The 57671-nt window shown below is 72.0% G+C and carries 47 protein-coding genes and 2 pseudogenes (1 of these 49 running past the window's edge); 17 read left to right on the top strand and 32 right to left on the bottom strand.

Annotated features, from left to right (window positions below; translation table 11 throughout):
* The 3 genes from IF29_RS0136270 to IF29_RS0136260 all read left to right on the top strand — a co-directional run.
* A protein-coding gene (locus IF29_RS0136270; RefSeq protein WP_232242752.1) for an acyl-CoA thioesterase crosses the window boundary here: on the top strand, positions 1–559 show its 3' portion. 350 nt of this gene lie to the left of the window's left edge; 559 of the gene's 909 nt are visible here — the last part of the coding sequence; the start codon falls outside the window, past its left edge; it ends in the stop codon at positions 557–559.
* A gap of 152 nt (positions 560–711) precedes the next feature.
* Positions 712–1233 (top strand): Rieske (2Fe-2S) protein, encoded by a 522-nt coding sequence (locus IF29_RS0136265; RefSeq protein ID WP_030264784.1) that lies wholly within the window; start codon positions 712–714, stop codon positions 1231–1233.
* Positions 1234–1342: 109 nt separating this feature from the next.
* Complete coding sequence (locus IF29_RS0136260; protein WP_030264781.1) at positions 1343–1960, top strand: TetR/AcrR family transcriptional regulator; 618 nt, start codon at positions 1343–1345, stop codon at positions 1958–1960.
* Positions 1961–2003: 43 nt separating this feature from the next.
* Here IF29_RS0136260 and IF29_RS0136255 read toward each other — a convergent pair whose 3' ends face one another.
* The 17 genes from IF29_RS0136255 to IF29_RS0136175 form a co-directional block, all read right to left on the bottom strand.
* Positions 2004–3701, bottom strand: coding sequence for an AMP-binding protein (locus tag IF29_RS0136255; protein ID WP_030264779.1), 1698 nt, complete (start codon positions 3699–3701; stop codon positions 2004–2006).
* Positions 3702–3811: 110 nt separating this feature from the next.
* Positions 3812–5725 carry a S9 family peptidase gene (locus tag IF29_RS0136250; protein ID WP_084715431.1) on the bottom strand — a complete coding sequence of 638 codons (1914 nt, stop codon included), beginning with the start codon at positions 5723–5725 and terminating at the stop codon, positions 3812–3814.
* On the bottom strand, positions 5722–7506 hold the full coding sequence (locus IF29_RS0136245; protein ID WP_030264773.1) for an N-acetylglutaminylglutamine amidotransferase: 1785 nt from the start codon (positions 7504–7506) through the stop codon (positions 5722–5724). Before IF29_RS0136245 ends, IF29_RS0136250 begins: the two co-directional genes overlap by 4 nt.
* Positions 7494–10040 (bottom strand): glutamate--cysteine ligase, encoded by a 2547-nt coding sequence (locus tag IF29_RS48845; protein WP_030264769.1) that lies wholly within the window; start codon positions 10038–10040, stop codon positions 7494–7496. Before IF29_RS48845 ends, IF29_RS0136245 begins: the two co-directional genes overlap by 13 nt.
* 188 nt (positions 10041–10228) lie before the next feature.
* Entirely contained in the window at positions 10229–11848 is a 1620-nt protein-coding gene (locus IF29_RS0136235; RefSeq protein WP_380522019.1) for a CehA/McbA family metallohydrolase, read from the bottom strand.
* Between the two features lie 150 nt (positions 11849–11998).
* Positions 11999–12988: a zinc-dependent alcohol dehydrogenase family protein gene (locus IF29_RS0136230; protein ID WP_030264764.1), complete on the bottom strand. Its 990-nt coding sequence runs from the start codon at positions 12986–12988 to the stop codon at positions 11999–12001.
* A complete protein-coding gene (locus IF29_RS0136225) occupies positions 12985–13872 on the bottom strand; it encodes a carbohydrate ABC transporter permease (protein ID WP_030264762.1) in 888 nt (295 codons plus the stop codon). Before IF29_RS0136225 ends, IF29_RS0136230 begins: the two co-directional genes overlap by 4 nt.
* The gene (locus tag IF29_RS0136220; RefSeq protein WP_030264759.1) at positions 13869–14834 is read right to left on the bottom strand and encodes a carbohydrate ABC transporter permease; all 966 of its coding nucleotides are present in this window, start codon (positions 14832–14834) and stop codon (positions 13869–13871) included. Before IF29_RS0136220 ends, IF29_RS0136225 begins: the two co-directional genes overlap by 4 nt.
* 16 nt (positions 14835–14850) lie before the next feature.
* Positions 14851–16221, bottom strand: coding sequence for an ABC transporter substrate-binding protein (locus tag IF29_RS0136215; RefSeq protein ID WP_030264755.1), 1371 nt, complete (start codon positions 16219–16221; stop codon positions 14851–14853).
* Positions 16222–16353: 132 nt separating this feature from the next.
* Positions 16354–17121 carry a DeoR/GlpR family DNA-binding transcription regulator gene (locus tag IF29_RS0136210; protein ID WP_030264748.1) on the bottom strand — a complete coding sequence of 256 codons (768 nt, stop codon included), beginning with the start codon at positions 17119–17121 and terminating at the stop codon, positions 16354–16356.
* A 247-nt stretch (positions 17122–17368) separates the two neighbouring features.
* Entirely contained in the window at positions 17369–19567 is a 2199-nt protein-coding gene (locus IF29_RS0136205) for an alpha-galactosidase (protein WP_030264745.1), read from the bottom strand.
* Positions 19568–19602: 35 nt separating this feature from the next.
* A complete protein-coding gene (locus IF29_RS0136200; protein WP_030264742.1) occupies positions 19603–20946 on the bottom strand; it encodes an ABC transporter substrate-binding protein in 1344 nt (447 codons plus the stop codon).
* Between the two features lie 121 nt (positions 20947–21067).
* Complete coding sequence (locus tag IF29_RS0136195; RefSeq protein WP_051726492.1) at positions 21068–22042, bottom strand: acetylxylan esterase; 975 nt, start codon at positions 22040–22042, stop codon at positions 21068–21070.
* Positions 22036–24510 (bottom strand): glycosyl hydrolase family 95 catalytic domain-containing protein, encoded by a 2475-nt coding sequence (locus IF29_RS0136190; protein ID WP_030264736.1) that lies wholly within the window; start codon positions 24508–24510, stop codon positions 22036–22038. The genes IF29_RS0136195 and IF29_RS0136190 overlap by 7 nt, the downstream gene beginning before the upstream one ends.
* An 8-nt stretch (positions 24511–24518) precedes the next feature.
* The gene (locus tag IF29_RS0136185; RefSeq protein WP_030264734.1) at positions 24519–25457 is read right to left on the bottom strand and encodes a carbohydrate ABC transporter permease; all 939 of its coding nucleotides are present in this window, start codon (positions 25455–25457) and stop codon (positions 24519–24521) included.
* Positions 25458–25485: 28 nt separating this feature from the next.
* Positions 25486–26421, bottom strand: a complete 936-nt coding sequence (locus IF29_RS0136180) for a carbohydrate ABC transporter permease (RefSeq protein ID WP_084715430.1) — start codon at positions 26419–26421, stop codon at positions 25486–25488.
* Positions 26422–26497: 76 nt separating this feature from the next.
* Positions 26498–28633, bottom strand: a complete 2136-nt coding sequence (locus IF29_RS0136175; protein ID WP_084715429.1) for a fibronectin type III domain-containing protein — start codon at positions 28631–28633, stop codon at positions 26498–26500.
* A 327-nt stretch (positions 28634–28960) separates the two neighbouring features.
* On the opposite strand from IF29_RS0136175, the gene IF29_RS0136170 reads away from it, so the two are divergent.
* From IF29_RS0136170 to IF29_RS0136145, 6 genes are all read left to right on the top strand, one after another.
* Entirely contained in the window at positions 28961–30157 is a 1197-nt protein-coding gene (locus tag IF29_RS0136170; protein WP_030264724.1) for an ROK family transcriptional regulator, read from the top strand.
* A 50-nt stretch (positions 30158–30207) separates the two neighbouring features.
* Positions 30208–30642, top strand: coding sequence for a MarR family winged helix-turn-helix transcriptional regulator (locus tag IF29_RS0136165; RefSeq protein ID WP_030264722.1), 435 nt, complete (start codon positions 30208–30210; stop codon positions 30640–30642).
* Entirely contained in the window at positions 30639–31106 is a 468-nt protein-coding gene (locus tag IF29_RS0136160; protein ID WP_030264721.1) for a hypothetical protein, read from the top strand. Before IF29_RS0136165 ends, IF29_RS0136160 begins: the two co-directional genes overlap by 4 nt.
* 88 nt (positions 31107–31194) lie before the next feature.
* Positions 31195–32601, top strand: a complete 1407-nt coding sequence (locus tag IF29_RS0136155; RefSeq protein WP_232242748.1) for an SGNH/GDSL hydrolase family protein — start codon at positions 31195–31197, stop codon at positions 32599–32601.
* Positions 32602–32669: 68 nt separating this feature from the next.
* Positions 32670–33278, top strand: a complete 609-nt coding sequence (locus IF29_RS0136150; RefSeq protein WP_030264718.1) for an acyl-CoA-like ligand-binding transcription factor — start codon at positions 32670–32672, stop codon at positions 33276–33278.
* Between the two features lie 62 nt (positions 33279–33340).
* On the top strand, positions 33341–34846 hold the full coding sequence (locus tag IF29_RS0136145; protein ID WP_030264715.1) for an FAD-dependent monooxygenase: 1506 nt from the start codon (positions 33341–33343) through the stop codon (positions 34844–34846).
* Positions 34847–34852: 6 nt separating this feature from the next.
* On the opposite strand, the gene IF29_RS0136140 is transcribed toward IF29_RS0136145, so the two are convergent.
* Positions 34853–35377: a hypothetical protein gene (locus tag IF29_RS0136140; RefSeq protein WP_030264711.1), complete on the bottom strand. Its 525-nt coding sequence runs from the start codon at positions 35375–35377 to the stop codon at positions 34853–34855.
* A gap of 220 nt (positions 35378–35597) precedes the next feature.
* On the opposite strand from IF29_RS0136140, the gene IF29_RS0136135 reads away from it, so the two are divergent.
* Positions 35598–35882 carry a hypothetical protein gene (locus IF29_RS0136135; protein ID WP_030264708.1) on the top strand — a complete coding sequence of 95 codons (285 nt, stop codon included), beginning with the start codon at positions 35598–35600 and terminating at the stop codon, positions 35880–35882.
* A 22-nt stretch (positions 35883–35904) separates the two neighbouring features.
* Here the strand turns inward: IF29_RS0136135 and IF29_RS0136130 are convergent, their stop codons facing one another.
* Both IF29_RS0136130 and IF29_RS0136125 read right to left on the bottom strand, forming a co-directional pair.
* Complete coding sequence (locus IF29_RS0136130) at positions 35905–36258, bottom strand: MmcQ/YjbR family DNA-binding protein (RefSeq protein ID WP_037597990.1); 354 nt, start codon at positions 36256–36258, stop codon at positions 35905–35907.
* Between the two features lie 776 nt (positions 36259–37034).
* Positions 37035–38012 (bottom strand): oxidoreductase, encoded by a 978-nt coding sequence (locus tag IF29_RS0136125; protein WP_051726491.1) that lies wholly within the window; start codon positions 38010–38012, stop codon positions 37035–37037.
* A 119-nt stretch (positions 38013–38131) separates the two neighbouring features.
* Here IF29_RS0136125 and IF29_RS0136120 point away from each other — a divergent pair, with 119 nt between their 5' ends.
* Positions 38132–38725 carry a TetR/AcrR family transcriptional regulator gene (locus tag IF29_RS0136120; RefSeq protein ID WP_030264695.1) on the top strand — a complete coding sequence of 198 codons (594 nt, stop codon included), beginning with the start codon at positions 38132–38134 and terminating at the stop codon, positions 38723–38725.
* Positions 38726–38752: 27 nt separating this feature from the next.
* Here IF29_RS0136120 and IF29_RS0136115 read toward each other — a convergent pair whose 3' ends face one another.
* From IF29_RS0136115 to IF29_RS0136085, 7 genes are all read right to left on the bottom strand, one after another.
* Positions 38753–39571, bottom strand: a complete 819-nt coding sequence (locus tag IF29_RS0136115) for a methyltransferase domain-containing protein (protein ID WP_030264694.1) — start codon at positions 39569–39571, stop codon at positions 38753–38755.
* Between the two features lie 184 nt (positions 39572–39755).
* Entirely contained in the window at positions 39756–41300 is a 1545-nt protein-coding gene (locus IF29_RS0136110) for an NCS1 family nucleobase:cation symporter-1 (protein WP_030264693.1), read from the bottom strand.
* Between the two features lie 123 nt (positions 41301–41423).
* Entirely contained in the window at positions 41424–42434 is a 1011-nt protein-coding gene (locus tag IF29_RS0136105; RefSeq protein ID WP_030264692.1) for a TIGR03842 family LLM class F420-dependent oxidoreductase, read from the bottom strand.
* A 41-nt stretch (positions 42435–42475) separates the two neighbouring features.
* Positions 42476–43885 (bottom strand): dihydropyrimidinase, encoded by a 1410-nt coding sequence (hydA, locus tag IF29_RS0136100; protein WP_030264689.1) that lies wholly within the window; start codon positions 43883–43885, stop codon positions 42476–42478.
* 94 nt (positions 43886–43979) lie between these two features.
* The gene (locus IF29_RS0136095; protein WP_030264679.1) at positions 43980–45311 is read right to left on the bottom strand and encodes an aspartate aminotransferase family protein; all 1332 of its coding nucleotides are present in this window, start codon (positions 45309–45311) and stop codon (positions 43980–43982) included.
* A 7-nt stretch (positions 45312–45318) separates the two neighbouring features.
* Positions 45319–46194 (bottom strand): nitrilase-related carbon-nitrogen hydrolase, encoded by an 876-nt coding sequence (locus IF29_RS0136090; RefSeq protein ID WP_051726490.1) that lies wholly within the window; start codon positions 46192–46194, stop codon positions 45319–45321.
* 143 nt (positions 46195–46337) lie between these two features.
* Positions 46338–46973 carry a TetR/AcrR family transcriptional regulator gene (locus IF29_RS0136085; protein ID WP_030264672.1) on the bottom strand — a complete coding sequence of 212 codons (636 nt, stop codon included), beginning with the start codon at positions 46971–46973 and terminating at the stop codon, positions 46338–46340.
* Positions 46974–47056: 83 nt separating this feature from the next.
* Between IF29_RS0136085 and IF29_RS0136080 the strand changes: the two genes are divergently transcribed.
* The 5 genes from IF29_RS0136080 to IF29_RS0136060 all read left to right on the top strand — a co-directional run bounded on the left by IF29_RS0136080 (position 47057) and on the right by IF29_RS0136060 (position 52664).
* On the top strand, positions 47057–47860 hold the full coding sequence (locus tag IF29_RS0136080) for an acetoacetate decarboxylase family protein (RefSeq protein ID WP_030264668.1): 804 nt from the start codon (positions 47057–47059) through the stop codon (positions 47858–47860).
* On the top strand, positions 47860–48756 hold the full coding sequence (locus IF29_RS0136075; protein ID WP_030264665.1) for an SDR family NAD(P)-dependent oxidoreductase: 897 nt from the start codon (positions 47860–47862) through the stop codon (positions 48754–48756). The genes IF29_RS0136080 and IF29_RS0136075 overlap by 1 nt, the downstream gene beginning before the upstream one ends.
* A 19-nt stretch (positions 48757–48775) precedes the next feature.
* Entirely contained in the window at positions 48776–50101 is a 1326-nt protein-coding gene (locus tag IF29_RS0136070) for an amidohydrolase family protein (protein WP_030264663.1), read from the top strand.
* Positions 50098–51357 carry an amidohydrolase family protein gene (locus IF29_RS0136065; RefSeq protein ID WP_030264661.1) on the top strand — a complete coding sequence of 420 codons (1260 nt, stop codon included), beginning with the start codon at positions 50098–50100 and terminating at the stop codon, positions 51355–51357. Before IF29_RS0136070 ends, IF29_RS0136065 begins: the two co-directional genes overlap by 4 nt.
* 89 nt (positions 51358–51446) lie before the next feature.
* Positions 51447–52664, top strand: a complete 1218-nt coding sequence (locus IF29_RS0136060; protein ID WP_030264659.1) for an SMI1/KNR4 family protein — start codon at positions 51447–51449, stop codon at positions 52662–52664.
* A 193-nt stretch (positions 52665–52857) separates the two neighbouring features.
* Here the strand turns inward: IF29_RS0136060 and IF29_RS0136055 are convergent, their stop codons facing one another.
* The 3 genes from IF29_RS0136055 to IF29_RS0136045 form a co-directional block, all read right to left on the bottom strand.
* Positions 52858–53958: an intradiol ring-cleavage dioxygenase gene (locus IF29_RS0136055; RefSeq protein WP_051726489.1), complete on the bottom strand. Its 1101-nt coding sequence runs from the start codon at positions 53956–53958 to the stop codon at positions 52858–52860.
* Between the two features lie 257 nt (positions 53959–54215).
* Positions 54216–54704 (bottom strand): carboxymuconolactone decarboxylase family protein, encoded by a 489-nt coding sequence (locus IF29_RS0136050; RefSeq protein ID WP_030264656.1) that lies wholly within the window; start codon positions 54702–54704, stop codon positions 54216–54218.
* Entirely contained in the window at positions 54701–55780 is a 1080-nt protein-coding gene (locus IF29_RS0136045; protein ID WP_030264654.1) for an NAD(P)H-dependent amine dehydrogenase family protein, read from the bottom strand. Before IF29_RS0136045 ends, IF29_RS0136050 begins: the two co-directional genes overlap by 4 nt.
* A 111-nt stretch (positions 55781–55891) precedes the next feature.
* On the opposite strand from IF29_RS0136045, the pseudogene IF29_RS49125 reads away from it, so the two are divergent.
* A pseudogene (locus IF29_RS49125) lies at positions 55892–56104 on the top strand (SURF1 family cytochrome oxidase biogenesis protein); the annotation flags it as partial.
* A gap of 143 nt (positions 56105–56247) precedes the next feature.
* Here the strand turns inward: IF29_RS49125 and IF29_RS48200 are convergent.
* Both IF29_RS48200 and IF29_RS48195 read right to left on the bottom strand, forming a co-directional pair.
* Positions 56248–56928: a hypothetical protein gene (locus IF29_RS48200; protein ID WP_232242745.1), complete on the bottom strand. Its 681-nt coding sequence runs from the start codon at positions 56926–56928 to the stop codon at positions 56248–56250.
* Between the two features lie 223 nt (positions 56929–57151).
* Positions 57152–57671: pseudogene (locus IF29_RS48195) on the bottom strand (PKD domain-containing protein); the annotation flags it as partial.

The raw sequence follows: 57671 nt of genomic DNA, 5'->3' as shown, positions 1-57671 counted from the left end.
CTCCTTCAAACGGCCCGAGGAGAGCCCGGAGCGGCAGGCCGTGATGCCGCTGCTGCCCGGGCCCGAAGGGCTGCCGAACCCCTACGCGGAGTGGGCCGAGAGCGGGTCGGAGAGCTACTGGGCGACCACCGGACGGCTGACCCTGGACATGCGGATCATGCCGCCCGGCACCGAGGGGCTGCCCGGCCGGCCGGCCGGGGTGGAGGAGCAGTTCGTCTGGCTGAAGTCCGCCTCCAAGCTGGCCGCGGACGACGCGCTGCTGCACGTCTGCGCGCTCGCCTACCTCTCGGACCTGACGCTGGCGTCGACCGCCGCCCTGCACCTGCAGCTGCCGCGCTCGCAGCGCAACGAGGCGCCGCCGACCGTCAACCTGGCGTCGCTGGACCACGCGATGTGGTTTCACCGGCCGTTCCGCGCGGACGAGTGGCTGCTGTTCGCCCAGCGCAGCCCGTCCGCCTCGGACGGTCGGGGGCTGGCCCAGGGCGAGTTCTACACCAGGGACGGCAGGCTGGTCGCCTCGGTGGTGCAGGAGGCGCTGGTGCGCGAGAAGCGGCGCTGATCCGCCGGCCCGGAGATATCCGGAGATATTACGTCCCGGCCGACAGGATCTTACGTGGCTCATCGGTGCTGAACCTCCGGACGGACCGGTGCGTATGGTCTCCCGACAGCGGGCTTCAGTCCCTCCAGCCTCAGCTCTCTACAGGAGTAACCATGGCCGAAGAGTCCCAGCAGACCACCGCCCGTCGAACCGTGCTCGCGGGCGTCGGAGTGGTGGGCGCCGCCGGCGTCCTCGCCGCCTGCGGATCGAGCGGGAGCGGGAGCAGCAGCGCCGCGGGCGCCGCCACCACCCCGGCCGCCGATCCGAGCACCACGGCGGCGGGCGGCGCCACCAGCAGCGCCCCCGCCGCCGGCAGCTCCAGCAGCGCGGCGGGTGGTTCCGGCGGGGGCACAGTCCTCGGTGCGACGTCGGAGATCCCGGAGGGCGGCGGCAAGGTGTTCGCCGACCAGAAGGTGGTGGTGACCCAGCCGAGCGCGGGCACCTTCAAGGCGTTCACCGCGGTCTGCACCCATATGGGCTGCACCGTGGGCAGCGTCTCCGGCGGCACCATCAACTGCCCCTGCCACGGGAGCAAGTTCAGCATCGCCGACGGCTCGGTCGCGGGCGGTCCGGCCCCCTCGCCGCTCGCGGCCGAGACGATCGCCGTCAGCGGCGGCCAGATCAAGCTTTCCTGAAACGAGAACATCGTTTCACCGGTGTGGACCCGGCTGACGGGTCCACACCGGTCAAGTGATCTGATACGGCGTCATACACCTGCAACACCGTTCCCGGTACCATGGCGGGGTGTCCAAGGTAGACCTGTCCCCCCGGCCGGTCGAGGCTATGTCTCCCCGCCAACTGGAACGCCGGAAACACCTGATCAGGGCCGCGATCGATCTGGTGGCCGAGATCGGTGTCGAACGCGTCCAGATGAAACAGGTGAGCGAACGCTCAGGGGTCGCCCTAGGGACGACCTACCGGTACTTCTCCTCGAAGGACCATCTGCTGGCCGCAGCCGTCTCGGACTGGCGCGGAATGCTGATGACGGATCTCGCCGCGGAGCTGCGCGGCTCCCCGGTCCCGCTGGCCGGCACGGACCGGGTGGTCCGCTTCGTGCACCGGGGCATGCGGGCCTTCCAGCGGCAGCCGCACCTGGCCCATCTGCTGGTCGCGGTGACGGTGTCCACCGACCCGTTCGCCAGCGAGGCGGTGGACGAGATGGCCAACGCCGGACGGGCCTCGCTGCTGGCGGTGATGCCGCAGGTGCCGGCGGCGGCGCGCAGCGTGGTCCCGCACATCATCGACGCGGCCTGGCAGAGCGAACTGGTGGCCTGGGTGACCGGGCGCAGCACCCTCGGCGACGCCTACCTCCGGCTGGAGGAGGTCATCCGGGTGGTGCTGGCCCCGTACGCGGCGGCCTGACCGGCCGACGGCCCGGTCCCGGCGGGTCAGGTCCGGTCGGCGGTCAGCTCCAGGCGGTGCGGCCGTGTTCGGCGAAGAGTGCGTCGATCTTCTCCAGGTCGTCGCCGGTCAGCGGGCGGTAGCCGGCCCCGGCGTCGGCCGCCGTCCCGTACGGCCGCCAGAGGACCGGGTCGTCGGTGCGCCAGCGCTCGGCGCGCAGTCCGGTCTTGGCGGTCTTGTGGGTGGCGGTGGCCGGCATCCGGGCGACGAAGCGGACGAAGCGCGGCGGCATCTTGGTGCCGAGGTCGGGCTGGGCCGCCAGGAACTCCGCCAGTCGCCGGGCCAGCCCCGCCGCCGCGGTGTCGGCGCCGGGCCGCAGCTGCACCGCGGCCATCACCTGGTCCCCGGCGACCGGGTCGGGGACGGCGTAGACCGCCACCGCCTCGGCCTCCGGCCAGCGGCCGAGGATGTTCTCGATGTCGGCGACGGCCAGGTTCTCGCTGTCCACCCGCAGCCAGTCCGCGCTGCGTCCGGCGAAGTGGAACCAGCCCTCGGCGTCGCGGTGGAACAGGTCCCCGGTCCAGTACCAGCCGCGGCGGACCCGGGCGGCCCCGGCCTCGGGGTTGCGCCAGTAGCCCTCGAAGCCGGCCCGTGCGGTGCGGTTGACCAGTTCGCCGATAGCCTCGGCGCCGTTGAGCAGCCGGCCCGAGGCGTCGAAGCGGGAGCGCGGGCGCTCCTGCCCGGTCTCCGGGTCGACCACGGCGAGGTCGTCGTCGGGGCCCGAGCCCTCCCGGCCGACCGCTCCGGCCGGGGCCGCCGGGTCCTGGCGCAGGTTGCAGCCGCCCTCGGAGGAGCCGTAGCCCTCGACCAGGCGGCAGCCGAAGCGCGCCTCGAACCGCGCCGCGTCGACGGCCCCGGCCTCGGTGCCGAACCCCAGCCGGAGCGGGCTCTCCGCGTCGTCCGGACGCTCCTCGGTGGCCAGCACGTAGGAGATGGCCCGGCCCACGTAGGTGAAGTAGCCGGCCCGGTAGCGGCGGACGTCGTCCAGGAAGCCGGAGGCGGAGAAGACCGGGCGCAGCGCGACCGTGCCCCCGGCGAGCAGCATCGGCGCCCAGAGCGCCATGGTGGCGTTGCCGTGGAACAGCGGCATGCAGGCGTAGCCGGTGTCGTCGGCGGTCAGCCGGTACATGGTGCGCAGCTTGTCGCCGGCCCTGGCCAGCCGCTGCTGGCTGCAGACCACCGCCTTGGGGGCGCCGGTGGACCCGGAGGTGAAGGTCAGCAGGACCCGGGTGTCGGGCGCGGGCAGCACCGCGGGGGGCGCGGCGTCCCGGTGCTCGGCGAGCAGCGCCGCGTACCCGGGGCCGTCGCTGTCGAGCACCGGTACGGCCAGGGCCAGTCCGTCCAGCAGCGGCAGCCTGCGCCGTCCGGTGACGACCAGGGCGCAGTCGGTGTGCCGGATGTCGCGCAGCAGGTCGGGTCCGCGCCGGGTGGGGTTGATCCCGACGGCGGTGGCGCCGGCCAGGGCGCAGGCCTGGAGCCAGTAGGCGTACTCGGGGGTGTTGTCCAGCAGCAGGCCGACGTGCGGGTACGGCGCCCGCTGCTCGGCGAGCAGCCGCACCAGCAGTGCGGCGCGGGCGCAGGCGGCCCGGAACACCTGGTCGTGGCTGTGGCTGAAGCCGTCGCCGACCAGCCCGGGGGCGTGCCGACCGCGCTGGGCGAACACGGCGTCGAGGAGGGTCGGGCTCGGTCCGGGTGCGGGCATGGGGGCTCCCAGCGTCAAACTTCTGACGATGCGTCAGCTTTTAGCCGTTGATACCCTCCTGGCCGCCGACGCACAAGACCGCGGCACCGCCCGGTCAACCGGTCGCCCGGTCATTCGAGATGGCGTTCGAGCCAGGCGGCCACCGTGGAGCGGACCAGGGCCCGGCTCTGCTCGTGCACGAAGTCGTGACCCTCGTCCGGCAGTTCCAGCAGCGAGGCGGTGACGCCGCGGGCCCGGGCCGCCGCGACGATCTGTTCCGACTCGCCGATCGGGACGTTGCTGTCCTGGGCACCGTGGACGGCCAGCAGCGGCGCCCGCAGGGCGTCGACGCCGGTCATCGGCGAGAGCTGCCGCAGCAGCAGGCGGTCCCGTTCCGGGTGGCCGTACTTGGCCGCGGCCGACTCGGCAATCCAGGGCTCGGTGCCGGCGAAGAAGGTGGCGAAGTCCGAGATCCCGCAGATGTCCACCCCGGTACGGAACAGCTCCGGGTGCCGGACCAGGGCGGCGAGCACCAGGTAGCCGCCGTAGGAGCGGCCCATGACGGCGAGTCGGCCGGGGTCGGCCAGGCCGAGGCCGACCAGGTGCAGGGCGCAGTCGGCGACGTCGTCGACGGCGGCGAAGCGGCCTTCGCCGAGGTCCGCGTCGACGAAGGAGCGGCCGAAGCCGGAGGAGCCGCGGACGTTGGGGGCGAAGACGTCGAAGCCGCGGGAGAGCAGCTCCTGGAACAGCGGTTCGAGGACCGGGCGCTCCTGGCTCTCCGGGCCGCCGTGCAGGTGGACGACGCAGGGCGCGGGCCCGGCGTCGTCGGGGCCGGATGCGGGGGCCCGGTAGTACCAGCCGCTGAGCGGCAGGCCGTCGCGGGCGGTCAGGCCGATCGCCCGGGGACCGACGGCACCGGGGACGGGCTCGGAGGTCCAGGGGGCCGGCTGCGGTTCCGCGCCGGGGGCAGCGGGCAGCGACCAGATCCCCGGGCGGCTGCGCGAGCCGGACAGGGACAGCAGCAGGCCGCCGGTCCCGTCGGCGTCAACGCGGGTCAACACCTCGTGGGGCAGCGGAATCTGACGCATCGTCGTCGCCGCACCCGGTTCCGGGCCGAGCCGGACCAGCTCGGCCGAGCTGCGGCCCTGCTGGTTCCAGCCGAGCAGGGCGGTGCCGCCGTCGGGCGCGACCGTCAGCAGTTCCAGATCGGCGCCGGACCGCTGGGCGGCCACCCGCACCGTCCGTGCGCCGGCCGGGCCGGGGCTGCCGTCCGGGTTCAGGGCGACCGCGAGCAGCGCAGCGAACTCCCGCTCCGCGTCGCTGCGCAGCCAGACGGTGCGGCCGTCCGGGGCGAAGCGGCCGATCCAGGGGTCCCCGTCGGCGACCGGGAAGGTCCCGGCCTCGACGAGGTCGGCGAGCCGCAGCAGCACGGCCTCGCGGTGGCCGCGCGGGCCGCGCCGGAGCAGGGCCAGCCGGCCGTCCGGGGTGAGGTCGCAGACCCGCAGGGTGGCCGCGCCGGACTCGGTGGCCAGCCGCCGGGGCGGGCGGACGCCCTCGGGGTCGACCAGCGAGGCCGCCAGCAGTCCGTGGCTGTGCCCGGAGCCGTCGCCCACCGGCACCACCTCGGTCACCGCCAGCGCGGAGCCGTCCCGGCTCCAGCAGCCCAGGTAGGCGGCGGCGCGGGGGTTCGCGCCGGCCAGCAGCCGGCGGCCGGTGCCGTCCGGGCGGATGCAGAGGACCCGGCCGTGCTCGGCGCCGTCGGGGGCGGAGGTGTAGGCGATCCAGCGGCCGTCCGGGGACCAGGAGACGGCGGTGACCGGATCCGGCGCGGGGTCCAGCAGCCGGGGTCCGCCGGCACCGCTGAGCGGTCCGGTCCACAGCTGGGGCACCCCGCCGCGGTCGCAGATGTAGGCGGCCGCCGTACCGGTCGGGTCGGTGGCCGCCTGGGCGCAGCCGTGCCGGGGCAGGCAGGGGTCCGGGCCCGGGGCGTCGGAGGCGGTCGGCTGCGTCGCGGTGTGCTGACCTGTCACGTGCTGCGCCCTCATCCGATTCCGTGTGTCTGCAGCCAGATTTCCAGAAGGGCGGCCTGCCAGAGCGCATTGGAGCCCAGCGTGGTGCGGTGCGCGTCGGGGGCGCTGAGCAGTTCGGCCAGGTACTCCTCGCGGAACAGCCCGCGGGCCCGGGCCTCCGGGGCGGCCAGCGCCTCCTGGACCCGGTCCAGCACCGGACCGGCCATGTGACGGATCGCCGGGACCGGGAAGTAGCCCTTGGGCCGGTCCACGATCCCGGCGGGCAGCAGCTGCCGGCCGGCGTCCTTGAGCACGCCCTTGCCGCCCTGGGCCAGCTTCAGCTCGGGCGGGCAGGCCGCCGCGAGCTCCACCAGCTCGTGGTCCAGGAAGGGGACCCGGGCCTCCAGGCCCCAGGCCATGGTCATGTTGTCCACCCGTTTGACCGGGTCGTCCACCAGCATCACCCGGCTGTCCAGCCGCAGCGCCGCGTCCAGGGCGGTGTCCGCGCCGGCGGCCGAGGTGTGGGCGCGGACGAAGTCGCCGGAGGCGTCGTGGTCGATCAGGTACTCCGGGTGCAGCATGACCGCCAGCTCGCCGTGCGGGCGGTCCACGAAGACCCTGCAGTACGCCTCGGCGGTCCGCGCCCGGGGGATCCCGGCCAGCGGCGGGTACCAGTCGTACCCGGCGAAGATCTCGTCGGCGCCCTGGCCGCTCTGGACCACCTTCACCTCCTTGGAGACCTCCTGCGACAGCAGGTGGAAGGCGACCGCGTCATGGCTGACCATGGGCTCGCTCATGGCGTCGATCGCCTGGTCCAGTGCGGCCGGGAGCCGGTCCGAGGCCACCATGATGCGGTGGTGGTCGGTGGCGTAGCGCTCGGCGACCAGGTCCGAGTAGGCGAACTCGTCGCCCTGCTCGCCGCCCTCGGCCTCGAAGCCGACGCTGAAGGTCGCCAGGTCGCGGGCGCCGGACTCGGCGAGCAGGGCGACGACCAGGCTGGAGTCCAGGCCGCCGGAGAGCAGCACGCCCACCGGCACGTCGGCGACGGTGCGCCGGCGCACCGCGGTGCGCAGCCCGTCCAGCACGGCGTCGCGCCAGTCCGCGGCGTCCATGCCGACGTATCCGGGCAGCCGGGTGTGCGGGGGGTTCCAGTACAGGCGGTCGTGGTGGGTGCCGTCGGGCTCGACCACCCGGACGGTGGCCGGCGGGAGCTTGCCGACCCCCGCCAGTACGGTGCGCGGCGCGGGCACCACGGAGTGGAAGCTGAGGTAGTGGTGCAGTGCGACCGGGTCGATCGAGGTGTCGATCCCGCCGCCGGCCAGCAGCGCCGGCAGCGAGGAGGCGAAGCGCAGCCGGCCCGGCCCCTCGGCCAGGTAGAGCGGCTTGACGCCGAGCCGGTCGCGGCCCAGGACCACCCGGCCGGACTCGTGCTCCACCAGGGCGAAGGCGAACATCCCGGCGAAGCGGTCGACGCAGTCCAGGCCCCACTCCCGGTAGGCCTTCAGCAGCACCTCGGTGTCGGAGTCGGAGAAGAAGCGGTGGCCGGCACCCTCCAACTGGCGGCGCAGCTCGCGGTGGTTGTAGATGCAGCCGTTGAAGACGACGGTCAGCCCCGCGCCGGGGTCCGTCATCGGCTGGGCACCGCGCTCGGACAGGTCGATGATCTTGAGTCGCCGGTGGCCCAGCGCGACCGCGCCCTGCGACCACAGGCCGCGCCCGTCCGGGCCCCGGGCCGCCAGCCGGTCCGTCATCCGCTCGACGGCGGCCAGGTCGGGTCGTGATCCGTCGAAGCGGACCTCTCCGCTCAGTCCGCACATGCCGGTGCAGCTCCTATCCAGGTGTCCTTGGCGCCGCCGCCGCGCGAGGAGTTGACGATCAGGCTGCCCCCGGCGGCGACCCGGGTGAGCGCGGCCGGCAGCACGGTGGGCCGCAGGCCGACGGCGCCCGGGCCGCTGCCGTCGCGCTCGGCCAGCACGAAGGCCCTGAGGTCGACCACCCGGGGTTCCAGCCGCTCGCCGTCGAAGGTGGGATGGCTGGTCAGCGAGACCACGTCCTGGGCCACCCAGCGGTCGGGGGCCTCCAGCAGCGCGGCGCGCAGCCGGGCCAGCTCCTCCGGGGAGGCGTACGGACCGATGACGACGCCCGCGCCGCCGTGCCCGTCCACGGGTTTGACGACCAGTTCGGGCAGCCGCTCCAGGATCTCGTCGAGCCGGCCGTCGTCGGTCGGCAGCAGCGTGGGGACCTGGGCCAGCAGCGGCTCCTCGCCCAGGTAGTAGCGGATCAGCCGGGGGACGAAGGCGTAGAGCGCCTTGTCGTCGGCGACCCCGTTGCCGGGGGCGTTGGCCAGGGCGAGCCGGCCCGACTCCACCGCCGCCAGCAGCCCCGGCCACAGCGGGACGCCGTCCTCCCCCATGGCCTTGGCCAGGTCGTCCTCGTCGATCCGGCGGTAGAGCACGTCGACCGGGCCGCCCCCGGCCCTGACCCGGCCGTCCTGACCGATGGTCAGCTGGTCCGGGGTGAACACGCCGACGCCCATGGCCGCGGCCAGGGTCCGGTGCTCGTACCAGGCGGAGTTCTGCGGCCCGTCGCTGACGATGGCCAGCACCGGGTCCGCCGCCGCCAGCGGCGGCGCGGCGGCGAGCAGGGTGCGCCGCAGCAGGTCGGGGACGGTGTCCAGGGAGAGCGTGCCGGGGCCTGGGCCGAGCACCCCCAGCCCGCGGGCGGCCAGGGCGTAGGCGATCCCCGAGGGCACCCGCAGATTGTCCTCCAGCACCAGCCAGCCCTGCGCGGCATCCCTGACCAGGTCCATTCCGGCGACGTGGATGCGGACCGAACCCGGCAGCGGCGCCCGGCCCGCGTCGCGCAGACCGGCCGAACCCTCCAGCAGCCGCGCGGGCAGCACCCCGTCGCGGACCGCCGTGCGCTCGCCGTAGGCGTCGTGGGTGTAGGCCTCCAGGGCGCGCAGCCGCTGCGCCAGGCCCAGGCTCAGATCGCGCCACTCGCCGCCGTCGACCAGGCGCGGGACCACGTCGTAGGGGAACAGCCTGGCCTGGTCCTCGCCGTCGACCCGGAAGGTGACGCCGTCCCGCCACTGCCGGGCGTCGCGCTCGCGGATCCGGCTGCGCAGACCGGCGGACTCCTGCCGCTCCAACTGCTCCAGCACGGCCCGGTAGGGCTCGCGGCTCTCGCCGGTGACGGTCACCGCCTCGTCCTGCTCGGCGCGGTAGCCGCGCAGCAGGCCGCGGTGGGCCGACTGGTCCCGGCCGCGGCGGTCACCGCGGGTCTCGGCGACCAGCAGGTCGACGGCGGCCCGCCGGCCCTCGCGCAGCGCCAGCCGGCGCAGCCGGTGCGCGGCGCTGCCCCGGCCCAGGGCCGCCTCGGCAAGCTCGACCACGGCGTCCCAGTCGCCGGTCTGCTCCAGCGCCGGGCGCAGCCGGGTCAGCAGCGAGCGCACCACCCGCGGGGCGGGCACCGGGAGGCCGGTCGCCGGGTCCACCAGGTCGCCCTCCAGACCCGAGCGGGCCGCCCGCCAGGTCGCCGCGCGCAGCCACTCCTGCCCCCGGCGCGGCGGCTCGGCCCCCGCGGCCACGTCGGCGCAGGCGTCCACGACCAGCGCACGGAACAGTCCGGTGATCATCACCACGGTCTCGGCGCGCGGGCAGGCGTCGCAGATCCGCAGCTCCAGGGTCTGCAGATGGGCCGAGGGGCGGACGTCGTAGTAGACCATCCCGGTGTCGCTGATCACGCCCGAGCGCACCAGGCCGGCGATGGTGGCGTCGTACTCGGCGGCACTGGCGAAGGAGCCGGCCGGTCCGGTGGTGGGCCAGCGCTGCCAGAGCAGGGTGCGCCAGCTGGCGTAGCCGGTGTCCGAGCCCAGCCAGAACGGCGAACTGGCCGACAGCGCCAGCAGCACCGGCAGCCAGGGGGCCAGCAGCCCCATCGCGATCACGCCGGTGTCCCGGTCCGGGACGTCGACGTGGACCTGCGCCCCGCAGATCAGCTGCTCCTCGGCGACCACCCGGTAGTTCTCCGCCATCCGCCGGTAGCGCGGGTCGTCGGTGGGGTCGATGCTGCCCAGTTGGGCCAGCGGCGCCGTCCCCGCCGCGACCAGGGCCAGGCCCAGCGGCTCGGCGGCGGCGTTCAGCGCCCGGCGGGACGCCTGCAGATCTCTGAGCAGCGCCGCGAGGGAGCGGTGCGGACGGCTGTTGGCCTCCACGATGGACTGCTGCAGCTCCGTGGTGAAGCCCCGTTCGGGGAGGCGGTCCAGGACGGCACGGGCCCGGGGCACCAGCGTTCTGGACTCGACATCGACGACATGGAACTCCTCCTCGACCCCGACCGCGACGACCACGCTGCTCCCCTTCCGGTTGGACCGCGCTGCTCGGGCCGAGGCTAGGGCAGTCGAGGACCGCCCCGATTACGGGCATGTCACATGCCGGGGCGTCCGTGACAGCCGCCTGCCCCCGCGGCCCGCCGGTATGCCGACGGGTAGCGGCGAGCAGGCGGCGTGGCCGGGCGGCGGGAGCAGGCGACGGGGCGTCAGCCGACCCGCAGGAAGACCGGGTTGGTGAGCGCCGCCATCGGACCCCAGACCAGCGCCGGGCCCATGGTGTTGCCCTGGCCCGGGCTGCCGTCGGCCATCGGCTGGCGCACCTCGGCGCGGACGTAGGCCGCCAGCGAGGTGGTGGTGCGCCAGACCACCGTGCCGGTGCCGGAGTCGGGCAACGACTCCTGGTGCAGCTGGCCCTCGTCGGTGATGAAGCGGACCGTGCCCTTCGGCACGCCGGACACGTCGATCCGGACGTCCACCGGGGCGTCGGCCGCGGCGGTCAGCGTGCCGCCGATCCCGGCCTGCCGGCCGCCGCCGGTGACGGTGAAGTCCAGCTGCACCGCCGAGGACTCGGCGATCCAGCTGTGCCCGGCCTTGATGCCGGCCAGCACGTCGGGGGTGGTCAGGTCGTCGGCCAGGACCACGTTGTGCGGCAGCCCGATCACCTGCGGAACGCTGTGGGCGTCGCTGTTGCCCATGGCCGGGGTCCAGCGCCGGCCGGTGCGCACGGCCTCGCCGAGCCTGGCGTCCCAGGTGTCGACCGCCGACTCGTCGTCGTAGGTCCAGGGGCCGTTCCAGACCTCCATGGCGTCGGCGTCGTCGTAGCCGGACTTCCACTGGCAGGCGATGTACGGGCAGTACGGGTGCGCCGGCACGACCAGGCCGCCGGAGCGGTGCACCTGGCCGGCGAAGCGGGCGAAGGCGTTGTCGCGGGAGCGGTAGCGCCAGTCGATCCACTCCCCGGCCGGCAGGCCGAGCGCCAGCCAGTGGCCGTTGCGGGTGGTGACCTCCTCACCGGTGACGATCAGCAGGTCGGGCCCGGAGTACTGGCCCCAGACGGCGTGCGAGGAGCTGGTGTTGTGGTCGGTGGAGACCATGAAGTCCAGCCCGGCGGCCCGGGCACCGGCCGCCACCTCGGACGGCAGCCGTCGGCCGTCGGAGTAGACGGTGTGCAGATGGCCGTCGCCCCGGTACCAGGCCCGGCCCCGGCCCTTGGCGCGCTGCGGCGGGTAGTTCGGCACGAAGGCCGGGCCGGGCGCACCGAACGTCAGCGTCACCTGGACCTGGTAGTCCAGGCCCTGCGGCGCGACCTGGTAGGGGCCGAGGACGACGTGCCAGGTCCCGGCGCCGACCGGTCCCGGCAGGTAGCCGGGGGTCGCCTCGGTGTTGCTGATCTCGAAGGAGGTCCGGAAACCGCCGGACCAGCCGCGGAATCCCCTGCCGCCGAGGGCGGTGCCGCGCTGGTCGAAGACGCCGATGTCGCAGGAGTTGGCCGGGGTGCCGGCCTGGACGGTGGGCTTGTCGTAGGAGTACTGCACCGCGAACTGCTGCACGCCCTCGGGCACCTCGACCGGGAGGTAGACGAAGTCGGCGGCGCCGGTGTCGAGGTGCCCGCTGACGGTGCGGGTGACGGTGCTGCCGGGGGCCGGGGCAGCCGCTGACGTGCCGTCAGCCGCCTGGGCGGACGCGGCCGGGCCGAAGGCGACCGGGGCCAGCGTGATCGCCGCCGCCCCGGCCGTGACGCCGAGCAGCATCCGGCGGCGGTCGAAGGCGTGCTGCTCGCAGGGCTCGTCGGCGGGGTCGGTGGGGATGGTGTCCTCGGGGTGCATGGTGTCCTCCACGGGGTCGACCGGCTGTGCACGATCGGTGCACCGGACCTTTGACACCTTCGTCCGCCCGCGTGAACACCGGACGACAACCCACCGTCCGCAACCTGATCCGATGTCGACGACCACGCCGGCCCCGGCCCCCACGGATCGTCAGGGCACGACCTGGATCTTCCGTCCCTTCCCGGCCCGGAACTGCTGGAGCGCCGCCGCGTAGTCGTCCAGCGGCACCCGGTCGCTGATGAACACCTCCGGGTCCAGCACCCCGGCGGCGAAGAGGTCGGCGGCCCGTTCGAAGCTGTGCAGGACCGCCATGGAGCCGGTGATGGTGATCTCCTGGTTGTAGATCCGGTAGGGCTCGATGGTGGCCCGCGCGGCGTAGTCGGAGACGCCGAACTGCAGGTAGGTGCCGCCCTTGCCGACCCGTCCCAGCGCGTCCTGGATCGCCTCCTGGTTCCCGGTGGCGTCGATGACGACGTCCCAGCCCCTGGGCCGCTGGATCTCGTCGGCGGAGGTGGCCGCCTCGGTGCAGCCGAGGGAGCGGGCGGTGGCCAGCCGCTCGCTGTTGACGTCGACCACGTCGACCACCGCCGCCCCGGTGCGCTTGGCGAGCTCCAGCATCATCAGGCCCATCGTGCCGGACCCGTAGATCAGCACCTGGGTGGCCAGCCGGCTGCGCAGCACGTCGTACCCGCGGACGGCGCAGGACAGCGGCTCGATCAGCGCCGCGTCCCTGGTCCGGACGTGGTCCGGCAGCCGTACGCAGTTGGCGGCGGGGGCCACCGCGTACTCGGCGGCGCCGCCGGGTGCGGTGACGCCGATCGCCGCCCAGCGCTCGCAGAGGTTGTTGCGGCCCAGGCGGCAGTAGTGGCACTCGTGGCAGTACAGCGAGGGGTCGGCCGCCACCCGGTCGCCCACGGACAGCTCGCGGACCTCGGAGCCCAGCGCGACCACCTCGCCGGCGAACTCGTGGCCGGGGACGATCGGCAGGGTCGGCGCGAACTCGCCCTGCAGGATGTGCAGGTCGGTCCCGCACAGGCCGCAGGCGGCGACCTGGACCACGACGTCGCGGGGACCGGGCGTCGGGTCCTCGACGGTCTCGATCCGCACCACCCCGGGCGAGCTGATGACGGCTGCCTTCACTTGACTGCTCCAAGGGAGAGGCCCTGGACCAGCTTGTCCTGGGCGGCGAACCCGGCGATGAGCACGGGCAGGGAGATGCAGACGGCGGCGGCGCACACCTTGGCCAGGAAGAGGCCCTGGCTGGTGACGAAGCTGGTCAGGAACACCGGCGCGGTGCCCGCCACCACACCGGTCAGCACCTCGGCGTAGAGCAGTTCGTTCCAGCTGAAGATGAAGGCGATCAGCGCGGTGGCGGCGATGCCCGGGGCGGCCACCGGGGCCACGATCCGGCGCAGGGTGACCAGCAGCCCGGCCCCGTCGATGGCGGCCGCCTCCATGATCTCCTTGGGCACCTCGGCGAGGAAGGAGCGCATCATCCAGACCGCGATCGGCAGGTTCATCGAGGTGTAGAGGATGACCAGCAGCCAGATGTCGTCCAGCATGCCGGCGTACTTGGCGATCAGGTACAGCGGCAGCAGTCCGGCCACCACCGGCAGCATCTTGGTGGAGAGGAAGAAGAACATCACGTCGGTCCACTTGCGCACCGGCTTGATCGACAGCGCGTAGGCGGCCGGGATGGCCAGCAGCAGCACCAGCACGGTGGAACCGATGCTGGCGGTCAGCGAGTTGATCAGCGGCGGCCAGGGGCTGACGCCGGTGGTGGCGCCGAAGAACTCCCGGTAGCCCTGGAGGGTCAGGCTCGCGCCGAGGCTCGGCGGGTTGGTGGCGGCGCTGGACTCGCTGTGCAGCGAGGTGAGCACCATCCAGGCGAAGGGCAGGAAGAAGACCAGCCCGCACAGCCAGGCCAGCAGGCCCAGCAGGCTGCGGTTGCGGTTCTCCCGGTTGCGGCGGGCCTTCGCCGGCCGAACCGCTGCGGGGCGGCCGACTGCCGCGGTGGCGGTCACAGCGTCTCCTCTCGGAACAGCGATGAGACGGTCCTCAGCGCGAAGGTGGCGATCAGCAGCGAGCAGGCGACCACGATGACGCCGTCCGCGGACGCCTCGCCGTAGTCGTGGCCCTGGTAGAAGGTCTCGTAGACCTTGTAGGGGAGGTTGGCGGTGCCCAGGCCGCCGGAGGTCAGCGTGAACACCGCGTCGAAGTTCTGCACCACGTAGACGCTGCCGAGCAGGGCGGCGAGTTCCAGGTAGCGGCGCAGGTGCGGGAAGGTGAGGTAGCGGAACACCTGCCAACTGCTCGCGCCGTCCACCCGGGCGGCCTCGACCACGTCCAGGGCCCGGCTCTGCAGCCCGGCCAGCAGGATCAGCATCATGAACGGCGTCCACTGCCACACCAGCGACGCCTCCACCGAGATCAGCGGGACCACCGACAGCCAGTCCGGCTGCGGCGCGTGCCCGCTGCCGAAGAGGCTCCAGACCCAGGTCAGCACGCCGTCCAGGAGCCCGTACGAGGCGTTGTAGATCGCGTGCTTCCAGAGCAGCGCCGAGGCCACCGGCACCACCAGGAACGGGGTGATCAGCATGGTGCGGACGATGCCGCGGCCGCGGAACCTGCGGTCCAGCAGCAGGGCCAGGCCGAGCCCCAGCACCAGGCTGACCAGGACCACGGTGGCGGTCAGCACCACCGTGGTCACGATGGCCGAGCGCAGCGTCGGGTCGGAGAAGGCGTTGCGGTAGTTGGACAGTCCGCCGAAGCCCCGGTCGCCCGGGTCCAGCGCGTTCCAGCGCATGAAGGAGATGACCAGGGTGCCCACGAAGGGCAGCTGGGTGACCACGATCATGAAGATCAGGGCCGGCAGCAGCGGACCCCTGCGGGCCCAGGCGCCGCGCGGCCGGGCCGCCGCCCCCGGGCTGCCCTGCCGGGCCGACCAGGAGAAGCGCTGCTGCCGCGGGGTCGAGAGGGTGCTCATGGTCTGCCTCCGCCCGTCACTGGCCGGCGTACTTGGCGCCGACCTTGGCGGCCAGGGCCTGACTGGCCTTCAGCGCACTTGCGACGCTGGTCTGTCCGGCGATCGCGGAGCTGATCTGCTGGGAGACCTGGGTGCCGAGGTCCTCGAACTCGGGGATGCCGACGAACTGGATCCCGGGGGCGGGACGCGGCTGCACGCCCGGGTCGGCCGGGTCCGCGGAGGTCAGCGCGGTCTTGGTGGCCGCGGCGAAGGCACCGGCCGACTTGAGGTAGTCGGGGTTGCTGTAGGTCGAGGTGCGCTTGCCGGCCGGCACCTGGGACCAGCTCAACTGGGCCCCGACCAGGTCCTCGTACTGCTTGCTGGAGGCCCAGGAGATGAACTTCCAGGCGTCGCTCTGGTGCTTGCTCGCCTTCTGCACGCCCCAGGCCCAGGTGTAGAGCCAGCCCGAGCTCTTGGTCTGCTCGACCGGGGCGGGTACGTAGCCGATCTTCCCGGCCACCGGCGAGCCCGCGCCCTCCAGCGACCCGGCCGCCGAGGTCGCGTCGTACCACATGGCGACCTTGCTCTGCTCCATGTCGTTGAGGCACTCGGTGAAGCCGGCCTGCGGTGCCCCGGCCTCGCCGTGGGCGCGCACCAGGCCGACGTAGAAGTCGGTGGCCTTGGTGAAGCCGGCGCCGGTGAGCTGGGCCGACCAGTCCGCGTTGAACCAGGTCCCGCCCATGGTGTTGACCACCGTGGTCAGCGGGGCGATGAGCTCGCCCCAGCCCGGCTGGCCGCGCAGGCAGATGCCCTTCATGCCGGACTCGGCCCCGTCGGCCTTCGCGGCCAGGGCGGCCACCTGGTCCCAGGTCGGGTTGGCGGGCATGGTCAGGCCCTTGGCCGCGAAGACGTCCTTCCGGTACATCAGGAAGGAGGACTCGCCGTAGAAGGGCTCGGCGTAGATCTGGCCGTTGACGGTCAGTGACTTGGCGATGCTGGGCAGGATGTCGCTCTGGTCGAAGGCGGTGTCGCCGTCGGCGAGCGTGGTGAGCGGGGCCAGCCAGCCGTTCTTGGCGTAGAACGGCGTCTCGTAGTTGCTGATGGTGGCCACGTCGTACTGGCCGGCCTGGCTGGAGAAGTCCTGGGTGATCTTGTCACGGACGTCGTTCTCGGGCAGCACGGTGAAGTTCACCTTGATGCCGGTGGTCTTGGTGAAGTTGGCCGCGGTCAGCTTCTGCAGGTCCAGCATCTGCGGGTTGTTGACCATCAGCACGTTGATGGAGTGCGAGCCGCTGCCGCCGCCCGCGGAGCCGCCGCCGGCGCCGCTGCACGCCGCGAGCATGGCCCCGCACAGGACCACGGCCCCCAGTGGGACGGTGCGACGCAGGACGGAATGTCTGTTCGTCATGGTGGTTCCCTTCGTGGATCCGGTCCGGTGGACCGGGGGTGGGTGCCGGTTCGGGACGTGCCTGATCGCGCCGCGTGCGGCCGGACGGGAAGGTCGGTACGGGCGGGAAAGGGTCGGTGCGGGAGGTAGGGGTCAGACGCGGATGACGCGCGGTCCCATCAGCGCGTAGCGGTGGGCCTCGGCGGCGGTCAGGCCGGTGCTGGTGACGATGGCTTCGAAGTCGCCGACCTCCGCGAAGCGGCAGAAGCTGCTGGCCCCGAACTTGCTGTGGTGGCCCAGGAAGATCCGTCGGCGCGAGACCTCCAGCGCCTTGGCCTTGACGTCCGCCACGACCGGGTCCGGTGTGGTCAGGCCGAGCTCCCTGGAGATGCCGTTCGATCCCAGGAACGCCACGTCGATGACGAACCCCGCCAGCATGGCCGAGGTCCAGGAGCCCACAGTGGCCAGGGTCCTGGCGCGGACCCTGCCGCCGAGCAGCAGCACGGTGATGTTGGCGGACTCCGCGATCGCCGCTGCGGTCGAGAGCGACGCCGTGACCACCGTCAGCGGCCGGTCCGAGGGCAGCAGCGCGGCCAGGATCTGCGGGGTGTAGCCCTCGTCCACGAACACGGTGTCGGCCTCGCCGAGCAGCTTGACGGCCTCGGCGGCGATCCGGCGCTTGTCGTCCACGTGCGAGTTCACCCGGTGCGCCAGGTCGGTCTCGAAGCCGGCGCCCTCGACCGGATAGGCGCCCCCGTAGGTGCGCCGGACCAGGCCCCTGCGCTCCAGTTCGCTGAGATCCCGTCGGATGGTCTCCGGCGCGACGGCGAAGTCGACGGCCGCGGCGGCGACCTCCAGCTGGCCCTGATGGCGCACCAGAGCCAGGATGCGGTGCTTGCGCTCCTCCGAGTTCAACTCCATCACCGGCCCCTTTGATCCGGTCCGGGCACGGTGCGCCCGGTTTTGCCCGCATGAGATTTATATCAACGGGCATGTCCGGTGGAGCTGCCCGGACCGGAGAAGATCTGCCCGATGATGTCCGGTTCGGTTACGCGAAAGGGCAGTTCAGCGGTGGGGGCCGAACAACTTGACCGTGTACAGCGCCCGGCCGCCCGGCACGGATGCCCGATTGGGCTCGTGACGGGCGGCCGGACTGGCGGAGTGGTGCTCAGCTCAGCCGCTGCACCTCGATGAGCATGGCCTGCTCCGGGTTGAGTGTCGGCATCGGCAGTCCCGCCAGGGCCAGTACCGCACCCGGGAGTTGGACCCAGCCGTCCAGGGCGCGGGTGGTCCAGGCCGGTCCCGCGGTCTGGTGCAGCGAGGGCAGGCCGAGCTCGGTGCGGATCCGGACCCGGTACCCGGCCCCGGCGTCCAGACCCGGCAGGCGTACCCGGCCGGACTGGCCGGCCGGGGAGGTGGTCAGCCTGGCCCAGCAGTACAGGGCCTCGGCGGCCCCCTCGGCGACCACTCCGTGCAGCAGTGTCGCCTCGTCCGGCAGGTCCGCGCGGACCACCCGGCCGCTGTGCAGCAGCGGGCGGAACTCCCGGTACAGCCGCGACCAGGCGCTGAGCCGCGCCAGCTCCCCGGGTGTGCAGCGGGTCAGGTCCTGCTCGATCCCGGCGTGCCCGAACAGCGCGGTAACCAGGCGGAAGGTGTCGGAGCCCGGCCGCCCCGTGGTGTGGCTGGGCGAGGGGCCGACATGGGTGCCGACGAGTTCGGGCGGCACCAGCTGCCCGGTCCAGCGCTGGATCGACTGCCGTTCCAGCGCGTCGTTGCAGTCGGAGGGCCAGATCCGGTCGGTGCGCGCCAGGATGCCCAGGTCGACCCGGCCGCCGCCGCTGGCGCAGCTCTCGATCTCCAGCCGCGGATGGCGCTGCCGCAGCGCGTCCACCAGCCGGTACAGCGCGTCCACCTGCGCCCGGCCGCCGGGCCGGTCGGTCCCGCCGGGGCCGCGACGGACCGCCTCGTGCAACTCCCGGTTGTGGTCCCATTTCAGGAAGTCGACGGCGTAGCGCCGGACCAGGTCGTCGAGCGCGGTCAGCAGGTACTGCCAGGCGTCCGGGTCGGCCAGGTTGAGCGTGTACTGGTTGCGCGCGGTGGGGCCGAGGCCGGCGGAGGGTCCCAGGATCCACTCGGGGTGGCTGCGGGCCAGGTCCGAGTCGGGGCTGACCATCTCCGGCTCCACCCACAGCCCGAACTCCATGCCCAGCCAGCGGACGTGGTCGACCAGGGGTGACAGTCCGTCGGGCCACACCTCCTTGTCCACGGTCCAGTCCCCCAGCCCGGAGGAGTCGTCGCGGCGGCCGGTGAACCAGCCGTCGTCCAGCACGAAGCGCTCCACGCCGATCCCGGCGGCCCGGTCGGCGAGCTTCAGCAGGCGGTCCAGGTCATGGTCGAAGTACACCGCCTCCCAGCTGTTGAGGATCAGCGGGCGCGGGCCGCGCGGATGGCCGGGACGGGCCCGGAGCATCCGGTGGAAGCGGTCGGCGAGACCGTCCAGGCCGGCGGCGGACCAGGAGAAGTGGCAGACCGGGGTGCGGTGGCTCTCGCCGGGGCCGAGCCGGATCTCCCCGGCCCGCAGCAGCTCCCCGCCGCCGAGCACGGCGGCGTGCGTGCCCGCACCTTCGGGCAGCCGCTGCACCAGGTAGCGCTGGTCCCCGCTCCAGCCGACGTGCAGGCCCCAGACCTCACCGTGGCCGAAGCCGAAGCCGGGGGTGCCGACGGTCATCAGATAGGGCGAGTCCACCCCCGGCTTTCCGCGCCGCACCTCGCGGTTGTAGCCACCGAACCCCAACTCCCTTCGCTGCGGCGACCGTTCGCGGCTCCACTTGCCGGTGAAGTCCAGCACCTCGGTGGCCCTGGCCGGCAGCGGCAGCAGCAGGGTCAGCTCCGCGAGGTCGTACGGGGCCGAGGCGTCCCCCGCAGCGGACCGGTTGGCGACCTCGGCCTGCACACCGAGCACCCCGGCCGGGTCCAGGCGGTAGCTGACGGTGATGTCGAGATCCGCGTCCGCGTCATGCAGACGGATCGTCAGTTCACCACCACCGTCAGCCTCTTCGCTGTGCTCGACGCCGGTGCTGGTGACCCTCGGGGTGGTCCCGGTGCCGGCCCGGTGCCCCTGCTGGGCAGGGGTGCCGGACCAGCCGTCGGCCTCGGTCGGCCAGACGGTGAACCGGCGCGGCACGTCGACGGAGTTGTTGAGCACGGCGGGCTCGGCGGTCAGACTCAGCGCGGCGCCGTCCGCGTCCGAGAGATCGCCGAGGTCCGCGCCCCAGTGCAGGACTCTGGGCACCGGCTCGGTGAGCTCGACGACGAGTGCGGCGCCTGCCGCGCGCAGGGAGACGATCCGCGCGGGGATGCTGGGCATGTAGTGAGTCCTTTCCGCATGCCGGTACCGGGGGGTCAGTTGTTGCCGGCGAGGATGCTCTTGCTCTTGCTCTGCATCGTCGCGAACACGTCGTCGTTCTTCTGGCCGGCGAAGTATGCCTCGAACTGCGGCTCCATGGCGTCCTGCATGGCGGCTCCGTTGCCGTAGACCGTCGCGGCGAAGAGGACCTTGTTGGTCATCATGCCGGTGAACACCGACAGGTCGACACCCTGGGCCGCCATGGCCTTGGCCGAGGAGTTCATCGCGGCCGGGATGGACGGGAAGAAGGTGCCGGTGGTCGACGCCGCGCTCTGGCACTCCTCCGAACCCATGTAGGAGACCCACTTCCAGGCCAGGTCGGGGTTCTTGGTCCCGGCCCAGATGTTGTTGCCGTTGGAGTTGCTCATCACGGCACGCTTGCCGTCGGGGCCCAGCACGGTGGGCGCGATGCCGACCTTGACGCCCGGGATCTTGGCGAAGGTCGACGCCTCCCAGGAGCCGCCGGTCTCCATGGCGACCTTGCCGGAGGACAGCTGGTCCACGTCGCTGGTGGTGAAGGTGCCGATCTTGGGCGCGTAGCCCTTGTCGGTGAGCGAGCGCACCCAGTCCATGGTCTGCACGAAACGCGGGTCGTCGTAGTTGAAGACGGTCGGCCAGGTGGCCTTGTCGCCGAGGGTCCACCCGGTGGTGGCGACGAAGGAGCTCCAGGTGGACTCGCCGATGAAGTCCTTGGCGGCGATCGCGCCGAAGCCGTACGTCTTGACGTGCGCCTTGTCGAAGCCGGGCTGGTCGCCGCGCACGCCCTTGTCGTCCACGGTGAGGTGGGCGACCATCTTGCCGAACGTGCCGCCGTCGGTGGGGTTCCAGGTCATCGAGTCGACCTGCTGCTTGGTGTAGCCGGCCTGGGCGAGCTTGGTGGCGTTGTAGTACATGCCGGTGGCCGCCCAGTCCAGCGGCAGCGCGTACTGCTTGCCGTCGGTGAACTTCCAGGCGTCCACGCCGACCGAGAACTTGGACATGTCGAACTTGCTCGCGGCGATGTCGCTGTCCAGCGCCAGCAGTTGGTGCTGCGAGGCGTACGCCTGGAAGAACTGGACGCTGTTCTGGAAGGCGTCCGGGGCGTTCCCGGCGACGAAGCCGGCGGTGAGCTTGGTGAAGTAGTCGGCGACGTCGTACTGCGAGATCTTGACGGTGACGCCCGGGTTGGCCTTCTCGAAGGCGGTGGCACAGGTCTGGTAGGCGGCGGCCTGCTTGTCGTCCCAGGTCCACCAGTTGATGGTCTTCGAACCGGACGCGCTGCTCGACGAGCTGGCGCAGCCGGAGACGACGGCGGTCAGGGCGACGGCCACGGCGAGCGCGGGAAGGGTGCGGATTCTCATGGTTCGTTCCTCGATTCATCGGCCGCGCCGGGAGGACGCGGGCAGGAGGGATCCCGGCACCGGCCGGTGCGGCCGGTGCCGTGGGGTGGGGTGAGGTGGGATCGGTTCGGGTGGGCGGCGCTCAGCGCCCGTGCTTGAGCAGGTCCCGGAAGGCGGGCAGGACCACGGCCAGGTCGTCGCTGCCGCCGGCGTCGTGGCCGTTGTACTCCCAGGCCCGGATCTGCTTGGCCCCCGTGTAGGCGTGGAAGGCGCCGAAGGCGGTGGACGGCGGGCAGACACCGTCCATCAGTCCGGCGGAGAACCAGGCGGGTGCGTCGGCCCGGCGGGCGAAGGCGATCCCGTCGAAGTAGCCGAGGGTGGCGAAGACCTGCTCGACCCGGTCCCGGCGGGCGGCCAGGTAGCCGGCGAGCTCCGTGTAGGGGCCGCTGCCGGTGATCCGCGTCGCACGCCGGACGTCGCACAGGAACGGCGCCTGGAAGTGGGCCGCGCCCAGTTCCGGGACCAGTCCGGCGACCGCGAGCGCGATGCCGCCGCCCTGGCTGGCCCCGACCACGCCGACCCGGCCCGGGTCGACCAGCGGCGACTGCCGCACCGCTTCCACGGCGCGCACCGCGTCGGTGAACACCCGCCGGTACACGTAGTCGCGCGGATCCTCGATGCCCCGGGTCAGGAAGCCGGGGTGGGAGGGGCCGCTGCCCACCGGGTCGGGGGTGGCGCCGCCGCCCGCGTAGGCGCCGCCCTGGCCGCGGACGTCCATCACCAGGTGGACGAAGCCGGCCGAGGCCCACAGCAGGTCGTCCAGCGGGTGTCCGCGCCCGCTGGCGTAGCCGTGGAACTGCACCACCGCCGGCAGCGGCCCGCTACGCTGCCGCGGCGCCCGCAGCCAGCAGCGGACCGGATGGCCGCCGAAGCCGGCGAAGGTCAGGTCGAAGACCTCCACGGTCTCCAGCGGGGTCTCGACCGGGGTCAGCGTCGGCGCCAGCTCGTGGCCGCGGGCCTCGGCCAGGGTGCCGCTCCAGAAGTCGTCGAAGTCGGCGGGTTCCTGGAAGCTGCTGCGGTACTCCCACAGCGCGGGGAGGTCCAGATCGGTCAGCACGGTGCCGTCACCTCCCCGGGGACCTCCCGCAGCCCGGCGTCGAGCACGGCCTGCTCCCCCACCGCCAGCTTCAGCGTCACCGTCCGCTCGGCGAAGCGCACCAGCACCGGTTCCGCGCCGTCACCGTTTACCCGACGGACCGTCACCAGGCTTGGCACGCCCCCGGACCAGGCGAAGTCGACCTCGACCCCGCCGCGGCAGCGCAGCCCCCGGGCCCGGCCCTGCGGCCACTCGGCCGGGAGGGCCGGCAGCAGGTGGACCGTGCCGGCGTGGCTCTGCAGCACCATCTCGGTAAGCGCCGCCATCAGCCCGTAGTTGCCGTCGATCTGGAACGGCGGGTGGGTGGAGAAGAGGTTGGGCAGCAGCCCGCCCCACTGCGAGCCGTCGACCGCGGCGTCGGTGTCCGGGTCGGCCGCCAGCGGCCCGGACGCCTCCAGGAACAGCGCGCGGGCGGTGGCCGCGTCGCGCAGCCGGGCCCGCAGCACGGTCTTCCAGGCCCAGGACCAGCCCATCGCTCCGGGGCCGCGACGGTCCATCAGCCGCAGTGCGGCGGCGGCCAGTTCCGGCGTGGCGTCCGGGTCGATCTGCCCCAGCGGGTGCACCGCGACCATCTGGGACAGGTGCCGATGGGTGGGGTCCACCTCGGGGAGGTCCTCGGCCCACTCCTGCAGCCAGCCGCCGGCGGAGACCAGCGGCGGGCGCAGCCGTGGCAGCGCGGCGCCGATCTCCGCCGTCACCGGGTCGTCGTCGAGGCCCAGCAGTTCCGCCGTGCGCAGGGTGCGCTCGAACAGTGCCCGGATCAGGGCGCTGTCCATGGCCGGGGAGCGGGTCAGCGACCGCGGGCCGCCGTCGGCGGCACGGAACAGGTTCTCCGGCGAGGTGCCGGGGAGGGTGTCCAGGAAGCCGTTGCCGTCGTCGACCAGCCAGTCCAGGCAGAACAGCGCGGCGCCGCGCAGCACCGGCCAGGCGCGGTCCCGGAGGAATCCGGTGTCACGGGTGAACTCGTAGTGGTCCCAGAGGTGTTGGGACAGCCAGACGCCGCCCGTCATCCAGATCGCCCAGGAGGGGTTGCCGTGGCCCATGCCGACCGGCAGCGCCCAGCCCCACATGTCGGTGTTGTGGTGGGTGACCCAGCCGCGCGCACCGTAGAGCTCGCGGGCGACCGGGCCGCCGGTCCGGGCGAGCCGGTCCAGCAGGTCGAACAGCGGCTCGTGGCACGGGCCGAGCCCGGCGGCCTCGGCGCCCCAGTAGTTCATCTGGGTGTTGATGTTGACGGTGTAGTTGGACGACCAGGCCGGACGCAGATCGGCGTTCCAGATCCCCTGCAGGTTGGCCGGCGGTCCGGCTCCCGGGCGCGAGGCCGAGGCCAGCAGGTACCGTCCCAGCTGGAACAGCACGGTGGCGGTGAGGAGTTCGTCGCCGCCGCCGAGGACGTCCCGCTCCACGTCGAAGGTTCCGGCCCGGCGCGGCCCGATGGTCAGTTCGGCGGAGCCCAGCAGGGCCCGCAGATCGGCCCGGTGCCCGCGCAGCAGTTCGTCGGCGCCGAGGGCCAGGGCGTCGGAGGCGGTGGCGGCGGCCGCGTCCCGGTGCTCCTGGCGGGTCCGGGACCGGCGGCCGGCCCAGTGGTCGGCGGCGCTGGTGGAGCTGGCGAAGGTCAGCAGCGCGTACGACATGCCCTGGACCGACCAGCCGCCCTCGTCCGTGCCGACCCGGCCGTCGGTGGCGATGCTCAGCGCGACGGCGCCGTAGGGGTCGTAGCCGTCGACGGGTGCGTCGGCGTAGCGCAGCGGTTCGGCGACGGAGGGCTCGTGCGAGGGGGCGCCGTCCACGGGTATCTCGACCCCGAGAACGCCGCCGGCGTGGTCGTAGCCGGAGTGCACCACCCGCAGCGGGGAGGTCAGCGCGAGCCGCAGGTCGGTGCGTCCGCCCTCCACGGCGAGGGACACGCACAGCGCACCGGCGGGGGCGCTGGCCCAGGTGAGCCGGCGGACCCGGAGGCCGTCCAGCTCCAACTCCTCCTCCACCACGCCGTCGTCCAGGTCCAGGGTCCGGCCGAGGTAGGCGGCCTCGCCGGGCCCCTCGCCGTCGGCTCCCAGCGTCATCAGCAGGTCGGCGTAGGGCAGGTACTCCTGGCTGTAGTCGCCCTGAAAGTCCATCAGCAGCGCTTCGGCGGTGGCGTGGTCCTGCTTCCTGAGCGCCTCGCGCACCTCGGCCAGCCGCTCGGGACCGGCGCCGCGGGCGAGGACCTGCTCCAGCGCGGCGGCAGGTCCGCCGGGCGTGCCGGACCAGACCGTGGAGTCGTTGATCTGGATGCGCGCGCTGTGCGCGCCGCCGAAGACCATCGCTCCCAGCCGGCCGTTGCCGACCGGGGCGGCCTCGTTCCAGACGGCCGCGGGGCGGGGCCAGGAGAGCCGGAGCCGGTGGTCCTGCTCTTCGGACGGGGCAGGGGAATCGGGGATGGGGTTCATGGGGTGACTCACTTGATTCCGGAGAAGCCGATGGAGTTGACGATCCGTTTGCCGAAGACGGCGAAGAGCAGCAGCATCGGCAGGGCGGCGATGAGGGTGGCTGCCATCAGTCCGGCCCAGTCGGGCGCGGCCTGCGGGGAGGACTGCTTGAAGACGGCCAGGGCCAGGGTGAGCGGGCGCACGCTGTCGTCGTTGGTCACCAGCAGCGGCCAGAAGTAGTCGTTCCAGGTGGTGATGAAGGTCAGCATGGTGAGCGTGGTCAGCGGCGCCGCGGTCATCGGCAGGGTGATCCTGAACAGCACCCGCAGCGGGCCGGCCCCGTCGATGATCGCGGCTTCCTCGATCTCGGTGCTCAGCCCGAGCATGAACTGGCGCAGGAAGAAGATGTTGAACGCCGAGAAGAAGGCGCCCGGCAGGATCATCCCGGCGAAGGTGTTGGTCAGGCCGAGGTCCTTGATCAGGACGAAGTTGGGCAGCAGGGTGAGGATTCCGGGCACCATCAGCGCGCACAGCAGCACCGAGAAGACCGCGTTGCGCCCGCGCCACTGCAGCCGGGAGAAGGCGTACGCGGCGATGGCCGAGCAGAAGACGATGCAGGCGGTCAGCACCCCGGCGTAGATCACCGAGTTGCGCAGGAACAGCGCGGTGTCCAGTGAGGCCCCCGAGCCGCCCTGGGCCTGGGCCTCCGCGACGCTCGATATGCCGAGGGCGCGTTCGAAGCCGCCGAGGGTGAAGCCGACCGGCAGCGGTGAGGACGGATCGGTGGCCAGCGCGTAGTTGTTGGACAGCGCCGTGCGCAGGATCCAGTAGAACGGGAAGATCGTGACGAGCACGACGCCGGCGATGTAGAGCCAGGCCAGGGCGCGGCCCGGGGAGAAGCCGGCCCTGCGGGCACTGCCCGAGGTGTGCGGGGTACGGGTGTCGTGGGGCGTACTGCGCCCCGGCATCGTCGCGGTGGACAAGGTCACGCCTCCTTCAGTTCAGGTCCGACTCGTTGGCGCGGGCGAGCCGCATCTGGGTGAAGGTGATCGCGATCAGCATCACGAACAGGGCCAGCGACATGGTCGCGGCGTAGCCGAAGTCGAACTGGCTGAACGCCTTGTCGTAGATGTACATCTGCAGCACGTTGGAGGCGTCGGCCGGACCGCCCTTGGTGGTGACCTGCACGATGTCGAACACCTGGAACGAGCTGATCACGCTGAGGATGACCACCATCACCAGGATCGGCCGCAGCAGCGGCACGGTCAGCCGCCGGAACATCTGGAACTCGCTCGCCCCGTCGATCCGTCCGGCCTCGTACACGGTGGCCGGGATGGTCTGCAGCCCGGCGAAGATCAGGACCGCGTTGTACCCCATCGACTTCCAGACGCTGATCAGGGCGAGCGAGGGGATCGCCCAGGCGCTGGTGCCGAAGAACATCACGGTGTGACCGGTGAGCTTGTTCAGGACCACGTTCACGATGCCCAGTTGGGGATCGAGCATCCAGGACCAGACCAGTGCGGCGACCACCCCGGAGATCAGGAACGGCAGCAGGATCAGCGCACGGATCACCGTCGACCTGGTCAGCCGGTGCAGGACCACCGCGGTCACCAGCGAGACCAGCACCCCGACGACCACCGACAGCAGCACGAAGTAGAGGGTGACCCGCAGCGAGTGCCAGAAGACGTCGTCCCCGACCAGCTCGCGGAAGTTGGCCAGGCCCACCCACTTCGGCGGTGTGAGGACGTGGAAGTCGGTGAAGCTGAGGTAGATGCCGCGCACCGTCGGATAGGCGAAGAAGACCAGGAATCCGACCACGGCCGGGGTGATCAGGATCAAGGCGAGCCGGCCGTCGTGCCGGTGCGCCGCGGATGCGCGCCCGGACGTGCTGCCCCGTGCTCTGCCTCGTCCCTGCTCGATGACCTGCGCCACGGTGTGCTCCTTTGCTACGGCTGCGGCGGTGCGGCCGGTCGGCGGCCCGCCGGATGGGGGCGGGCCACCGCCGGTACTAGAGGGTGATCTTGTCGATGTCCGACACGTAGTCGGTCGGGTTGCCGAACTCGATGCTGTTGGCACCGGCCTTCAGCTGGATCGGGACGGTGACGGTCTGCGGGGTGCCCCAGTCGTTGTTGTTGGTGCCGGACAGCGGGAGCTTGAAGGAGGTCCCGTTCACGGTGACCACGACGGTGCGGCTGGAGTCGCCGTCCACGTAGGCGATGTCGACCAGGTAGGTGCCGGCGCTCGCCACGGTGACGTCGGGGAAGGTCAGCGTCCCGGTACCGCCCAGGTTGCCGACCTTCTTGCCGCCCGAGCAGTTGCTGCAGTCGGCGATCGAGGCGTTGCCGGTGAGCGTGTTGGCGGAGGACTCCGCCTCGTAGCCGACCGCGCCGCCGGATCCCTTGGTGGTGAGCGTCAGCGGCGTCCCGGCCGCCGACCGGTGCCCGGACCTGTCGACGGCCAGCACGGTGAAGGTGTGGGTGCTGGAGTACCCCAGGCCGTAGACGGTGGCCGAGGTCCCGCTGACGGAGACGGACTTCTTCCCGTCGGTGTAGACCTCGTAGCCGGTCACGGCCGAACTACCGGCCGCCGAGGGGGCCCAGGCCAGCGAGACGCTGGACGACGTAGAGGCGGTGCCGTGCACGTTCGCCGGGATCGTGGGCTTGTTGCTGCCGGCCGGGGTGATCCGCAGCAGCCGCGAGCCGTGGGCGGGCAGGGCCGCGCTGAAGCTGCCGTTGGACTGGCCGAGGTTCTGGTGGCTCCACAGGTCGCGGACCGCGGCCGAGCCGCTGATCCCCAGGTCGCTCCAGTTGGCGGTGGTGGTGGCCGGGTCGCTGCCGAGGTTGAACAGGGCGACCGTGTAGCTGCCGTCGGCGTTGCGGGTGTACCAGGTCTGCTGGTCGGAGCTCTGGCTGACCGGGGTGGCCGGGGTGCCGGCCTGGTCGACGGCGAGCACCTCGTCGTTGGTCAGCAGCGACAGGCCGTAGCTGTCCAGCTTGGTCAGGTCGTCACCGGAGTACAGCGGTGCCGACTCGATCGCCCAGAGGGTGGCGTAGCTCTGCCGTTCGGCGTCGGTGAGACCGTCCATGGCCCCGTTGCCGACGTCGAGCGAGTCCAGGTTGTTCCAGTGCCCGGGTCCGGCGTCGGGGATCCACTGGACCACGTCGTTCCAGCGCTGCTTGACCGAGTTGTTCCAGGTCACCAACGTGCCGCAGTAGCACTCCACGTCGGTGTCGATCCGCCAGCCGTTGGAGTTGGCCTTCCAGACGTCGGCCTGGTTGTGGCTGAGCGCCCAGGAGATGGTGAACTGGATCGGACGGCCGGTCTGCTTCAGCGCCTGGGACCAGGCCTCGACGTCGGCGGTGTTGTCGTAGTTGGCGCCGCCCTGGAAGGAACCGGGGCCCACCCCGTCCAGCTTGAGGAAGTCCACGCCCCAGCCGGCGAACTCGTCCGCGATGGAGTCGATGTAGGCCTGGGCGCAGGAGCTGGAGAAGTCGATCTTGTAGGCGCTGTTCCAGCCGTTGGTGGTGCGCAGGTCGGGATAGACGATGTCCTTGGTGGTGCAGCCGGCCGCGCCGTAGATCGGAGTGGTCCCGGTGCCGTAGGCCTTGGGGTCCAGCCCGACCGCCAGGTAGATGCCCAGCTTGAGGCCCTTGCCGTGGACGTAGTCGGCGACATGGGCGATGCCGTCGGGGAAGGTCGTGGTGTTGGCCAGCGGGCGCCCGTAGCCGTCGAAGCCGTTCTGCCAGCCGGCGTCGATGTTGACGTACTGGTAGCCGTGCGACTTGAGCTTGGCGGCCACCACGTCGGTCTGCTGCAGGATGTGGGCCTCGGTCAGCCAGCTGGCCGAGCCGGTCGTGTTGACGCCCGGGTAGTTCGTCGACTCCAGACTCCAACTGCTCCAGCCCAGATAGGGCTTCTGGGCCAGGACCGTGGACGGATGCGAGGCCGGGGCGGCTGCCGGGGCCGGCGCGGCGGCTGTTCTGGCGGCGGCGGGCGCCGCCGCGACGGCCGTGGTCGGCGCCGCGAAGGCGGCCACCAGCGCGGCCGCCGTCAGCACGGCGGGGGCGAGGGTGCTCCGCAGTCCGCGCCGGAACGGCGTACGGGTGGGTCGGAGGCGTACGGGTCCTGCTGGAGGAGGTGCCATGACTACTCCATCTCGGCGCGCTGTTTACTGATCGGGACCTGACAAAGCCCCGATCGTGCCCGCGCACGATCGGCCGTCCGGAAAATGGGTGGAAGAGCAGAAGCGTCCGCGGCCGGGGGGTGGGGGTGGGGTGGGAGCCGGCCGCACTCGGAGGCAGAGCGGACTGTCCTGGTCCACTCTGCTGTGGATTGCGGCGACTGTAGCCAGGGTTTCCTTCCAGCGTCAACATAGTCGGCACCACGTTTCGCGGATTCCTGAGAGAAACTCTTAGGGAGTGGCGACAACCAGGGACTTCTTTACTTTCCTGCAGAAAGGTATGGTCAGCCCGTGACACTCTCCGACCAGCCACCCGCCGCAGCGCTGGTGTTCCAGACCCTGCTCGCCCACGGACCGCTCACCCGGGCCGAGACCGGCAGGCGCACCGGGCTCTCCCCCGGCGCCGTCACCAAGGTCGCCACACCGCTGCTGGCCGACGGATGGATCGCCGAACTGGCCGAACCCGCCCCGAAACGGGCCACGGGCCGGCCCGCCACGCTCATCGCGGTGCGCGGGGAGCGCGCCCGCTTCATCGGGGTCAAGGTGACCGCCGACGAACTCATCGGCGTGGTAGCCGATCTGACGGCCCGTCCACTGGTCACCCGCCGCGCCGTACTGGACTCCAGGGACGTCGGCACGGTCGTGCTGGCCATCGCCCGACTGGTCGAGGAACTGCGCGCCGCAGTCCCCACCGGACCGGACGGCAGCGGCGGGGGCGGCGGGCAGGACGGCAGCGTCCAGGACGGCGGGATCCACAGCATCGGGGTGACCATCTCCGGGGACGTGGACGGGCAGACCGGCGTGGTGCAGTACTCCCCGTTCCTGAACTGGCACCGGGTGGCCCTGGCCCAACTGGTGGAGACGGCCACCTCGACACCGACCGTGATCGAGAACGACGTCCGCGCGCTGACCGTCACCGAGCAGTGGTTCGGCGCCGGGGCCGGCCTCTCCTCGTTCGCACTGATCACCGTGGGAGCCGGCATCGGCTGCGGGCTGTCCATCGGCGGCCGCGTCGTCTCCGGGGCGCACGGCGTCTCGGGCGAGGTGGGCCACCTGCCGGTCGGCGGCACCGAGCGCACCTGCACCTGCGGCAACACCGGCTGCGTGGAGGCCGTCGCCTCCACCCATGCGATCACCGAACAGGCCCGGGCCGCTACCGGCGACCCGGGGCTGACCATGACCCAGGCGGTCCGCCTGGCCCACTCCGGGGATCCGGAGGTCCGCGCGGTCTTCACCCGGGCCGGACACGCACTGGGACTGGCCATCGCCTCGGTCGCCAATCTGATCGGCCCGGAACGGATCATCATCTCCGGGGAGGGCGTGGCGACCTACGACCTCTTCGCCGACCAGGTCCGCGAGACCTTCGCCGCCCGGGCCTTCGGCGCCGCCGCCGAGTGCGACCTGCTGCTGCGGCCGCTGCCGTTCGAGGAGTGGGCCCGCGGTGGCGCCGCCGTCGCGGCTCAGCACCTTTTCGCCCCGCCCAAGTAGCCCGGCTGTCGCATGGACCAACTAGCTACGAAAGCGTATTATCCGAAAGCGTGAAGTCCGAATCCGTCCCTCCAGGACCCTCGGTGCTGCTCGCACTGCAGCGCGCGACGCACATCACGCTGCAGCTGCTCGCCGCCGAACTCGCCGAACTCGAACTGACCGCATCGGAGATCAACGCACTGGCCAACCTGGCCGACGACCGCGGCCGTACCGTCTCCGAGCTGGGCGCCGCCATCGGCACCCGGCCGACGACGCTGACCAGCGTGCTGGACCGGCTGGAGCGGCGCGGCCACATCACCCGGGGCGCCGTGCCCGGCGACCGCCGCGCCGTGCTCGTCGGGCTGACGCCGTCCGGCCGTGCCGCGGCCGCCGTGATCCGGCGGACCCTGGCCGATCTGGAGCAGCGAGCACTGAGCGACCTGCCCCCCGAGGCGGTCTCCGGGTTCCACACCGTCCTGGACTCCCTGACCGAGGGGGAACGATGAGCGACCATCCAGTCGGCCCCGAGTCTGTCGACACACCCGACTTCCAGACCCTGATGCGGGAGGTGATGGCGGACGCCGACCGCTTCGGCCACCGCCAGCACATCCGGCTGACCTGGCTGGCCGTCCGGAGGTTCGGCACCTCCGCGGCAGTGGAGCTGGTGAGCGAGGGCATCCGGAGCACCGCGCGCTACGCCGGCGCACCGCAGAAGTACAACGCCACGGTCAGCCGGGCCTGGGTCGAGCTGGTGGCCCATCATGTCCTCGAAACGAGGACAAGTTCCGGGACTTCCGGCGCCCCGGACACCTTCGACGCATTCGACGCCTTCGCCGAGCACCACACGGCGCTCCTCGACAAGCGGCTGCTCACCCGCTTCTACCGGCCCGCGACGCTGGCCGGGACGGGGGCCCGAACCGGCTGGGTGGAACCCGACCTCGCGCCCTTCCCCTGGCAGCCGCCCCGGTAGCCCCGCCCCCGGTCGGCCCGCTTCGGGTTTGGGACGGCCGGCAACGGCTAGGGGACTGCGGTAGCGGTCGTCGCTCGGAGGGGAACTCGTGCACCTCTGGATCCGCCGAATCCTGGCGGCGCTGGGCGCCGGTGCCGTCGTGCTCGTCGCCGCAGCACTGGCCGTCTGGCTGTCCGTGCAGGTCACCCCGCTCCAGTCGGTGACCGCCGTCGGGCAGAGCATCCAGGTCGGCGCCGCCTCACCGGACCTGAGCCTGTCCGGCCCGGGCGAGCTGGACCTCTTCGGCGAGGAGATCCCGACCCGGCCGCAGTTCGACGGGCCGATCCGGCCGCGCCTGCGGCTCACCCACATCGACCTCAACGCCCAGGCCAACTCGATCACCAAACCGGACCAGCAGCAGTCGGCCGAGGCCGGCATCAGCCGGGCGCTGTCCTCCGGCTGGACCCGCTACCTGGTGTGGGAGACCCTGGTGGCCGCCGGCTTCGCGGCGCTGCTGGCGGTCGCCGTCGCCGGGGTCCGCCGCTCCAGCCGTGCGGCCATGCTGAAGATGCTCGCCGCCTCGGTCGCGGCGGTGGTCGTGCTGAACGCCGTCGGCGTCTACCTGATGGCCTCCTCAACCCCGAAGGTGCTGCGGCAGGTCCGCACCATCGCCGACCTGGTCGGCGAGGACCCGACGGCCCCGCCGCCGCCGAGCGGACCGGCCATCAAGGGCATCCAGGCCGTGGTGCTCGGCGACTCCACCGCCGCGGCCATCGGCAACCCGCTCGTGGACCATCCCGATGCCCTGGACCGGGCCTGCGGACGCAGCAGGGACTCGTTCGCGGCCGACCTGAGCCTGGTGAACGGCTGGAAGGTGCTCAATCTGGCCTGCAGCGGCGCCACCATCCCCGGCGGCCTGCTGGGCCCGCAGCGGCTGGGCGACGCCGAGGCGCCCACGCAGTTCTCGCTGGCCCGGCAGGCGGCCCCGGCCTCGGTGTTCATCGTCAGCATCGGGGCCAACGACATCCACTGGTCCGCCATAACCGAGCTGTGCGCGGCCGCGAACGCCTGCGACGACAAGGCCTCCACCGCCTACTTCCAGCAGCAGATCGCCGGGTTCACCGCCGACTACTACGAACTGCTGGGCGACCTGGCCGCGCTGCCGCAGCACCCCACCGTCCTGGTCAACGAGTACTACAACCCCTTCGGCGAGAACCTCGGCTGCCTCGCCGCCCAGGGCATCACCAGCGCCAAGGCCAAGGTGCTGCAGTCCCGGCTGGACGACCTCAACACCGTGCTCCGCCAGGGGGCGCGCACCTTCGGCTTCATCGACGTGCCGCAGCACTTCGACGGCCACCAGCTGTGCAGCGACCAGTCCTTCGTCCAGGGCCCGGACGCCAACGCGCCGCTGCACCCCACCGCGGCCGGCGAACTCGCCATCGCCCTGGCCGACCAGCAGGCCCTGACCCGCGCCGCCCAGGCCACCCCCAGCCCCTCGACCAGCGCCACCCCCTGATCTCCTCGCTCCAAATATTGCGGGGTGCGCATATTTGCGTGCCGCGCATGTTTTGCTAGGCTCACTGCATGGGACTCCGGGAGCGCAAGAAGGCCGAGACCCGGGCGGCGCTCAGCTGGGCGGCGATCCGGCTGACCGTGGAGCGCGGGTTCGACCAGGTCAAGGTGGAGGACATCGCCGAGGCCGCCGGAGTCTCGCCGCGCACCTTCAACAACTACTTCTCCAGCAAGGCCGAGGCGGTCGTCGCCCGCCAGTTCGACCGGTACCTGCGCATCGCCGAGGCACTGAGCGAGCGTCCCGCCGAACCGCTCTGGGACGCGATCACCCACGCGGTGCTGCCGCAGTTCGGACCGGACGCCGAGACCGCCGCCCACCCGGTCGGCGACGCGGCCCGGTGGCGCGCGGGCGTGTACGCGATGATCGCCCAACAACCGGCCCTGCAGGGCGAGATGCTGCGGGCCGGGTCCGCCGCCGAGGCCCGCATCGCCGAAGCCGTCGCCGAGCGCACCGGCACCGACCCGGCGAAGGACCTCTACCCGCACCTGGTCGCGGCCGCGGTCCTGGCCGCGGTCAACACCGCCCTGACGCACTACCTGCGCAGCGACCCGCCGGTACCGGTGGAGCGCCTGCTGACCGAGGCCATCACCCGGATCGCGGCGGGCCTGCCGACGCCCTAGGCGCCCTCTCGCCCAGGCAAGTCTCCTGCCCACCGCGCCCTGTCCAGAAGGGGATTCCACCCATGATCGACGTCGTGATCGCGGGCGCCGGGCCCAACGGCCTGATGCTCGCCTGTGAACTCGCCCTGGCCGGCGTGCGTCCGCTGGTCCTGGAGCGCCTCACCGAGCCCTCCCCCGAGCAGCGCGCCAACGGCCTGGTCGGCCAGGTCGTGCGGATGCTGGACCGGCGCGGTCTGTACGAACGGCTGGCCGCGCCCGGCGCCGTACCCGGCCCCACGCCCCGCTTCCTGTTCGGCGCCTTCCCCCTCGACCTGCACGACCTACCCGACAACCCGCTCTACACGCTGATGGTGCCGCAGCGCCGGATCGAGCAGATGCTCGCCGAGCGCGCGGTCGAACTCGGGGTGGAGATCCGGCGCGGCCACCAGGTGACCGGCCTGGCGCAGGGCGAGAAGTCGGTGACCGTCGAACTGCACGGGCGCGAGCCGATCGAGGCGGCGTTCCTGGTCGGCGCGGACGGCGGGCACAGCGTGGTCCGCAAGCTCAGCAGGATCGCGTTCCCCGGTGTGACCAGGGACAGTTCGGTGTCGCGGGCGGGACATGTGAGCGTGGCTCAGCAGATGGTCGGCCCCGGCGGCGAACTCGTCGTGCCCGGCTTCGGCGTGGTACCGCCGTTCCAGCACCTGCGCACCGAGCACGGACTGATCGCCTGGGCGCCGTTCCCCGGCGGCGATCCGCTGATCAGCGCGGTGGAGTGGGGTCAGCCCGCCGAGGGCGAGGCCTCGCTCGACGAACTGCGGGACAGTGTCGGCCGGGTACTCGGAGCGGACCTGCCGCTCGGCCCGCCTACCGGGCCCGGACCGCATGTGATGCGGCGGCTGTTCGGCGGCAACACCCGGATCGCGGACCGGTACCGGGCCGGCCGGGTCCTGCTGCTCGGCGACGCCGCGCATGTGCACTCGGCGATCGGCGGCCCCGGACTCAACCTGGGCCTGCAGGACGCGGTGAACCTCGGCTGGAAGCTGGCGGCGGAACTGCGCGGCCACGCCGCCGAGGGGCTGCTGGACACCTACCAGTCGGAGCGGGCGCCGGTGGCCCGGCGGGTCGCGATGCACACCCAGGCGCAGTCGGTGCTGATCCAGCCCGGCGGCGATGTGACGGCGCTGCGCGAACTGTTCGGCGAACTGCTCGCCCAGTCCGGGGTACGGCAGCACCTCGCCGACCTGCTGTCCGGAGCGGACATCAGCTACGACATGGGCCCGGCGGGCCCAGCGACCGGTCCCCTGGTCGGCCGCTGGGCACCCGACCTGCCGACCCTGCCCGACCTGCGCCGGCTGACCAGCACCGGCCGCCCGCTGCTGCTCGATCCCAGCGGCGTTCTGGACCTGGGCCGCTGGGCCCCGCTGGTCGACGCCGTACCCGCCCCGGGACTGGACACCGCACTCCTGCTCCGCCCCGACTGCTACGTCGCCTGGCAGGGCAGGCCGGCCGGCGCGGGCCGCAGCACGGGCCGCAGCGCCGGCGACGGCCTGCACGAGGCGCTGGGCACCTGGTTCAAGGCGCCCTGAGCTCCGTCAGGCCAGGCCGACCACGGCCAGCGCGGTGGTCCAGTTCTTCGCGATGGCGGAGCGGGCGGCGGCGAGCGTCACCGTGCCCTTGCACACCGCGTTCTTCAGCTTGGTCTCCACGCCGTCCTTGGTGGTCGCGGTCTTGGTGCCGTAGCGCGGCTCGGGCCACAGGTTGTGCACGTCGCGCGGCGCGCCGCCGAGCTCCAGCGGGACCAGGTGGTCCTCCTCGTAGTCGGCGGTCGAGGTGTCGGTGTAGCCGTACTGGGCGATCTGAGTGACCTTCAGCGGGTCGGTGTACGAGGTCGGCGGGCGCACCGTGGCCGTCCAGCCGGACACGCATATGGTGGAGGCGATCGTGGACTGGGTGACGTCCGGGTTGTAGGCGCCCGGCTGGCAGGTCGGGTCGGGCAACGGCAGGTAGGCCTGGGAGCAGCTGGTGGCGGCATGGGCGCTGCCACCGGTCGCGAGCAGCAGGCCGCCGGCGGCCAGCGCGAGGGCGGTGGTGGTCGCGGTCAGGCGGTGACGGGACATGGGAACGCCTCCCTGGAAGTGGTGCCACACGGGCAGCAAAGTGCGATGCGTCCATGACAACACCGAAAGGGTTACGCGTGTAGACCCCTGCGAGTAAACAGTGGATGCACCTTCGGTCCCATGCAGGATTGAGCGCGTTTTCATCGTCCCCACATGCACGGCGCACATCGTGGTACCCACAAGCCCCGGAAGGGGAGCCAGCCAGGTCACGGAGGCAGCCATGAGCACCAGCGTCAAGGTCGACCAGCAGGACAGCACGTTCCGCCCCGAGGGGACCGTCGGCACCGTCGCCTGGTCGGTCGGCGGGGAGCGGCGCACCGCGACGCTGCGGGTCGTCCGCCGCGAGACCGCCGACCTTCCGCGCCCCAGCGACCTGCTGACGTTCACTCAGGCAGCGCCGGCACCGACCGGGACGTCCGCCGAGCAGCCGACCCGGATCACCGACCGGCGCAGCAGGCGCCAGTCACCCAGGACCCGCACCCGCCCGGTGCACGAGGCGGCCTGACGGGTCGGGCATCAGTCGGGCGTCAGCCGCCCGCCCCCGGCGGGGGCAGCAGGTCCGCGAGTTCATCCGGTGCGGCCTGCCGCCAGGAGTCGACCACGATGTCGCGGAGCTCGTCGAGGTCCTCCAGCGCCGCCAGCCGGGCCCGCACCCAGGACGAGTTGGCCTCGTGCGGCGGCACCCAGAACTTCTCCGGCTCGGAGGCGATCAGCTCGAACCGGTCGACCCTGGGACAACGCACCGCGAAGGACGTCCCGTCGTCCGGGACCGTGACGAACATGCGGCCCGCGACGTGGAAGGTCGGGTGGTTCCACATCTCCTTCTCCACCGTCTGCGGCAGCGACAGGGCGATCTGGCGGACGTCGTCGGCGTCGAGCACGGGCACTCCCTTCGGCTACCGGACTCCGGCGATCAGATTCTACGGCGACGACCACCCGCCGGAGCAGCAAGCGGCCGGACTCGCCGCACCCGTGGGACTGCAGGTGGGGTGACGGACGCGGTCTGTCCGCGAAACGGGGACAGGTTCCCGATCGGGGAGGCTGGACGGCGTCGCCGGTAGTCTGCGGAAACTGTAGGTGGCTTACATGGCGCCACCATTGCCGCCCACCCCCGCCCGTGGCTTGTTGCTGTTGCTCGCTACGCTCGCGGCGACAAGGACGGGGAGGGGTGCGGGATCTCGCCGTTGCCGGGCGGCGGGCCGGTGCGGGGTGCTCGCAGAAACGATTCCCCAGCCAGATGCCCTATCCACTTTGGTCACTCGACCGAGAGGGCTGTCCGGGCATACAGGCAGTGACCCAGAAAGCCGGGCCTTGGACTGAACCGGGGTCGATTTCGGGACAAGGTGTCACTTGATCATGCCGTAATGCCCTATTTGCCCTGGTCCTGGCGTACCAAAAGTGACCCGACGTACCGGAATCGACCCCGGTTCGCCCGAAGCCGTTCAGCAGAACCGTTTCCGCGCCCCATCCCCCGACGCCTCACCCGGCAACGGCGCCCGACACCGGCCCCGCTCCCCCGCTGTAGTTGGCCCGCGAGGCGGAGCCGAGCAACAGCAACAAGCCACGGACGGCGGAGGGCGGCAACGAACCCGCCATGTAAGCCACCTACAGCTTCCGCAAACAACCGACTACGCCGCCCCGCCTCCCCCGCCAGGCGTCATTCCCCACTCACGCTGCCCGCCGTGTCGCCCGCGAACGCGTAGCGGACGCCGGTCAGGCGTTCGGACTCCTGCCAGAGGCGTTGCTGCGCCTCGGTGTCGTAGGAGCGCGGGCTGGACTGCACCCGGGTCGGGTAGCCGGTGAACTGGGCCCTGCCGGGAGGGCCGTAGTAGTCGCCGCCTTCGACGTCGGGGTCGGTGGCGGCGCGGAGTGTCGACAGGGCGCCCATCTGCGGGGACTGCAGCAGCCACGACGTGAACAGCCGCATCCGGGGATGCATCACGGTCCTGGCCACCACCGACATGTCGCGCCCGAACTCGGTGCGGGCGTTGCCCGGGTGGGCCGCGACCGCGATGGTTCCCGCTCCGGACGCCGCCAGCCTGCGCTGCAACTCGTAGGTGAACATCAGGTTGGCGAGCTTCGCCTGGAAGTAGGCGGTCTGGAAGCGGTATCCGTGTTGGAGGTCGAGGTCGTCGAAGTCGATGGTGCCGCGCCGGTGGCCGATGCTGCTGACCGTCACGATCCGCGAGCCGGGCGTCGCCAGCAGCTGGTCCAGCAGCAGGCCGGTGAAGGCGAACGGGCCGAGGTGGTTGGTGGCGAGGGTCAGCTCGAAGCCGTCCTCGGTGACGTCGTGGCTGGGCCGTACCCCGCCGGCGTTGTTGATGAGCAGGTCGATCCGCGGAAGGTCGGCGCGCAGTCGCTCGGCCGCGCTGCGGATCGACGCCAGCGAGGCCAGGTCCAGCTCCAGGGTGCTGACCTGCGCCGACGGTGCGCCGAACTCGATGCGTGCCCTGGCGTCGGCCGCGCGCTCGGGGTTTCGGCAGGCCAGTACGACCACAGCGCCCCGCTGGGCGAACACCTGGGCGGTCTCGAAGCCGAGGCCGGTGTTGCCGCCGGTGATCACCACGGTCCGTCCCCGCTGATCCGGAACGTCCGCCGAAGTCCACTGCGCCGCTGGTGCCGTGTTGCTGTTCATCGTGGTGCCTCCTCCGATGCACGGCGATACAATCGGGATGGACGTCCCGCTTGGTTGAAATATACGGGACGCCCATCCCGTTTGTCCACGAGAAGTGAAGAGGGAGGCCCCGCTCAGTGATGGCGAAGCAACCGCGCGCCGACGCCCGACGCAACCGTGCCCGCGTGCTGGAGGTGGCTGCGGAGGTCTTCGCGACCGAGGGGCTGTCGGTCCCGGTCCATGAGATCGCCAGACGCGCCGGGGTCGGCACCGGCACCGTCAGCCGGCACTTCCCCACCAAGCAGGAGCTGTTCGCGGCGATCCTGCTGCAGCGCCTGGAGCAGCTCATCGCCGAAGCGGAACTGCTGGCCGAGGAACAGGAGCCCGGCCCCGCGTTCTTCACCTTCTTCGCCACCCTGATCCGCGAGGGCGCGGCCAACCGGGGGCTGGCCGAGGCCCTCGCCGGGGCCGGCTACGACCTGGAGTCCGCGGCCGAGACCGCCGGACTGGACCTCACCGGCGGACTGTCCGCCCTACTCACCCGCGCCCAGGAGGCCGGATCGGTCCGCCCCGACGTCGACTACGCCGACGTCAAAGCCCTGATGAACGGCTGCCTGACACGCACCGGCGCCGGAACCGGCACCGACCCGGAAGCCGACGCCGCCGCGCTGGACCACCTCACCGCCGTCGTCTGCGACGGGCTGCGCAGCAGGGCCGGATCCACGGCCGACTGAGCCGCGACCGACTGAGCCGCGTCAGCGTCAGCTTTTGCGGGCGAGGACGCCGAACATGGTCACCGACATGTGCAGCGCCCCCTGTTCGGCCGCTGCCGCCAGATCCGCGTAGAGGGCGTCCCGCTGCTCGGCAGTGATCAGCTCGCGGCGCAGGGCCGTCTCGGCCAGCATCCGCACAAGTGGCCAGGTGACCACCCGGTGGTCCTGGACCAGGGCCTGCGAGCCGATGTCGTCGACCACCAGACCGGCCCCGGTCACATCGCCCAGCAGCCGCCGACCGGCGTACGGGTTGGCGGCGGTCGCCAGGGCGCAGCTGCTCAGAGCCGCGACGACGGCGGGGTCGCCGGGGTGCAGGATCGTGGTTGCCCAGTCGGTGTCCAGCAGGGCGACCCGGCCGCCGGGCCGGAGCACCCGGGCGATCTCCGCCGCGGCCCGCTGCGGCTCGGCGAGGTGCTGGAACACCCGCTCGCACCAGACCACGTCGACCGAGGCATCACCGAACGGCAGTGCCAGCGCGTCGCCGTCGACGAAGCGCGCCGCGTTCCCCGCCTCGGTCGCCCGCTGCTCGGCGACCGCCCGCAGTCCGGCATTGGGCTCGACGCCGACCGCCTCGCCGTCCGGCCCGACGGCCGCCGCCAGCACCTGGGTCTCCGAGCCGGTGCCGGCGCCGACGTCCAGCGCCCGCTCCCCCGGGGCTGCCGCGAGCCCGGAGTGCGCCCAGGCCCGCAGGCGCTGCACTCCCGCGCTGGCCGCCTGCGCGTCCAGCGCGCCGACCAGTCTGCCGGTCATCGAATCGGACATGTTGTCGGCATGGAACGCGGAGGTCGGCCGTGCGTCAGCACTCATGGCGCCAACTCTAGGACGAGGCCCGGGGTCGGACGTGCAGGCACAGCCGTCCGGGAATGCGGCTGCCGCCCCGACGGCGAGACGGGGCGGCAGCGGTTCAGGGGTGACGTGCGGGTGACGTGCAGTCAGACATGCAGTCAGACGTGCAGTCAGACGTGCAGTCAGAGGCCAACCCGACTGCCCGTCAGACGCGTTCCCTCCGGTTGAGGCTGAACAGGGTGTACAGCAGCATCGCCGAGGCGAGGCCGACCGCCCAGCCGTAGTCGGCCAGCGGTTTGAGGAACGGGATCAGTCCGTGCACCGGGAAGGGGCCCTGCTTGACGCCCTTGGCGTCCAGCGCCGAGTAGGAGCCGCCGACCGCCAGCACCGCGCCGATCAACAACGCGACCACCGCCCGCCAGTTCCAGCCGCCCGCGTACCAGTAGCGTCCGCTCTCACGGTACAGCTCGTCCACGTGCAGGCTGGTGCGGCGCAGGATCCAGTAGTCGGCGATGAGGATGCCGGAGACCGTGCCGAGCAGGCCGCCGACGGTGCCGAGCCAGGTGAAGATGTAGACGTTGGGGTTGGAGTAGAGCTTCCACGGGAAGATCACGATCCCGATCACGCCGGTGATCAGGGCCCCGGTACGGAAGTTGACGAAGCGCGGCAGCAGGTGCGCCAGGTCGTAGGCGGGGCTGACCACATTGGCCGCGATATTGGTGGAGAGGGTCGCGATCAGCACCACCAGCAGCGCGAACAGGGTGCCCGGGATGCTGTCCATCTTCCCCGCGAGTTCGATCGGATCCCAGATCGGGGCGCCGTAGACGGCCTGCGAGCCCGAGGTGACCAGCACCGAGAGCAGCGCGAAGAGGGTCATGGTAGTGGGCAGGCCCAGGGCCTGGCCCCAGAGCTGGGCGCGCTGGCTGCCGCCGAAGCGGGTGAAGTCGGGGATGTTCAGCGAGAGCGTGGACCAGAAGCCGATCATGCCCATCAGCGAGGGGAAGAAGACCTTCCAGAAGCCGCTCCCCCAGCCCAGCGCCGACGGCTGGTCCAGCAGCGGCCCGAACCCGCCCGCCTTGACGGTGATCCACACCAGCAGCGCGACCGCGCCGACGATGACGAAGGGAGCGGCCCAGTTCTCGAAGCGGCGCAGGGTCTCCATGCCGCGGGCGATGATGGCGATCTCCAGCACCCAGAACAGCAGGAACGACAGCCAGAGCGTCCAGGCGTAGCCGCCGATGGTGGAGGCGTTGGCCCAGCCGTGGCCGAATGCCTTCCCGGCCAGGACGAAGATGCCCGAACCGCCGATCCAGGTCTGGATGCCGAACCAGGCGCAGGCCACCGCGGCCCGCATCATCGCCGGCAGGTTGGCCCCGCGGACCCCGAAGGAGGCCCGCGCGAAGACCGGGAAGGGTATCCCGTACTTGGTGCCGGCATGGCCGTTGAGCAGCATCGGCACCAGCACGATCAGGTTGCCCAGGGCGATGGTGAACACCGCCTGCTTCCAGTCCATGCCGAGCGCGACCAGCCCGGAGGCCAGCGTCCAGGAGGGGATGCAGTGGGACATCCCGACCCACAGGGCCATGTAGTTGTAGGTGGTCCAGCGGCGCTTCTCCAGCGGCACCGGCAGCAGGTCGCCGTTGGCGAAGCGGGGGTCGTCCAGGACGACGTCGGGAGCGAGCTCCACCCGGCCGTCCGGGGCGGTGAGCTGTCTGGACGTCAGATCGGTGGGCTGGGCAGTAGCTGACATGGGCACCTCGGATCGCGGGGGTCTCGTGCGGGGGCTGGAACGAGGCGGTGCGTGGTGCGGGTGGGCAGTGCTGCGGGTGGGGGCCGTGCTGTGCCTGTCCGAGCAGGCTGGAGCCGGTGTGTTTCAGGTGAAGGCGGGGATGATGTCGGATCCGTAAGCGTCGATGGTGCTCTCGACGGCGTCGTGCATGGCGTAGACGGCGAACTGGTCCACGCCCAGGGCGCGCAGCTGCTCCAGCTTCTCCAGGTGCGCCTCGACCGGGCCGAGCAGGCAGAACCGGTCCACGATCTCGTCCGGGACGAACGCCGTGTCCGGGTTGCCGGCGCGGCCGTGGTGGCTGTAGTCGTAGCCCGCCCGGTCCTTGATGTAGTCGGTCAGCGCCTCCGGGACCATGTCCGAGTGCTCGCCGTACCGGCTGACCAGGTCGGCGACGTGGTTGCCGACCATGCCGCCGAACCAGCGGCTCTGTTCCCGGGCGTGGGCGAGCTGCTCGTCGCTGCCGTCGGTGACGTAGGCCGGGGCGGCGACGCAGATGCTGATCGCGTCGGGGTCACGACCGGCCTGCTCGGCGGCGCTGCGGACCGCCTTGACCATCCACTCGGTGAGGAATGGGTCCGCCAACTGCAGGATGAAGCCGTCGGCCTGACGGCCGGTCAACTCCAGTGCCTTGGGCCCGTAGGCGCCCATCCAGATCGGGAGCGAGCCGTCCTTGACCCAGGGCAGCCGCATCGCGGTGCCGTCGACCACGGTCTCCCGGCCCTCGGCGAGCTCCTTGATGGCGTGCATGGCCTCGCCGAGGCGGGCCAGGGTGGCCGGCTTGCGTCCGGCCACCCGCATCGCCGAGTCGCCGCGGCCGATGCCGCAGACGGTGCGGTTGCCGTAAGTGTCGTTGAGGGTGGCGAAGAGGGAGGCGGTCACCTCCCAGGTGCGGGTGGACGGGTTGGTGACCATGGGGCCCACGGTCATCCGCTCGGTCTCGGCGAGGATCCGGGCGTAGGTGACGAAGGGCTCCTGCCACAGCACCACCGAGTCGAAGGTCCAGCCGTAGCCGAAGCCCGCCGTCTCGGCCCGCTTCATCCGGTCGATCAGCAGCTGTGCGGGCGGGTCCGTCTGCAGTACCAGGCCGAAGTCCATGCTGTCGCTCCATTCCTGAGGTTCTGTCAGTTGATGAGGTCTCAGATCAGATACTGCGATGTGCCGCGCGGCAGGTAGGTGCCGTGGCCGGGGCGGCCGACGTACTCGCCGTCGTGGACCACCGCGGCGCCGCGCGACAGCACGGTCCGGGCCCGGCCGGTGACCTGCTTGCCCTCGTACGCCGAGTAGTCGACGTTCATGTGGTGGGTGGCGGCGGACATGGTGTACCGCTCGTGCGGGTCGAAGATGACGATGTCGGCGTCGGCGCCGGGGGCGATGGTGCCCTTGCGCGGGTAGAGGCCGAACATCCGGGCCGGGGTGGCGCAGGCCAGCTCGATCCAGCGGCGGCGGGAGATGTTCCCGTCCAGGACCGCCTGGTGCAGCAGGTCCATCCGGTTCTCCACCCCCGGCATCCCGTTGGGGATCTTGGAGAAGTCGCCCCGGCCCAGCTCCTTCTGCCCGTTGAAGCAGAACGGGCAGTGGTCGGTGGAGACCACCGAGAGGTCGTCGGTGCGCAGCCCGCGCCAGAGCGCGGCCTGGTGCTCGCGGGGCCGCAGCGGGGTGCTGCAGACGTACTTGGCGCCCTCGAAGTCGGGCTCGGCCAGGTTGTCCGTGGAGAGGAACAGGTACTGCGGACAGGTCTCGCCGAAGACGTTGAGGCCGAGCCGCCGGGCGGCGGCGATCTCGGCGACGGCCTGCTCGGCCGAGACGTGGACGATGTAGAGCGGCGCGCCGCCGGCCACCCGGGACAGCTGGATGGCGCGGTGGGTGGCCTCGGCCTCCAGCAGTTCGCGGCGCACCTCGCCGTGGTAGCGGGGGTCGGTGCGCCCGGCCGCCAGCGCCTGCTCGACCAGCACGTCGATGGCGATGCCGTTCTCGGCGTGCATCATCACCAGGCCGCCGTTGCCGCCGGCCCGCTGCATGGCGCGCAGGATCCGGCCGTCGTCGCTGTAGAAGACGCCCGGGTAGGCCATGAACAGCTTGAAGGAGGTGACCCCCTCCTCGACCAGGACGTCCATCTCCTTGAGCGAGTCCTCGGTGACGTCCGCCATGATCATGTGCAGGCCGTAGTCGATGGAGCAGTTGCCCTCGGCCTTGGCGTGCCAGGCGTCCAGGCCGTCGCGCAGGGTGCCGCCGACCGACTGGATGGCGAAGTCGATGATGGTGGTGGTGCCGCCCCAGGCGGCGGCCCGGGTGCCGGTCTCGAAGGTGTCCGCGGCCTTGGTGCCGCCGAAGGGCATCTCCATGTGGGTGTGGGCGTCGACGCCGCCCGGGACGACATAGCGTCCGGTGGCGTCGTACTCGGTCTCGGCCGTCCAGGCCTGGGCCGCGGAGCTGCCGGTCGCGGCGAGGGCGACCACCCGCTCGCCCTCGATCAGGACGTCGGCGTGGACCTCCTCGGCGGCGGTGATGACGAGACCGTTGCGGATCACGGTGCGGGGCAGTGACATGCGGGTCGGCTCCCTTCAGGAGATGGCTTCACGGTGGCTCGGCAGTGGCCTCACGGTTGCCTCGCGGTTGCGTCACCGTGGATTCTCGGCGGCTTCACGGTCGGGGTTCGGGGCCGAAGGTCTGCGCCTGGGCCCGGCGCAGCGCCTCGACCAGCAGGTCGGCGCCCTCGACAGCCTCGCCCTCGGTGAGCGAGAGCGGCGGGGCGACACGCAGGACGTTGCCCGCGAGTCCGCCCTTGCCGATCAGCAGGCCCAGCTCGCGGGCGTGCTCCAGGGTTGCGGCGGCCGCGGCGGGCGAGGGTTCGCCGGCCGCGTCGACCAGCTCCACCCCGATCATCAGACCCTTGCCGCGCACCTCCCGCACCACCGGCAGGTCGGCCGCCAGCAGCCGCTTGACCAGCAGCGCACCGGTGCGCCGGGCGTTGCCCTGGAGGTCGTGCTCCAGCAGGTGGCGCAGGTTGGCGAGGGCGCCGGCGGTGGTGACCGGGCTGCCGCCGAAGGTGGAGATGGAGTTGGCGTCCAGGCAGTCCATCACCTCGGCGCGGGCGACCACGCCGCCCATGGCCAGGCCGTTGCCGATGCCCTTGGCGAAGGTGAGGATGTCGGGCGGCCCGGCCTCGGCGTGCGCCTGCCAGCCCCAGAAGTGGTCGCCGGTACGGCCCCATCCGGTCTGCACCTCGTCCGAGATCCAGAGGATGCCGTGCCGGTCCAGCACCCGCTTGAAGGCGGCGAACAGTCCGTCAGGACCGTGGGTGAACCCGCCGACGCCCTGGATCGGCTCGGCGATCAGCGCCGCCACGTTGCCGCCGACCTGGCCCAGCAGGTCCTCCAGGTCCTGGGTGCAGGCGGCGATGAAGTCGGCGTCCGAGAGGTGCGCGAACGGGCCGCGGGTGCGCACCCCGCCGTGCACGTAGAGAGTCTGCAGCGGGGAGAGGCTGGTCGGCGACCAGGCGCCGTTGCCGGTGATCCCGATGGTGGTGAAGGAGCGGCCGTGGTAGCTGTTCCGCATCGCCAGCACCTGGTTGGAGTGGCGGTACGCGGTGGCCAGCAGCAGGGCGGCGTCATTGGCCTCGGTGCCGGAGGTGGTGAAGAAGACCTTGGCGTCCGGGATGCCGGAGAGGCCGGCGATCTGCTCGGCCAGCTCGACCATGCCGGAGGAGAGGTAGAGCGTGGAGGAGTGGATGATCCGCCCGGCCTGCTCGGCCACGGCCTTGGTGACCTCGGGCAGGGCGTGGGCGGTCATGGTGGTGAGGATGCCGCCGAAGAAGTCCAGGTAGCGGTTGCCGGCCGAGTCCCACACATGCCGGCCCTCGCCGTGGGTGAGCTCGATCGGTTCGCTGTAGTACGTGGCCAGCCAGGCCGGGGTGACGGCGCGGTGGCGCTGGTGCAGGCTCGGGGTCTCCGGTGCGCGGCTCTGGTCGGACATGGTCGGCTCAGGCCTCCGCGAGCGGGCCGTAGGCGTCCGGGCGCCGGTCCCGGTAGAAGGCCCACTGGTGCCTGACCTCCTCGATCAGCCCGAAGTCCAGGTCGCGGACCACCAGCTCCTCCTCCTTGTCGGAGGCCGGGTCGCCGACGAACTGGCCGCGCGGGTCCACGAAGTAGCTGGTGCCGTAGAAGTCGTTGTCGCCGTACTCCTCGACGCCGACCCGGTTGATCGCAGCGACGAAGTACTCGTTGGCGACGGCGGCGGCCGGCTGCTCCAGCTGCCACAGGTAGGCGGACAGGCCCCGGCTGGTGGCGGAGGGGTTGTAGACCAGCTGCGCCCCGGCCAGGCCCAGCGCCCGCCAGCCCTCAGGGAAGTGCCGGTCGTAGCAGATGTAGACGCCGATCCGGCCGACGGCGGTGTCGAACACTGGCCAGCCCAGGTTCCCCGGCTTGAAGTAGTACTTCTCCCAGAAGCCCTTGACCTGCGGGATGTGGTGCTTGCGGTACTTGCCGAGGTAGCTGCCGTCGGCGTCGATCACGGCCGCGGTGTTGTAGTACACGCCGGGCTGCTCGACCTCGTAGACCGGGACGACGATGACCATGTTGAGCTCGCGGGCGAGGGCCTGCATCCGGGTGACGGTGGGCCCGTCCGGCACGGCCTCGGCCCAGCGGTAGTGCTCCTCCTCCTGCACCTGGCAGAAGTAGGGCGCGTTGAAGACCTCCTGGAACCCGATGATCTGCGCGCCCTGGGCAGCGGCCTCGCGGGCGTAGCGCTCGTGCAGGTCGATCATGGAGGCGCTGTCGCCGGTCCACCTGGTCTGGACGAGTGCGGCACGGACGATCTGGGTGGGACCCTGGGACTGGCTCTGAGCGGGGTTGGACATGACACACCCTCACCTTCTACCGACGGGCTGACATATCGACCCGTCTGTCTACGTGCGTAGACCGTAGGACGATCAACGTAATCCTGGCAATACGTCGGGCGTAACACAGCGAAGACATTCGTGTTTCCCGCAGCGCGTGGAGATCACTCCTTCGGACGCGGGATACCCCAGAGCGAGGCGATCAACGCGCGGGTGGAGAGTTCGAAGAGCCGCTCCGAGTCGGGCACCCCGCCCAGCGTCGCGGCCAGGGCCGGGTCCTGCTCCGCCGTCTCCGCGTCCCACAGCTCCGGCTCCCCCGGCTGCTGCCGGGGCGCGCGCTCGCGGTTGCGCTCCACCAGGACGAATCCGACGACGTGGAACTGCAGCACCCGGACCGCCTCGGCCGCCGCCGTACCGCGCAGCCCCGCCGCATGCGCCTCGTGCACCAGGGCGCGCTGGGCCGGCAGCATCATCAGCTCGGTCAGCCCGCGCTCGTGCACCAGCGCGATCAGATGCGGACGCTCCCGGAGCTTGCGCCGCAGCGCCAGCGCTACCGACTCGGCCCGCGCCGCCGGGGTGGCGCCGCGCGCCTCGATCTGACCCATCTCGGCGACGGTGCGCTGCACCAGCTCGTCCAGCAGCGCCTCCCGGTTCCCCACGTGCCAGTAGATCGCCGTGACGGCGGCGCCCAGTTCCGCCGCGAGCTTGCGCATGCTCAGCCCCGCCGGCCCCCGGTCGCGCACCAGCGCCTCGGCGGCCAGCAGCACACTCTCCCGGTCGATCGGCTGACGATCCGTCATCTTCCTTTGTCCTTCGCTCTTTACCCTTCACGCCTTTCGGAGTAACAGTGTTACAGACCCCAACGCAGCAAGGGAGACCGCCCATGGCACGCGTACGCTACGGTCCGCGCACCGAAGCCGACATCGCCGCGACGAAGAGCAGCCGCGCCGTCCTGCCCGACATCTGGTCCACCGGTGTCGTCGCCGTCTGGGAGAGCGACCCCGACGCCGTCGCCCAGGTACTGCCGCCGCCGCTGAAGCCGGCCGAGCGGTCCCTGGTCCGGGTCAACATCAGCCAGGTCGACCTGTTCGGCTCGCCGCTCGGGGCCGGGTCCTTCGCCGTCAGCGCCCAGCACGGCGCACACACCGGCTGGTACCCGCTGGTGATGCCGATGACCACCGAACGGGCGCTGATCGGCGGCCGGGAGGTGTTCGGCGAGCCCAAGAAGCTCGGCGAGGTGGCCGTGGAGCGGGACGGCGACCGGGTCCGCGCCACGCTGACCCGGCACGGGATCACCTTCGTCGAGGTGGTCGGCCGGATCACCGGCGAGCTGCCGGTACCGGAGCCGGTGGAGAAGCTGGACTTCTACCTGAAGTTCCTGCCCGCCGTGGACGGCGAGGGCTTCGACCTGGACCCGGTGCTGGTGCACTGCACCCGCAACGAGCGGGTCCGCCGGCTCGAAGCCGTCGACGGCGAGGTGCTCCTGCGCGAGTCGGCCTTCGACCCGGTGGCGGACCTGCCGGTGCGCCGGCTGCTGGAGATCACCATCGGCGAGAAGACCTCGGACCAGCGCGGCAGGGTCGTCGAACGGGTCAGCGCGCAGGCTCTGCTGCCCTACGTCCACCAGCGCTACGACGACCCGATGCAGGTGCTCGACGCACCCCCGCTGCCCGGCGGTGGTGAGTGATGGAGCTGCTACCGGGACAGGTGGCCGTGGTGACCGGCGCCGCCAGCGGCATCGGGCTGGCCATGGCCGAACGCTTCGCCGCCGAGGGTCTCCAGGTAGTGCTCGCCGACGTCGAGGAGCCCGCCCTCGACAAGGCCGTCGCCGGACTGCGCGAACGCGGCGCGGAGGTGGTCGGCCAGATGGTGGACGTCTCCGAGCGGGAGAGCGTGGACGCCCTGGCCGACGCGGCTTACCGCGCCTTCGGCGCGGTGCACGTGCTGTGCAACAACGCCGGGGTCGGCTCCGGCGCCGAGGGCCGGATGTGGGAGCACGAGCCCAACGACTGGAAGTGGGCCTTCGCGGTCAACGTCTGGGGCGTGTTCCACGGCATCCAGGCCTTCGTGCCCAGGATGCTGGCGGCCGGGACGCCCGGACACATCGTCAACACCTCCTCCGGGGACGGCGGGATCGCCCCGCTGCCCACCGCCTCGGTCTACGCGGTGACCAAGGCCGCGGTGGTCACCATGACCGAGTCGCTCTACGCCCACCTGCGCGCCGAGCAGGCACCCGTCAGCGCGTCGGTGCTCTTCCCCGGCCCGCACATGCTGCGCACCGGGCTGTGGGAGTCGCACCGCAACCGCCCCGAGCGCTTCGCCAAGGAGCGGCCCCGGAAGACCCCCTACCGCAGCCTGGCGGGGTGGGAAGCAGCCATGGAGGCCGCAGGGCAGCAGGTCGAGTTCACCCCGGTCGAGGAGGTGGCCGGGACGGTGGTGGACGGCATCCGCGCCGACCGCTTCTGGATGCTGCCCCCGAGCGAGCACAGCGACCGGCAGATCCGGGCCCGCTCGCAGTCGATGCTGGAGCGCAGCAACCCGACGTACCTGGAGAACTTCATCCAATGGGATGAAAAGGCATGAGCATCATCGGAGATGACTGATGACGATACGTCAAGAAGGCTATGCGGAGCCCTACCTGATCGTCTCCTCGGACTGCCACGCCGGGCTGCCGACCGAGCAGTACCGGCCCTACCTGGAGGCCGCGCACCACGAGGCCTTCGACGGCTTCCTGGCCGAGGCCGCGCACCGGCGCGAGCAGGCGACCCGGCTCGGGGTGCGCAACGAGGCCTTCGCGCAGAAGTGGTTCGAGGACCACGAGGAGGGCCTGCGCGGCGGCTGGGACGCGGCCCAGCGCGACAAGGAGCTGGACGGCGACGGCGTCGCCGGCGAGGTGGTCTTCCCGGACGCGGACGCCGTGGACAGCCGGACCGCCGCCCCCTTCGGCGTCGGCCTGGGGCTGAGCGGCGACCAGGACCCGGTGCTGGGCATGGCCGGCGCCAAGGCCCACAACCGCTGGCTGGCGGAGTTCATCCGCGACAGCGCCGAGCCGGAGCGGCACGCCGGGGTGGCACTGCTGCCGATCACCGCCGAGGTGGAGGCGGTCGTCGCCGAGGTGCGCCGGGCGCACGCCTCCGGGCTGCGCGCCGTGATGATCCCCTCGATGTGGGTCGACGGGCCGCCCTACCACGACCGCCGCTACGACCCGGTCTGGGCGGTCTGCGAGGAGCTGCGGATGCCGGTGGTCACCCACTCCGGCGCCGCCCCGCGCCACGAGTACGGCGACCACCTGGGCATCTACGTCACCGAGGTGACCTTCTGGCCGTCCCGTCCGCTGTGGTTCCTGCTCTGGTCAGGCGTGTTCGAGCGCTTCCCGGGGCTGCGCTTCGGGGTGGCCGAGTCGGGCTGCTGGTGGCTGCCCAACCTGCTGTGGTTCATGGATCGGCTGTACCTGGGCGCGCACGGCGGGAAGAAGCTGTCGCCGTTCTCCGAGCTGACGATGGCTCCGAGCGCCTACGTCGACCGCAACTGCTTCATCGCCGCGACCAACACCAAACGGCGCGAGCTGGCGCACCGCTACGAGATCGGCGTGGACAACATCTGCTGGGGCAGCGACTTCCCGCACCCCGAGGGCACCTGGCCGAACACCCGGCAGTGGATGCGCACCACCTTCCACGACGTCCCGATCGAGGAGACCCGGCGGATGCTGGGGCTGTCCTGCGCCGAGGTCTTCGGCTTCGACACCGACCGGCTGGCCCCGATCGCCCGCCGGATCGGCCCCACCCCGGCGGAGTTGGGCCAGCCCGAGGACCAGTCCGCGGTGCGCGCCGCCTGGGCACCCGCCGGGGAGGTGGGCCGGCACTGGCTGACCGGGCACGACTTCCCCTTCATCGGCACGACGGCCCCGACCGAGGGGAGCACGCTGTGACGGACCGTCAAGACCGTCAGGACACCGCTCCGCCCGAGCGTTACACCGTCGTCTCGGCCGACTGCCACGCCGGGGCCGACCTGCTGGACTACCGCCCCTACCTGGACCCGCGGCACCACGAGGACTTCGACGCCTGGGCCGCGACCTACGTCAACCCCTTCGCCGACCTCCAGGCCCCCGAGGCCGACCGCAACTGGGACTCCGACCGCCGGCTCGCCGAGCTGGAGCAGGACGGCATCGTCGCAGAGGTGGTCTTCCCCAACACCGTCCCACCGTTCTACCCCAGCACCTCGCTCACCGCGGCGGTGCCCACCCCCGAGGAGTACCGACTGCGCTGGGCCGGGCTGCAGGCCCACAACCGCTGGATGGCCGACTTCTGCTCGCTGGCGCCGGGCCGCCGGGCCGGGACCTTCCAGGTACTGCTCAACGACGTCGACGCGGCCGTCGCCGAGGTCCGCCGCTGCCACGCCGCCGGGCTCACCGGCGGGGTGGTCCTGCCCGGCGTCCCGCCCGGGTCGCCGGTCCCCGAGCTGTACTCCACGGCGTACGACCCGCTCTGGGCGGTCTGCGCGGAGCTCGGCGTCCCGGTCAACCACCACGGCGGCTCGGCCGGACCGGTGCTGGGCGAGGAGCCGGCCGCCCGGGCGGTGTTCATGGTGGAGACCACCTGGTTCTCGCACCGGGCGCTGTGGCACCTGGTGTTCGGCGGCGCCTTCAGGCGTCACCCGGGCCTGCGGCTGGTCCTCACCGAGCAGGGCTCCGGCTGGATCCCGGGCGTGCTGGACATGCTGGACTACTACCACGGACGGCTGGTCGGGGCGGCCACCCGGGCCGCGACCGCGGAGTCCAAGTTCGGGGCTGGGCTGGCCGAGGCGATGGGCGCGGGTCCGCGCGCGGTCTGGGAGTCCAACTGCTTCGTCGGCGCCAGCTTCATGCGCGCCCACGAGGTGCCGCTGCGCGAGCGGATCGGCCTCGACAAGATCATGTGGGGCAGCGACTTCCCGCACGACGAGGGCACCTGGCCCTACACCACCGAGGCCCTGCGCACCGCCTACGCGGGCCTGCCGTACCACGAGGTCGCCGCCATGGTCGGCGGCAACGCCGCCCGCGTCTACGGCTTCGACCTCCCCGCCCTGGACGCCCTCGCCGCCAAGACCGGCCCCCTGGTCAGCGACGTCGCCCAACCCCTCCCCACGCCCCCACCCGGCGCCACCAGCCCGGCCTTCGCCAAGGGAGGCTCGGTCCGGGTCTGGTAACGGCGTCCGGTGACGGACGGTCCGTCGGATGTCGGACCCCTGTGATGGGGTGGGGTCCGACAGTCGGGGCGACGGACGGGGTGACCTTGATGGACCGTGAGATGTGGCGGCCGTTCCTGGAGCAGTGGAGCGGGGAGTGGATCGCCGGGCGCGACCCGGACCGGGACGCGCCCCTCGACGAGGAGGTGGTGCGCGACGCCTGGCTCGGCTTCGGGCCGGCAAGCGAGGCCGAACTGGCCGCGGCCGAGGCCCGGCTGGGCCGCCGACTGCCGCCCTCGCTCAGGGAGTTCCTGCTGGTCACCAACGGCTGGCGGGACGCGGGCAACTTCATCTACCGGCTGGCCGGCACCACCGAACTGGACTGGCTCAGGGACACCGACGACCGCACCTGGATCGACGCCTGGGAGGACCTGGTCGAAGACGAGGACGAGGACGACGAGGAGGAGAACGGTGTCGAGGAGGACCCCACCGCCCACGAGGCGCGCGTCCTCGCCCGCTCCCTGCGCCTGTCGCTCGAGGGCGACGCGGCGGTGATGCTCCTCGACCCCGAGGACGTGGACGAGCAGGGCGAGTGGGCGGCCTACTGGCTCGCCTCCTGGTCCGGCCGCGGACCGGAGCGATGCAACTCCTTCGTCGACCTCATGCAGCGGCAGTGGATGTCCTTCCACGCCCTGCGCAGACCGCCCGGCGCCACCCGGGACCACTGGGACGCGGAGGTCGAGCGCGCCCGCCAGGAAGCGCTGACCGGCGAGGTCGACGCACCCCTGGAGGTGTTCGCCCGGGCCCACGCGTTCGGGCGGGATCGCGCCGACGTGCTGAGCCTGCAGATGAAGATGCTGCTCGGCGACTGGCGCCGCCACATCGCCGGCACGCTCTGGTACCGCCCGCACCTGGACGACCTGCTCCTCGGTCCGCTGTTCGCCACCGAACTGCTGCCCCTGCTGCTCCGGCACGACCAACTCGCGGCACCCCACGACCTGCGCCCTCTTCCTCGCCTCAAGGAGCACGCCCCCGAACCGGTACGAGCGCTCATCGCCGACTACGAGGCACGAGCAGCCGAACCCGGCTTCCGCCTCTCCTTCGGCGCACCCGATTTCGACGCAGCCGTACACACCGTCACCGACCGCCCCGGCGACGACGCCTGGCCCGACCTGCTGACCGCACTACAGCTGTGGCGCCCGGTGGACGACGACCACATCGCCCCGGTCTCGCTGCTCGCCGACCCGATACTGGCCCAGTTGATCACCCCTGACCGAGGCCGCCAGATCCTGACCACCCCGCGTCCCCGGCCCCGGGAAAGCCGGTAGATCGGGGCCTGCCGATGCTCCCGAACTGGAGGCCCGTCAGCGCACTGGCCTCGATGCCGCCGACGATCACGGTGTGGCCAAGGGAGGCTCGGTCCGGGTCTGGTGACGGACGTGGTCCCGGACGTCAGCGCGATGCGGACGTCCGGGACACAACGACGGTGCCGCGAGGGCAGCGCCGGCCCTCAGGACCGACTCAGGTGGTGGTGGTGGCCGAAGCGGTGGCCGAGGCCGAGGGCGCCGCCGGTGCGGACGCCGTGGTGGAGGACGTCGACGTGGTGACACCCAGGTCCAGGGTGGCCAGGTAACCGTCCGACAGCTTCCACTCGCTGTGGTGCCTGCCGTTGGTCCGCTTGACCACAGTGAGCAGGCCCGAGGTGACCCCGCCGCCGTCGTAGACCATGTCCTCGCTGAGCACGGTGCGCTCGGCGGTGTGCGTGACGTACGGATCGGAGGCGGCCACGACCGTGGTCACCTCCTCCGGGAAGAAGAGCTGGCCGGTGTGGACCGAGGTGCCGCCGATGTAGTGCCGCTTGACCCGCTGCCCACCGGTGTGGACCTTGACGTGGATGTGGATGGCACGGGGGATGTACCAGCCCGGGTAGATGGTCTTGAACTCCACCTGCCCGTGCTCATTGGTGAACAGCACCCCGCGCAGCCAGCGATACTCGTCGGTGGGCGTGTTGGAACCCCCGGTGCTGGTCGTGGTCCCGGGCCCGCCGGAAGAACTCGCGGAGGCGGAGGCGGAGGCCGCTGCGGTGTCGGTGCTCGTCGCGGACGCCGAATCCGAAGCGGACGGCGAGTCCGAAGCGGACCCGGTGGGCGGGGCACCCGTCGGCGGAGTGCCGGTGGGAGCAGCTCCGCCGCCACCGCCACCGAGGCTCTGCCAGCCGATGAAGCCGGAGTAGTCGCCGGTGGCGTCGCAGTGCCAGATCTCGACCGCCGCGTTCCGCAGCGGACGGCAGTGCTCGGTATCGAGGACGGTCAGCCGCAACCGCAGCGGCACCCCGGTGCGGTCCTCGGTGACGTCGGAACGGATCGCCTCGTCATCGATGTAGTACGGGCCCTCGGTGACCTCCTCGGTGAGGGCGCAGGTGGTGGCCGGCCCCTTGGGCTGTCCCTTCTTGTCTCCGGCCTGCTCGGCCTCGGCGGCGAAGGCCGAGTCCAGGGCCCCGGGCGCGGCGAGTCCCGCTGCCCCCAGCGCGATCCCGGCGCCGCCCAGCGTCAGGATCTTGCGGCGGCTGGTGGGGACGGACGCTGTGGTCCGCTCCGTGTGGGTGAGTTGACGCTTAGTCATACCCTGACCCTATGAAGCTAGCCTGTCATGGCCATGTGTAGACGTTAGCAGAACATAAGCAGACGGCTGCTCCGCGCCCACTGCCAGGGCCGACCCTCAAGGCGAACTCGGGGCCGGCCCTTTTCGCAGAGCGTCGCCGCCGGGTGTCCACCCGAGCGGGGTTCATCAAGGCGGTGCGGACCGTGCGGGTGGGCCTCACGGACTGACCGGTGCCACCGTCAGGTCCCGGACCTGGCCGGCGCTGCCCGCGGTCCGGCTCAGCCGGCGTGGTGGCTGGGGAGGACGCAGACGGCGTCCAGGCCGAGGACGTGGTTGAGGCGGCCGAAGGCGAGCCAGGAGCCGAGGCACATGGTGAGCTCGACGACCTCGGCCTGGGTGTAGTGCGTGAGCATCCTGGACCAGAAGGCGTCGTCGATGCCGTGGTGGTCGATGGCATAGCGCTCCGCGTACTCGGCGGCCAGCCGGGTGCGGTCGTCGAAGGCCTCGGTGGTGCGCCAGTCGGCGACGGCGTCGAGGAACTCCGGCTCGACGGTCGCCCCGTCGCGCTCGGTACGCCAGTCCAGGCAGAACAGGCAGCCGTTGATCTGCGCGATGCGCAACCGCGCGGCCTCGAACTCGCGCAGCCCGAGCGTGGTGTGCTCGTAGACGGCCAGCGAGAAGCCGGCCGCGGCGACCCCGATGCCGGGCACCAGCTCGCCCCAGACGTAGGCGATGGGGTCCTTGTCCTGCGGAATGTCGACGATCATCCTTGCTTCCCTCCGAGTCGGCCGACGGCGGGCCGCAGCGGCACGTCCAGCGCGTCGTAGAGGCCGGGGCCGGCCTGGACCAGCCAGTCGACGGCGTTGACCAGGCGGCCCGCGGCAGTGGCGTTGCCCCCGGCGGAGCGGTTCTCGCCCTCGTCGGAGGCGGTGACGGTGACCTCGATCCGCGGCCGGCCCTCGACGACGACACGGTGGGCGCCGTGCTCGTCCGGCGGTGTGGGCCAGTCCGGGGCGCAGTCGGGGTGGATCCGGGTGATGTGCTCGACCACCAGTCGGACCTGGCCGTCGACGACGCCCTGCACCTCGAAGCGGACCGCCCCCTGGGTGCCCGACTCGAACGCGCCCATGGTGCGGGTGGCGACCGTGGTCTCCAGTGCCCGGCGTTCGACCTGTTCCCTGATCTCGTCGAGCTCGACCTCCAGTGCCCTGGCCAGGAGCCGCAGTTGGCCGCCCCACACCATGCTCGGTATCCCGGGGGCCAGCATGGGAGGTTCGTAGTCCATCGGCTGGCCCATGCCGACCAGGTAGCGCACCGAGTCCGGCTGGTCGTAGCTGGAGTAGTCGAAGATCTCCTGGCAGCGGATCGCGTCCACGGTGCTGCCCAACCCGCTGACCAGCAGCGGCAGTACGTCGTTGGCCCAGCCGGGGTCGACGCCGGAGACCAGCAGTGAGCCGCCGCCCTCGGCGATCGCGGCCAGCACCGGATCGCGGAACTCGGGTGGGGCGCTGCGCGGGTCGTAGAGCGGGTAGAGCGCGGAGGTGACCACCACCGCTCCCGCCCGGACGGCCAGCAGCACATCGGCCAGGGCCTCGTCGGGGCGGATGTCGCCGGTCGCCGCGTAGACCACCGCCTGCGGGTGCGCGGCCAGCACCGCCGCGACGTCGTCGGTGGCTGCCACCCCCAACCGCCGCCCGAGACCGGCCAGTTCGCCGGCGTCCCGGCCGACCTTGGCCGGGTCGTGCACGAGCACGGCCGTGAGTTCCAGGCCGGGGTGGGCGGCCACCGCCCGCACCGCCGCCCGCCCGAGGTTCCCGGTCCCCCAGACCACCGTGGAAATCATGCCCGGAGGCTAACCGCAAGGCCTCGCGGTTCCCATAGCCGCGACACAGGCAAAACCTGATCCCCAAGCCCCTGGCGCCGGTGGGCGGAAGGGCGAGGGTAGCGTCATGGCGTGATCCGCATCCTGCTGACCCGGCGCTGGGTAGTGCCGACGCTGGTCTTCGCCGCCCTGGCTCCGGTGCTGGGCGAGCTCGGCGTCTGGCAGTTCCACCGCTACCAGCAGACCAGCCGCAGCGACCGGATCATCAACGCCAACGTCAGTGCGCCGGTGGTCCCGTTCGCGTCGCTGTCGCGCCCCGGCGCGACCGTCCCCGCCACCCTGATGTACCGGCGGGTCAGCGCGACCGGCCGCTGTGACACGACCCATCAGTTCGTGGCAACCGACGCGGCCAAGGCCGGGTCGACCGGTGAGGCCCGGTCCGGGGACCACCTCGACCGCGCCCTCCGGGGTGCAGCCGGCCCCTCTCCTCAGACCGGAGGGGCGGCGTCGGCGGCGAGGCGGGCGCGGAACACTCCGGCGAGCCAGCGGCAACGCTGCCGCAGCGTCCAGGCTCCGGCCAGGCCCATGGCCAGGCCGACCAGGCCGAAGACGACACCGGTCGCGGTGTTCTGGAAGTTCTGCGCACCGAACACCTTGGTCGGATCGTCGCTGCGGACCAGGATGGGCAGCTGGTCGCCGGGGCGGGCGGTGCGCTCGGGAAGTTCGCCCCGGTAGACGTGCCCCGCGACCACCCAGCTGCCGTCGCACTCCACCGCAGGACTGTTCCGGCCGCCCTTCAGGACGCACTGGGAGACGGTGGCGGTGACGGGGGTGGTGGGCACCAGCTGCCTGGCGAAGGCACTGACCGGCGCCATCAGCAGCAGCGGCGCGAGCAGGACGCCCACAGCCGCCGCTACCGTCGGCGCCCGGCGCTCGCCGCGCAGCTCGGCGAAGCTGCCGACGTACACCCTCTGCGGCCCGGACCTCGCAGCGGAGAGAAAGCGGTGCGTGGGGACGGCCCTGACCATGAACAGCACAGCGCTGACCGGCAGAGTGAGAACGGGGCTCAATGCCTGCCACCCGCTGAGATCGCCGAGGACGGTCCAGGGCAGCACCAGCGCCCCGGAGACGAACACCGCCCAGAACGGCACAGCGGTCGCCCTGCGCACAGCCCGAGCCCGCCGCGCCAACCGGTCCAACCGGTCTGCGTCGACAGTGGCGGACGGCAATGCCGGCGGCCACGGCTGCACCGCCCAGCCTCGCGCGTCTGCGCTCATACGATCCTCCCAAGATCCGAGGAACGCAGCTTAGACCGCCCATTGCCGGCAGCAGCCCGGCGACGGCGGCCGTCCGGGCCCCCAATGCGGGAGCCCGGACGGCACATGGTCTGCGCTACGAGGTGTACCAGCCGTCCACGTCGGCGATGACCTGGACCGTTCCGCCGGAGCCGTTGTAGAAGTCGATCGCTCCGTCCACGACGGGGACCACCACCAGGTTGGGGATGGTCTGTCCGGCGCTGAAGTTGAGGTTCGACACGGTCGGCAGGGGCTGGCCGTCCGGAAGCACGGTGACGTATCCGGCCTTCTGGGGAGCGGTGACGGTCACGTTCAGGACGACGGAGATGACATTGCTCGCGACCGGCGCCCCGGGCAGATCGGAGATGTTCAGCACCGCCGCGGTGCCCGGGGCGATCGCTCCCCCGGCGCCGCCGGCCCCGCTCCGGGTGTCCATCCCCCGGATCGGGGAGACGGCCTGGAAGGTGGAGCCGGCGGCGGAGTAGTAGCCGGCGATGTCGGCCAGCAGGTCGACCGCTCCGCCGGAACCGTTGTACAGGTCCACCTTGCCGTCCACCACCGGAACCATCACCAGATTGGGAATCGTCTGCCCCGCAGCGAAGTTCAGGTTCGACACC

Source organism: Streptacidiphilus jeojiense, assembly GCF_000719095.1.
GTDB lineage: Bacteria > Actinomycetota > Actinomycetes > Streptomycetales > Streptomycetaceae > Streptacidiphilus > Streptacidiphilus jeojiensis.
The sequence above is the reverse complement of the archived record's forward strand: the minus strand, read 5'-3'. Positions and strand labels throughout refer to the sequence as shown.

What these genes read in the sequence shown, in the direction of transcription:
- IF29_RS0136265 (WP_030264784.1), top strand. Translation starts at nt 712, where the DNA reads ATGGCCGAAGAGTCCCAGCAGACCACCGCCCGTCGAACCGTGCTCGCG.
- IF29_RS0136255 (WP_030264779.1), bottom strand. Translation starts at nt 3,701, where the DNA reads ATGCCCGCACCCGGACCGAGCCCGACCCTCCTCGACGCCGTGTTCGCC.
- IF29_RS0136250 (WP_084715431.1), bottom strand. Translation starts at nt 5,725, where the DNA reads ATGAGGGCGCAGCACGTGACAGGTCAGCACACCGCGACGCAGCCGACC.
- IF29_RS0136245 (WP_030264773.1), bottom strand. Translation starts at nt 7,506, where the DNA reads ATGTGCGGACTGAGCGGAGAGGTCCGCTTCGACGGATCACGACCCGAC.
- IF29_RS0136235 (WP_380522019.1), bottom strand. Translation starts at nt 11,848, where the DNA reads ATGCACCCCGAGGACACCATCCCCACCGACCCCGCCGACGAGCCCTGC.
- IF29_RS0136220 (WP_030264759.1), bottom strand. Translation starts at nt 14,834, where the DNA reads ATGAGCACCCTCTCGACCCCGCGGCAGCAGCGCTTCTCCTGGTCGGCC.
- IF29_RS0136215 (WP_030264755.1), bottom strand. Translation starts at nt 16,221, where the DNA reads ATGACGAACAGACATTCCGTCCTGCGTCGCACCGTCCCACTGGGGGCC.
- IF29_RS0136210 (WP_030264748.1), bottom strand. Translation starts at nt 17,121, where the DNA reads ATGGAGTTGAACTCGGAGGAGCGCAAGCACCGCATCCTGGCTCTGGTG.
- IF29_RS0136205 (WP_030264745.1), bottom strand. Translation starts at nt 19,567, where the DNA reads ATGCCCAGCATCCCCGCGCGGATCGTCTCCCTGCGCGCGGCAGGCGCC.
- IF29_RS0136200 (WP_030264742.1), bottom strand. Translation starts at nt 20,946, where the DNA reads ATGAGAATCCGCACCCTTCCCGCGCTCGCCGTGGCCGTCGCCCTGACC.
- IF29_RS0136190 (WP_030264736.1), bottom strand. Translation starts at nt 24,510, where the DNA reads ATGAACCCCATCCCCGATTCCCCTGCCCCGTCCGAAGAGCAGGACCAC.
- IF29_RS0136185 (WP_030264734.1), bottom strand. Translation starts at nt 25,457, where the DNA reads ATGCCGGGGCGCAGTACGCCCCACGACACCCGTACCCCGCACACCTCG.
- IF29_RS0136175 (WP_084715429.1), bottom strand. Translation starts at nt 28,633, where the DNA reads ATGGCACCTCCTCCAGCAGGACCCGTACGCCTCCGACCCACCCGTACG.
- IF29_RS0136160 (WP_030264721.1), top strand. Translation starts at nt 30,639, where the DNA reads ATGAGCGACCATCCAGTCGGCCCCGAGTCTGTCGACACACCCGACTTC.
- IF29_RS0136150 (WP_030264718.1), top strand. Translation starts at nt 32,670, where the DNA reads ATGGGACTCCGGGAGCGCAAGAAGGCCGAGACCCGGGCGGCGCTCAGC.
- IF29_RS0136145 (WP_030264715.1), top strand. Translation starts at nt 33,341, where the DNA reads ATGATCGACGTCGTGATCGCGGGCGCCGGGCCCAACGGCCTGATGCTC.
- IF29_RS0136140 (WP_030264711.1), bottom strand. Translation starts at nt 35,377, where the DNA reads ATGTCCCGTCACCGCCTGACCGCGACCACCACCGCCCTCGCGCTGGCC.
- IF29_RS0136135 (WP_030264708.1), top strand. Translation starts at nt 35,598, where the DNA reads ATGAGCACCAGCGTCAAGGTCGACCAGCAGGACAGCACGTTCCGCCCC.
- IF29_RS0136125 (WP_051726491.1), bottom strand. Translation starts at nt 38,012, where the DNA reads ATGAACAGCAACACGGCACCAGCGGCGCAGTGGACTTCGGCGGACGTT.
- IF29_RS0136120 (WP_030264695.1), top strand. Translation starts at nt 38,132, where the DNA reads ATGGCGAAGCAACCGCGCGCCGACGCCCGACGCAACCGTGCCCGCGTG.
- IF29_RS0136115 (WP_030264694.1), bottom strand. Translation starts at nt 39,571, where the DNA reads ATGAGTGCTGACGCACGGCCGACCTCCGCGTTCCATGCCGACAACATG.
- IF29_RS0136110 (WP_030264693.1), bottom strand. Translation starts at nt 41,300, where the DNA reads ATGTCAGCTACTGCCCAGCCCACCGATCTGACGTCCAGACAGCTCACC.
- IF29_RS0136105 (WP_030264692.1), bottom strand. Translation starts at nt 42,434, where the DNA reads ATGGACTTCGGCCTGGTACTGCAGACGGACCCGCCCGCACAGCTGCTG.
- hydA (WP_030264689.1), bottom strand. Translation starts at nt 43,885, where the DNA reads ATGTCACTGCCCCGCACCGTGATCCGCAACGGTCTCGTCATCACCGCC.
- IF29_RS0136095 (WP_030264679.1), bottom strand. Translation starts at nt 45,311, where the DNA reads ATGTCCGACCAGAGCCGCGCACCGGAGACCCCGAGCCTGCACCAGCGC.
- IF29_RS0136090 (WP_051726490.1), bottom strand. Translation starts at nt 46,194, where the DNA reads ATGTCCAACCCCGCTCAGAGCCAGTCCCAGGGTCCCACCCAGATCGTC.
- IF29_RS0136085 (WP_030264672.1), bottom strand. Translation starts at nt 46,973, where the DNA reads ATGACGGATCGTCAGCCGATCGACCGGGAGAGTGTGCTGCTGGCCGCC.
- IF29_RS0136080 (WP_030264668.1), top strand. Translation starts at nt 47,057, where the DNA reads ATGGCACGCGTACGCTACGGTCCGCGCACCGAAGCCGACATCGCCGCG.
- IF29_RS0136075 (WP_030264665.1), top strand. Translation starts at nt 47,860, where the DNA reads ATGGAGCTGCTACCGGGACAGGTGGCCGTGGTGACCGGCGCCGCCAGC.
- IF29_RS0136070 (WP_030264663.1), top strand. Translation starts at nt 48,776, where the DNA reads ATGACGATACGTCAAGAAGGCTATGCGGAGCCCTACCTGATCGTCTCC.
- IF29_RS0136060 (WP_030264659.1), top strand. Translation starts at nt 51,447, where the DNA reads ATGGACCGTGAGATGTGGCGGCCGTTCCTGGAGCAGTGGAGCGGGGAG.
- IF29_RS0136055 (WP_051726489.1), bottom strand. Translation starts at nt 53,958, where the DNA reads ATGACTAAGCGTCAACTCACCCACACGGAGCGGACCACAGCGTCCGTC.
- IF29_RS0136050 (WP_030264656.1), bottom strand. Translation starts at nt 54,704, where the DNA reads ATGATCGTCGACATTCCGCAGGACAAGGACCCCATCGCCTACGTCTGG.
- IF29_RS0136045 (WP_030264654.1), bottom strand. Translation starts at nt 55,780, where the DNA reads ATGATTTCCACGGTGGTCTGGGGGACCGGGAACCTCGGGCGGGCGGCG.